Here is a 55,753-nt window from a genome sequence, read left to right on the forward strand (position 1 = left end):
CGTGCAGGGTGCTCAGATGCTCGGCGACGTCGGTGAACGTGCCGTAATGGGTGATCGCCAAGGCCTCTGGATCCCAGTGCTCCAGCAGATCGATCGAGCCGTGCCAGGCCCCGACGTCGATGTCGGGCGGCGGCGTGGGCGGCAGGATCGGCCCGGTGCCGATCCGCACGCCGGCCACGTCGCCGGCGAACGCGATGCCGCTGGCCTCGTGCAGGTAGGCGACGTGGTGGCTCGCGTGGCCGGGCGTCCAGGCCAGCGCAGGCCGTCGGCGGTGCCGGCGTCGTCGAGGATCCGGACGTTGGCCTCGGGGACCGGGACGATCTCGCCCCACAGGCGCTCCATCGCGTCGCCGTAGATGCGGGTCGCGCTGGCGACCAGGCGGCTGGGATCGATGACGTGCTGGGCGCCGCGCTGGTGGACCCAGACCTCGAGGTCCGGCCAGCGGCGCACGAGCGCGCCCGCGGCGCCCGCGTGGTCGAGGTGGATGTGGGTCAGCAGCACCCCGCGCGGCTGCTCGTCGCCGAGCGCCTCCAGCAGCGTGCGGACCGAGGACTCCGGTCCCGGATCGACGACGAACCCGTCGATCTGGTGGGCGCAGACCGCCTGGGCTTCGCCCTGGAAGTGGACGTCGATCTCGCGGTGCTCGCTCATGTCCCTGCCTTGGTCGCCACGACGATGTCCTGGAAGCTCGTGCCGCCCTCGTCCCCGCGCCACGTGCCCTCGTGGACGGCGGTCAGCGCGAGCCCGTGGCGCTGCAGCGCCTCCTGCAGCCACGTGCGGTCGAACGCGATCGCCTCCTCGGGCACCTCGTCGCTGACGACCGCCACGGCCTGGTCGGCGTCGAGGAACGGCAGCCCGGCCCGGCCGGCGGCGATGGCGGCGCGCGAGCCGTCGTCGAGCAGGAACCAGGTGGCGAACAGGCGCCCGCCGGGCGCGAGCGTGCGCGCGGCCTCGGCGACGTAGCGCTCCGCCTCCCCCTCCAGGAGGTGGGTGAAGACCGAGGTCGCCAGCGCGAAGTCGAAGGCCGCGTCGGCGTAGGGGAACGTGAACGCGTCGGCCGACTGCGTGCCGCCCGGGTTGTAGCGGCGGTTGAAGAGGTCGGCGACGACGAACGTGAAGCTCGGGTGCGAGCGGTACCTGGACCGGCACCAGGCGATGCCCTCGGGGTTGATGTCGAAGCCGTCGTAGGTCCCGGGCGCGGTCAGGTAGCCGGTCAGCGGGCGGGCCATGCGGCCGATGCCGCAGCCGATGTCGAGCACGCGCTCGGTCGGCGCCAGGCCGCCGAGGGCGGTGAAGTGCCCCAGGAACTCGTCGCCGGTGCCGGCGAAGTCGGAATGGCCGACGAAGTCCATCCGGCGCGGCGGCACGAGACGGTCGGTGCGGCCGCCGACGCGATCGCGGAGGTCGAGGGCCCGGAGTCGCAGCGACGTCCGGGCGCGTTCCAGAAGGGGCTCGGGCACTCGCGCGGAGCCTACTTACGACCGGCGCAAGTACGATTCGTGGCATGGAGCATCGCCTGCCCGAGCGCGACCGTCCGTGGATGATGCGGACCTACGCGGGACACTCGACCGCGAAGAAGTCCAATGAGCTGTACCGGGCCAACCTGGCCAAGGGACAGACGGGTCTCTCGATCGCGTTCGACCTGCCGACGCAGACCGGCTACGACGCCGACCACGAGCTCGCCCGCGGCGAGGTCGGCAAGGTCGGCGTGCCCGTGGCGCACAAGGGCGACATGCACCAGCTGCTGGACGGCATCCCGCTGGGCGAGATGAACACGTCGATGACGATCAACGCGACGGCGGCCTGGCTGCTGGCGCTGTACATCGGCACCGCCGAGGAGAACGGCGTCGAGGCCTCGGCGCTCCAGGGCACCACGCAGAACGACATCATCAAGGAGTTCCTGGCGCGCGGGACCTACGCGTTCCCGCCCGGGCCGTCGATGCGGCTCATCGCCGACATGGTGGCCTACACGGTGACCGAGGTCCCCAAGTGGAACCCCATCAACATCTGCTCCTACCACCTGCAGGAGGCCGGCGCGACGCCGGTGCAGGAGATCGCCTACTCGATGGCCAACGCCATCGCCGTGCTCGACGCAGTGCGCGAGCGGGTGGGCGGGCGGGACCCCAATCTCATGGGCAGGGTCTTCGGCCGCATCTCGTTCTTCGTCAACGCGGGCGTGCGCTTCATCGAGGAGCACGCCAAGCTGCGCGCGATGTCGGTGCTGTGGGAGCAGCTCGGCCGCGAGCGCTACGGCGTGACCGACGAGAAGCAGCTGCTCTTCCGCTACGGCGTCCAGGTCAACTCCCTGGGGCTGACCGAGGCGCAGCCCGAGAACAATGTCCAGCGCATCGTGCTCGAGGCGCTGGCCGTCACGATGGGCCGCAACGCGCGCGCCCGCGCCGTGCAGCTGCCGGCGTGGAACGAGGCGCTGGGCCTGCCCCGGCCGTGGGACCAGCAGTGGTCCCTGCGCATCCAGCAGGTGATGGCCTTCGAGACCGACATGTTGGAGTACCCCGACATCTTCGAGGGCTCGGTCGTCATGGACGGGCTGGTCGGCGAGCTGCTCGAGGGCGCGCGCGCCGAGATGGCCGTCGTGGACGAGCACGGCGGCGCCGTGAAGGCCGTCGACTACATGAAGGGGTCGCTCGTCGACAGCCATCGCGAGCGCATCCGCCGCATCGAGCACGGCGAGCAGATCGTCGTCGGCGTCAACAAGTACACCGAGTCGAACCCCTCGCCGCTGGTCGACGAGGACGGCGGGATCATGACCGTCGACCCCGAGACCGAGATGCAGCAGCGCGAGGCCGTCGTGGCCTGGCGCGCGGCGCGCGACGCGCAGGCCGCGGAGGCCGCGCTAGCGGAGCTGCGCCGCGTCGCGCAGTCCGACGAGAACATCATGCCCGCGACGATCGCCGCCGCGAAGGCCGGCGTCACCACCGGCGAGTGGACCGCCGCGCTGCGCGAGTCCTTCGGCGAGTTCCGCGCGCCGACCGGCGTCGGCGAGGCCGCCGCGGGCGACCGCGACGAGTCCGACCTGGCCGAGCTGCGCGAGGAGGTCGAGCGCGTCGGCGAGGCGATCGGCCGGCGGCCGAAGATCCTGGTCGGCAAGCCGGGCCTCGACGGCCACTCCAACGGCGCCGAGCAGATCGCCGTGCGGGCCCGCGACATCGGGTTCGACGTGGTCTACGAGGGCATCCGCCTGACGCCGTCGCAGATCGCGGCGTCGGCCGAGCAGGAGGGCGTGCACGTCATCGGGCTGTCGATCCTGTCGGGCTCGCACCTGGAGCTGATCCCCAGCGTCGTGGCGGCGCTGCGCGAGCGCGGCGTCGACGCCCCGGTCGTGGTCGGCGGGATCATCCCGACGGCCGACGTGCAGCGGCTGAAGGACGCGGGCGTCGCGGCCGTCTACACGCCCAAGGACTTCGACCTCGGCGCGATCATGCGCGACATCGTGGCGCTCGTGGCCGACAAGCACGCGGCCACCGCTGCGGAGGCCTAGCCCTGCCTGCGGGCGAGGACCTCGGCGCGCGGCTGCGTGACGGGGACCTGGGCGCGGCGCCGGCGGTCCTCAACCTCGTCGAGAGCCGGGCGCCGCGGGATCGCGAGGACGTCGCCGCGCTGCTGCGCGCCGTCTCCCCCGCCGCGCTGGGGGGCGAGGCCCGCGGGCACGTCGTAGGCGTGACCGGGCCGCCGGGCGCGGGCAAGTCATCGCTGTTGAGCGAGCTGTGCCGCGCGTGGCGCGGCGACGGACGCTCCGTGGCCGTCCTGGCGGTTGATCCGTCGTCGAAGCGCTCCGGCGGCGCGCTGCTCGGCGACCGGGCGCGGATCGCGTTCGACCCCGAGGATCGCGGGCTGTTCATCAGGTCGACGGCGGCCGGCGACCGGCTGGGTGGGCTGGCGCCGGCGACACGCGCGGCGGCCCAGGCGCTGGCGGCGGCGTTCGACGTCGTGGTGATCGAGACGGTCGGCGTGGGCCAGTCGGAGACCGAGGTCGGGGAGGTGGCCGATACGGTGGCGGTCATCGTGCAGCCCGGCTCCGGCGACGTCCTGCAGTTCCTCAAGTCGGGGATCATGGAGATCCCCGACGTCCTCGTGATCACGAAGGCGGACCTCGGCGACCTCGCGCGGCGGGCGCGGCGCGACCTCTCTGCGGCCCTGCGCTCTGCGGGCTCGCGCGACACGAAGGTGGTGGCGGTGTCCTCGGTATCACCGGTGAGCGGGATCGACGAGCTGGTCGAGGCGCTGGACGCGCACCGCGCGACGCTCGATGTCGGCGCGCGCCGCGTGGCGGCCCGCCGTGCGGGCGCGCTGGCGGACTTCCTGGTCGAGCACGGCGAGAAGGGACTGCGCGCGATCGGCGGCCGCCGGACCGCGGTCGCCGCGCTGTCCGAGCAGGACCCGGGCGCCGACGCACCGACCCTCCTCGCGTCCCTGGAGGACCGCCTGTGAAGCGCGACCTGCTCCTGCTGATCGCGGTCTTCACGATCGCGACCGCGATCGCCGAGCTCTTCGGGGCGAAGAACTTCGGCACCGCGCTGACCTTCGGCCAGATCGCCTTCGCCGGCGTGCTGGTCTGGGTCCTGCTGAAGCGTCCCTGACGTGCCGTCGCGTTAGGCTCGGACGGTGTCCGCGCGTGCCGTCCGCCCACCGACCGGGGCGATCCGCGCCGTCGTCCGCGGCGAGGTCCAGGGCCTCGGGCTGCTCGACGCGACGGTCCGCCGGGCCCTCGATCTCGACCTGACGGGCTGGGTGCGCGATCGCGACGACGGCACCGTGCAGGTGCATGCCGAAGGGGAGCGCTCCTCGCTGGACGCGCTCCAGGCGTTCCTGCAGGACGGTCCGGCGCAGGCACGGGTCGCCGGCATCGACGTCGAGCCCGTCGCCGCCGAGGGCCACGAGCAGTTCGCGATCCGCGGGGTCAGCGCGGGCGCCTTCGTCGTCCAGGAGCACCGGGCGACCGCGCACCACTTCGACCTGCGCCTGGAGGTCGACGGGGTCATGCGCTCGTGGGCGGTGCCCAAGGGCCCGTCGCTCGACCCGGGGGTCAAGCGCCTGGCCGTGCAGGTCGAGGACCACGACCTGGCGCACAACGCCTACGAGGGCGCCGACGGGCGGCACGGCGTGATCGTCTGGGATCGCGGCACCTACGAGCAGGGCGGCCGCGTGCCCTGGCCGGAGGCGCTGGCGCGCGGCCACGCGGTCTTCGTGCTGCACGGCGAGAAGCTGCGCGGCGGCTTCGCCCTCCAGCGCACGAGACCCGGCGCCAAGCCGCAGTGGCTGCTGATCAAGCGCCGCGACGAGGACGCGCGGCCGGGCTCCGACATCGTCGCCGAGCGCCCGGAGTCGGTCGCGAGCGGGCGCACGCTGGACGACCTGCTCGGGTGACACGGTCGTACGCTCGCCGGACGCCGCGGCGGGCGTACGCTCGGGCGGTGCGGTTCGGGCTCGCGTGCACGGCGTTCGTGGTCGGTGGCGGCCTCGCGGCCGGCTGCGGCAGTGCGAGCCCGCCGGGCCCGACCGCGAGGACGACGACGGAGGCCGCCGCGCACCCGGCGCAGCCCGCCTCGCCCGGACGGCTGCGGACGGCGACGTGCACCGACCTGCCGGGCTTCCGGTGCTCGACCCTGCGCGTGCCGCTGCATCGGCGGGGCCCCGCGATCGGCGACGGGCGCCGGCTGACGCTCGCGGTCGCCGTCCAGCGCGTCGCCCGCGCGCCGAAGGGCGATCTGGTGTTCCTCAGCGGCGGCCCCGGGCAGCCGGGACGGCCGTTCGGGCCCCGGATGGTCGCGCGGCTCGGCGACGCGCTGCGCGGCTACCGGCTGGTCGTCCTCGACCAGCGCGGCACGGGCGCGCAGGCGCTGCGGTGCCCGCCGCTGCAGCGCGAGGTCGGCACGTCGGACCTCGCGGTGCCCTCGCGCGCCGCGACCGTCGACTGCGCGCGACGCCTCGGCAGCGCGCGCGACGCGTACGCCACCGCCGACACCGTCGCGGATCTCGACGCCCTGCGCGGCGCGCTGGGCGACCACCGCTGGACGCTGGCCGGCGTCTCCTACGGCGTCCTGGTCGCGGAGCGCTACGCGCTCGCCCACCCGGACCGCACGCGCGGGCTGGTGCTCGACTCGGTGGTGCCGCAGGAGGGCGTCGAGCTGCTGGAGCGCGTGCCGCTGCGCGCGACCGCCCGCGTCCTGCGGACGGTCTGCGCGGACGAGCGCGACCGCTGCCCGGGCGACCCGGCCCGCGACCTCCAGGCGGTCCTGCACCGCCACCCCGACCTCGGCCCGCCGCTCTTCGACGCGCTGACCGCGTTGAGCATCGGCGTCCCGCGGCTGGATCCGGTGCCGGCGCTGCTGCACCGCGCGCGGGCCGGCGACCTCGCGCCGCTGCGCACGCTGATCCGCACGGTGCGCGGGCAGGAGTCCGCGCCGGCCGAGCTGTTCAGCGCCGGCCTGCACGCGGCGACGCTCTGCGCCGACGGTCCCGCCCCATGGCCGGGCGGACCGGCCGCGCCCGCCGCCGCGCGCACGGCCGCCCTGACGCGCAGCCGTGCGGCCCTGCGCCGGCGCGACACCGCGCCGTTCCCGCCCTCCACCGCCCTGGACCAGGGCCTGCTGCAGACCTGCCGCTGGTGGCCGCCCACCGCGGCGCCACCGCCGCCGCCGCGCGGACCGATCCGCGCGCCGGCCCTGCTCCTCGCCGGCGATCACGACCTCTCGACCCCGCTGGAGTGGCCCCGCGCCCAGGCCGCGCGGATGGCGAACGCCCGCCTGGTGATCGTCCCCGGCGCCGGCCACTCCGTCCTCTTGCGCGCCCGCGACCCGCGCGGCCGCAGCGCCCTGCGCACGTTCCTGCGCGATCTGCGCTGAGATGGCGCCACCGGCTAAGTTCCGCCGATGCCCGCCATTGCCCGCCGTGCGATCTTCGTCGCCCCGTTCGACGAGCTGGCCGATCCGCGCCTGCTCGCCGAGCTGGCGGCCGACAGCGAGGCCGCCGGGTTCGACGGGTTCTTCCTCTGGGACCACATCGTCTACTCGGCGCCGACGCGCGCCGTGCTCGATCCGTGGGTCGCGATGGCCGCCATCGCCATGACCACCGAGCGGATCCTCACCGGCCCGATGGTCACGCCGCTGTCGCGCCGGCGCCCGCACAAGCTCGCGCGCGAGGCCGTCACGCTCGACCTGCTCAGCCGCGGCCGGCTCGTCCTCGGCGTCGGCCTCGGCAGCGACCGCCACGGCGAGCTGGAGCCGTTCGGCGAGGTCCACGAGCCGCGGGCGCAGGCGCAGCTCCTCGACGACGGCCTCGAGCAGCTGCAGCGCTACTGGGACGGCGCGTTCGAGCCCCGCCCGGTCCAGCGTCCGCGGATCCCGATCTGGGCGGCCGCGACGTGGCCCAACCGCCGGCCGGTCCGGCGCGCCGCGGGCCTCGACGGCCTGTTCCCCGTGGAGCTGCCCGCGCCCGCGGCGCTGGCCGAGCTGGCGGGGGAGATCGCCGAGCTGCGGGGCGCCGGCGCCGGTCCCTACGAGCTCGTCGTCACCAACGGCGCCGGGACCGATCCGCAGCCCTGGATCGACGCCGGCGCCACGTGGGCGCTGACGGGCTTCGGGCCCCAGCCGAAGCTGGCCGACGTCCGGAGCGCGATCGCGGCCGGGCCGACCGGGTAGCGCCTGCGGTGCACGTGATGTTCGACAACAACCGGGAAGACGACGCGCCGGACGCCGCCCCGCGCCTGCGCCGTCTGCTGGGCGCGCTGTCGTGAGCGACCCGGAGCGGCGGCTTGCCGCGCTCGCCGACGAGATCCGCGCCCACAAGGGCGCGCACTGCGGGTTCGAGGTCTGCGAGACCTGCACGCAGCTCGTCCCCGGCGAGGGCCCGGCCGGCGCCAAGATCGTCGTCGTCGGCGAGGCCCCCGGCGCCAAGGAGGATGCCGCGGGCGTGCCGTTCGTCGGCGCCGCCGGGAAGTTCCTCGACACGCTGCTGGCCGAGGCCGGCGTCGCGCGTGACGCCGTCTTCATCACCAACGTGGTCAAGGCGCGTCCACCGAAGAACCGCGACCCGAAGGCCCCCGAGGTCGCCCACCACTGGCCGTGGCTGGAGGAGCAGCTGGCGATCATCGAGCCCGAGCTGCTCGTGCCGCTGGGCCGCCACGCGCTGGCCCGCTTCGCGCCGGACGCGAAGATCGCCGAGGCGCACGGCCAGGTCCTGGAGGCCGGCGGGCGCCGCCTGTTCCCGCTCTACCACCCGGCCGCCGCGCTCTACAACGGCGGCCTGCGCGCGACGTTGATCGAGGACGCGCGGGCACTCGGGCGCGCCCTCGCATAGAACTCCGTCGTCATCGACATCGCCACGCCGGCGCAGGGCTACTGCTTCTTGGCCTTCGACGTGGTGGTGTTCGCCGGCGCGCTCGACGACGCGCCGCCCGCCGGCTGGGCCAGCGACGCGATCCGCCACTCGCCGTGCTGCTTGACGAGCTGCACGGCGTCGTCGGAGGGCGGCTGACCGGCGGCGGTGGAGTGCACGCTGACCAGCGCGCGCCCACCGCTGAGCGACACCTCGCGGATCTCCAGCCGCGGATCGCGCACGTCGGCCAGGCCCTTCTGCAGCGCCGACTCGCACGGCAGCCCGATCGACTCGACGGACTGGACCAGCTCGTCGGCCAGCAGCCGATCGCAGATCGTCTGGTAGTCCTTGGCCTGGGTCGCCACGCCGAAGCGCGCCACGACCGCGCGCACCTGCTGGTCGTCGGGCAGGCCGCTGCCGCCGCCCTCCTCGTCGGCGCCGCAGCCGGCCAGGGCGACGACGGCGGTGAGCACAGCGGCGGCGAGGCGGGCGCGGGGCGCGAAGGTCCGTCGGGCGGGCACCGCGGCAGGGTATCTTCAGGACGATGGTGCGCGACCCGCTCCACGACGGCCACGGCCGCCGCATCTCCGACCTCCGGGTGTCGGTCACGGATCGCTGCAACTTCCGGTGCCAGTACTGCATGCCCGCCGAGGGCCTGCCGTGGCTGGAGCGGGCCGAGGTGCTGAGCTTCGAGGAGATCGAGCGCCTCGTCACGCTGCTGGCCCAGATGGGCGTCGAGGAGCTGCGCCTGACCGGCGGCGAGCCGCTCGTGCGCCGCGACTTCCCGGCCCTGGCGGCGCGCCTGAAGCGCGTTCCGGGCCTGCGCGAGGTCAGCGTCACGACCAACGGCTTCCTGCTGGAGCGCGACGCCGAGGCGCTCGTCGCCGCCGGGGTCGACCGCTTCAACGTCTCGGTCGACTCGCTGCAGCGCGACCGCTTCTACGAGCAGACGCGCCGCGACGCGCTGGAGCGCGTGCTGGCCGGCCTGGAGCACCTCGCGACCTTCCCCGAGGCGCACCCGATCAAGATCAACGCCGTCGCGATCCGCGGCTTCACCGAGGACGAGGTCCTCCCCTTCGCCCGGTTCGCGCGCGAACACCCCTACGAGGTGCGCTTCATCGAGTACATGCCGCTCGACGGCGACCGCTCGTGGAAGGCCGACCAGGTCCTGACCGGCGCCGAGATCCGCGCGGCGATCCACGCCGTCTACCCGCTGGAGCCGGCCGCGCGCGACCCGCACGCCACGGCCCGCGTGCACCGCTTCGCCGACGGGCAGGGCCGGATCGGGTTCATCAACCCGGTCTCCGAGCCGTTCTGCGGCGACTGCAACCGCATCCGCCTGACCGCCGACGGCCGGCTGCGCACCTGCCTCTTCAGCCTCCACGAGACCGATCTGCGCGCCGTGATGCGCGCGGGCGCCACCGACGACGAGCTCGAGCGGACGATCCGCAGCGCGGTGTGGGCCAAGGAGCTCAAGCACCACGTCAACGATCCCGGCTTCGTGCAGCCCAAGCGGACGATGTCCGCCATCGGCGGGTAGGGGAACACTGGCTCAGAGGGCCAGGTTCCCTTGCGGGTCTTCGCCGAGGGGGCGAAACCCGCGGCGGGTTAGGGACCCACGCAGCGCCGGCGCGAGCTCAATGCGAGCTCGCGCCTTTGACGAGGACCGACGCCTGCAGCACGTCCTCGGGCCGGTTGACGTTGAAGAACGCCATCGGGTCCGGCGGCTCGAGCTCGCGGATCCCGAGCGCCTCGACGACGTCGGTCGCGCGCGCCGACGGATCGAACGCGGCCAGCCCACCGGCCGCCGCCGGCGTGTAGAGCGCGCACAGCGGCTCCAGCCGCCCGTGAACGCGCGGCACGACGGCCGCGGCAGCGCCCGGATCGGCGAGCGCGATCGCGCGCAGCGTGGCGGCGTCCATCAACGGCAGGTCGACCGCGACCACGAGGATCGGCCGCCCCGCGGCCAGCTCCAGGGCGTACGCGACGCCGGTCAGCGGGTGGCGCGGCTCGTCGGGCTCGATCCACAGCTCGGCCAGGCCCGACAGCGGCGGCAGGAGCGTGTCGCGCTTGGCGACGACGACCACCTCGTCGCAGATCTCGTGCAGCACCTCGAGCGGATAGAGCACCAGCGGGCGCCCCTCGAGCTCGACGATCGCCTTGTCGCCGCCCAGGCGCCGGCCGAGTCCGCCGGCCAGCACGACGCCGACGGGAGGCGCGGGGATCGCGGCGTCCGCCATGGGCCCGGAGCCTAGTGGGCCACGCGGACCTTTTATCCTCCAGCGCATGGAGGAACCGATCGGCGCCCACCCATGGCTGCGCTGCTACCGCTGCTGGTCCCAGGATCTCGAGGTGCAGGTCCATTACGAAGGCATCCATCGCATCGATCCGGCGACGGGCGAGCGCGCCGAGGTCGTCGACGAGATCCAGGAGGCCGTCGTGCAATGCCTGGAGTGCATGCACGACCAGCCGCACCTGACGTTCGCCAACGGCCGCGTCGAAGCCGTCGAGGATCGCTGGGAGCGGATGATCGCCGGCACGCCCTGGGTGGCCTCGTGCACCGTGACGGTCGACGGCGACGACGTCGAGACGTGCTCGGGCCCCGAGGCCGGCGACGCGCTGTCCTACGCCGCCTTCGGCGACCACGGCACGCGCGAGTTCTTCACGCACGTCCGCTTCCACAAGCACGAGGACGGCAATCGCATCGTCGTGCACCTGCTCGTCGAGCTCTACGCCCGCAACATCGAGGAGGCCACCGACGTGCTCGAGACGGCCGCGCGCGGCCACCTCACGATCACCTCGCTCGCCGAGGAGTCCCGGCCGCCCGCCGCGGCCGAGGACCGCCACTGAGCAGCCCGGGCTGGACCCTCCCCCGATCAGGGGAGTGCAAACCTCTAGAACCAGGCGCTTCGTGCCGAAGATCTGGGTCGATGGGGCGATCGGACCGCATCCTCGTGGCCGAGAACTCCGCCTTGCTGCGGAGGATGCTGGGCGACGTGCTCGCCAAGCAGGGCTGGACGGTGCTGGAGGCCGGAGACGGAATGGCCGCCCTCCAGGCCGCGCGCGACGAATCGCCGAGCGTGCTGCTGATGGCCCGCGAGATGGCCGGCCTGGGCGGCATGGCCGTCCTGGACGAGCTGCGCAAGGACCCACGCACGGCCGACATGCCCGTCGTCTTCGTCACCGGGCACACCGACGCACGGGAGCTGGCCGAGGGCCTGGAGCGCGGCGCGCACGACTACGTCCGCAAGCCCGTCGATCCGGTCGAGCTGGTCGCCCGCATCCGCACCGCCCTGCGCCTGCGGGCGCTGCACGACGAGCTCGCGCGGCGCAACGCCGAGCTCGAGCAGCTCGCGCGCACCGACGTCCTCACCGGGCTGGCGAACCGCCGCCACGCCGACGACGTCCTGCGCTCCACGATCGCCAGCGCCCGCCGCCACGCGCGCACGCTGTGCGCCGTGCTGATCGACGTCGACCGCTTCAAGTCGGTCAACGACCTCCACGGCCACGCCGCCGGCGACGCCGTCCTGCGCGAGGTCGCCGCGCGGCTGCAGGACGGCCTGCGCGACGAGGACGTCGCCGCGCGCTGGGGCGGCGAGGAGTTCCTGCTGCTGCTGCCCGACTCCCCCGACGCGACCGTGGTGTGCGAGCGGCTGCGCTCCGCCATCGCCGCGCGGCCGATCAACGTGCACGGCTGCCTGGAGATCCCGGTGACCGCGAGCTTCGGCTGGGCGCCGTGGTCGGGCGAGGAGACGGGCGAGATGCTCGTGGCCCGCGCCGACCTGGCGCTCTACGCGGCCAAGGACGGCGGGCGCGACCGCGTCATGGCCGCTCGCCCGGCCCCCGTGCGCGACGAGCAGCGCGGCGCGGCCTAGGGGCCTGTTGAACGATTGGTCGGGCCCAGAGGGCCAGGTTCCCTTGCGGGTCTTGGCCCAGGGGGCGAAACCCGCGGCGGGTTACGGACTCACGCTTCTAGAGGTCGCCGCCCGCGCGCAGCCGCATCAGCCCGAGCGCCGCCACGCTCGCGGCGTCGCGTATGCGCCCGGCGAGCACCATCGCGTCGACCTCGGCGAGCGTGAAGCGCCCCATCTGCAGGCCCTGCTCGGTGTGCTCGAGCTGCTGCTCGCCCGCGGTGAGGTCGGTCGCCAGCCACACCTCGAAGGGCTGGTCGGAGAAGCCGTAGGCGTAGAACAGGCGACCCAGGCGCTCCATGGTGCCGGCCCGCAGCCCGGTCTCCTCGGCCAGCTCGCCGCGCGCCACGTCGGCCCCCGGCGCGTCCGGGCGGTCCTCCCAGGCGCCCTGGGGCAGCTCCCAGAAGCGCCCGCGCACCGTGTGGCGGTACTGGTTGACCAGCCACAGGTGCTCGCCGTCGCGCGGCACGATCACCGCGGCCGGCGGCTTCTCCACCACCGCGTAGAGCCCCGGCGACCCGTCGGGCAGCACGGTCTCGTCCTCGCGGACCCGCAGCCAGCGGTTCTCATAGACCGTGCGCGTCGCCGTGACGCGCAGCGCACCCGGCGGCCGGCGCTCGGGCTCGGGGGCGCTCACCCGGCCAGGCCCCGCAGATGGCGCACCGCGAGCGTCAGGCCGGCCAGCCCGCCGTCGCCCTCCAGGCGCAGCGCCCGGGCGACGGTCGTCAGCCGGCGGCGCTCCGCCTCGCGCTGGTCGAGGAACGCGTCCACCGCCGCGCTGGGATCGGCGCCGGTGCCCGCCTCCTCCAGCGCCCGCTGCGACAGCACCCGGCGCGCGTCCAGCACGTCGTCGAGCAGCGCCTGCTGCGCCCAGCGCTGCACGCGCGTGCCGGCCGGCAGCGCGAGGACCTCCTGCTCCAGCCACTCCAGGCCGAGCCGTTCGCCGAGCTCGAAGAACGTGCGGGCGACCGCGACGACGTCGCCGCCGGTGGCGTGCGCCACCGCGATGATGTCCGGCGCGTGCAGCAGCGCGCGCTGGTAGGCGTGGGTGCGCGCGAGCGCCTCGGGCACGCCCGCCCGGGTCAGCTCGGCGGCGACCGCCTCGTGCTCCTCGCGCCACTCGTCGGAGCGCAGGTCGGGCATCGCGTCGGCGAGCGTCACGAACGCGGCGCCGCCGACGTCGATCATCTCGTCGAGGTCGGCGTTGGGCGCGTGCAGCAGGTACCACCGCGCGACGCCGGACACGAGCTCGTCGACGCCGTCCAGCAGCCGCCACGCGGCCTCGTGGTGCAGCGTCGCCATGTGGCCCTCGATCTCCAGCCACCGCGCGGTCGCGCCGGTCACCTCGCGGGCGATCCGGAACGCGCGCACGACCTCGGCCGGCGCGGCGCCCAGCTCGCCCTGCAGGCCGCTGACGAACGTCGGGCCGAGCGCGTCGACCACGTCGTTGGCGGCGAGCGTCGCGACCAGCTCGCGCCGCAGCGGGTGCTCGGCGATCAGGTCGCCGAACCGCTGGACGACGGCCCGCGGGAAGTATGTCCGCAGGTCGCGCTCGAAGGCGGGGTCGTCCGGGAGGCCGGACTCCAGCAGCTCGTCGGTCAGCATGCGCTTGGCGTAGGCGACGAGCACCGCCAGCTCCGGGCGCACGAGCCCCTCGCCGGTGCGGCGGCGCTCGGCCATCTCGTCGCTCGGCGGCAGCGCCTCGTCGGAGCGGTGCAGGATCGCGGCGCCCTCCAGCGCGGCCATGAGGTCCTCGTAGGCGAAGACGCGAGCCGCCGAGGAGCGCACCTCCTGGGCGAGGATCTGGGCCTGCAGGAACGAGTCGTAGAGGACGTGGCCGACGACGTCCTCGGTGACCTCGGCCAGCAGTGCGTCGCGCCCCTCGCGGTCCAGCCCGCCGCGGCGCACCCCGAGGTCGAGCAGGATCTTCAGGTTGACCTCGTGGTCGGAGATGTCGACGCCGGCCGAGTTGTCGATGAAGTCCGCGTTGATCAGCCCGCCGGCGCGGGAGTACTCGATGCGCGCGCGCTGCGTGAAGCCGAGGTTGCCGCCCTCCCCCACCACGCGCGCGCGCAGCTCGTCGCCGTTGACGCGGATCGCGTCGCTGGAGCGGTCGAGGGCGTCGGCGTCGGTCTCGGTCGAGGCCTTGACGATCGTCCCGATCCCGCCGTTCCACACGAGGTCCACGGGCGCGCGCAGGATCGCGCGGATGAGGTCGGTCGGCGCGAGCGCCTCGTCCTCGATCCCGAGCGCCTCGCGCACCTGCGGCGTGATCGGGATCTGCTTGGCGGTGCGGCTGAACACGCCGCCGCCCTCCGAGATCGCCGCACGGTCGTAGTCGTCCCACGACGAGCCGCCGAGCCCGAAGAGGCGCTCGCGCTCGGCGAACGACCGCTCCGGGTCCGGATCGGGATCGAGGAACACGTGGCGGTGGTCGTAGGAGGCCACGAGCTTCAGCGTGCGGCTCAGCAGCATGCCGTTGCCGAACACGTCGCCCGACATGTCGCCGATGCCGACGGCGCGCACGACGTCGACCTCGGGGTGCATCCCCAGCTCGCGGAAGTGGCGCTTGACCGACTCCCAGGCGCCCTTGGCGGTAATGCCCAGGCCCTTGTGGTCATAGCCCGCCGAGCCGCCGGAGGCGAACGCGTCGCCGAGCCAGAAGCCGCGACGGACCGCGATCGCGTTGGCCGTGTCGGAGAACGCGGCGGTGCCCTTGTCGGCGGCGACCACGAGGTAGGAGTCCTGCTCGTCGTGGACGCGCACCGCGGTCGGCGGGACGACCGTCCCCTCGTCGGTGAGGTCGTCGGTGACGTCCAGCAGCGCCTCGATGTAGCGCACGTACTGGCGCTTGACCTCGTCGCGCAATTGGGCCGGATCGCCCGGGCGCTCCTTGAGGAAGAACCCGCCCTTGGCGCCGGCGGGGACGATGACCGCGTTCTTGGTCATCTGCGCGCGCATGAGCCCGAAGACCTCGGTGCGGTAGTCCATCCGGTCCGACCAGCGGATGCCGCCGCGGGCGATCCGGCCGCCGCGCAGGTGGATCCCCTCCATGTCGGGCGCGTAGACGTAGATCTCGAACAGCGGCGCGGGCTGCGGGATCGCGGGGACGTCGGCGGAGCGCAGCTTGAAGGACATCGCGTCGCGGTCGGGCCGGAAGACGTTGGTCCGCACCGTGGCCTCGATGACCCCGAGCTGGTTGCGCAGGATGCGGTCGTGGTCGAGCAGCTCCACCGCGTCCATGTCGCTGCGGATCTCGTCGCGCAGCGCCGCGTAGGCGGCGTCGTCGCCGGCGCGCTCGTCGGTCGCGAAGCGCAGTTCGAAGAGCCGGATCTGCTTGGCCGTGATGGCGGCGTTGGCGGCGATCACGTCGTTCTGGAAGGACTCCGTGTAGCGCGAGCCGATGCGCTGGCGGTAGCGGCGGTAGGCGCGGAGCACCTGGACCTGCGGCCACCGCAGGCCGCCGGAGACGACCAGCCGGTTCAGCGAGTCGGACTCCGCCTCGCCGTGCCACACCGCCTGCAGCGAGTCGGCGACGCGGTCGCCGACGTCGTGCAGGTGCAGCGGCTCGTCGCCCTCGCCGAGCACGCCGAAGGCCTGGACCCAGAGCTCGTCGTCGCTGTGCTGCAGCCGGGCGGCGACCTCCTCGATCACGCGCAGCCCGAGGTGCTCGAGCATCGGCGTGGCCTGCGACAGCTCGACCTTCGGCCCACGGCGGTAGAACGCCACGCGGGTGCGGCGCCCGCCGCCCGGCCCGCGCTCCTCCTGCAACCCCACCAGGAAGTCCGCGCGGCCGGTGGTGAGCGTCTCGAAGCGCTCGATGTCGGCCGCGGCGATCTGCGGCGCCGCGGCGGCGCGGTAGGACTCGGGCAGGCGCTTGACCCAGCGCGCCGCGAGCATGCGCCCGCGCTCGGGTCCGTGGTGGCCGACGAGGATCGCGGCCACGCGATCGCTCCAGGTCCGCGCCTCCAGGACGAGGCGGCGCTCGAGCTCGGCGACGTCGACCTCCGGCAGCCCGCCGCTGCTGCGGACGGTCAGATGCAGCGCGACGCGGTCGTCCTCGCCGAAGACCTCGTGGGTCTCGACGTGGTCGACGCCGTACGCGCCGGCCACCATCGAGCGCAGCCGCTCGCGCAGCGTCGCGCCGTAGCGCTCCCGTGGCAGCGACGCCACGAGCGACGCGCCGCGACCGTCGTGCGCCCGGCGCCCGAGCAGGCGCACCTCGTCGGGATGCAGCGCCAGCAGCACGGCGACCTGCTCGCGGAGATCCTCGACGGGCGCGGCGAACAGCTCGCCCTTGGGGTAGCCGTCGAAGAGGGCGACCGCCGCCTTCGAGTCGTGCGAGCCGTCGATGAGGTCCTCGGCGTCGAGGATCTGGCGCAGCTTGCGCCGCAGCAGCGGCGTGGTCGACGCCGGCTCGGCGTACGCGCGCGAGGTGAACAGCCCGAGCAGCCGGGCCTCGCCGGCGACGCGACCGTCCGCGCCGAAGCGTCGCGCGATCAGCGCGTTCATCGGCTCGCGCCGGTGCACCGGCGACAGCGCGTGCGTCTTGGTGATCGTCAGGACCTCGTCCTCGGCCAGGTCGGTGGCCGCGGGCGGATCGTGCGCGGGAACGCGCAGCTCGCCGCCGTCGCGATGGTCGCGCAGCAGTCCCAGGCCGGTGCCGGGCACCGCCTGCATGCGGTCGCCGGCGCCCTCGCCGCGCCGAGCGCCGGGCTCGCCGCTTTGCTGTGGTCGGCGAGGGCCAAGCTCGTCCTCGCGGTAGCCGAGGAAGACGAAGTGGTCGTTGGCCGCCCAGCGCAGGAACGCGACGGCCTCCTCGGCGTCCTCGGCGTCCCCGAGCCGCGGCGCACCCTCCCGGACGATCTCGGCGATGCGGTCCAGGCCGGCGTGCAGCCCGGGGAAGTCGCCGACGACCGCGCGGACGGTGGCCAGCACGTGGCGCGCGGCGTCCTCCAGGTCGGCGAGCTCCTCGGGGCTCAGGCGCCGGTCCAGCTCGAAGTGCATGACCGACTCGCGCTGGGCGTCGCGCGGGTGCTCGATCGCGACGATGGTGCTGGCGGGGCCGGGTCCCCGGCGGACGCCGACGATCGGGTGGATCGCGCGGGTCACGGCCAGTCCGCGGGCGTGCAGCTCGGCGGTGACCGAGTCGACGAGGAACGGCAGGTCGTCGGTCGCGGTCTCCAGCACCGAGCCCGCCGTGTCGTAGCCGTGCTCGGCGATGCTGGGCGTGAAGGCGCGCACGGCGGCGCTGGCGCCGCCCCGCGCGTCGGCCAGCCCGAACGCGCCGCGGGCCTCGGCCAGCAGCGCCTCGGGGCGGTCCGTGCGGCCGTCGACGCCGGCGGCGCGGCGCAGGTACGCGCCCACGAACCGCGCGAGGGTCTCGTCGCCCTGGTCACGGGCGAGCCGGCAGACCACGTCGGCGATGTCGTCGGTCGACCCGGCCGACTCCTCCTGAAGGCTCACGGGACAAACCTACCCCTCCGGCGACCGGGGGACTGTCCCCCACATCGACGACGACGGACAGTCCCCGAGCGCCTCGCGACCGGGGACCGGGGGACTGTCCCCCACGTCGACGACGGCGGACGGCCCCGAGCGCCCGCGCTCAGGGCCTGTCCCCCACCCGTCCCGCCCACACGTCGTCCCGCCCACACGTCGTCCCGGCCACACGTCGTCCCGCCCACACGACGCGCCGCCCACACGCCCCGCCCCACCCGTCCCGCCCCACACGTCGTCCCGCCTACGCCCCCAGCCGCTGCTCCAGCGCCTCGAACTGCGCGCGCACCGGGGCCGGCAGGCGGTCGCCGAACCGCGCGAGGTGCTCCTTGACCTGCGGGAGCTCGTCGCGCAGGGCGTCGACGTCGACCGATACGACCTCGGCCAGCGCCTCGTCGGTGATGTCCAGGCCGTTGGTGTCGAGGTCGCCCGCCTTCGGCACGAGGCCGATCGGCGTCTCGTCGGCGTCGACCTTGCCCTCGACGCGGCGGAAGACCCACTCCAGCACGCGCGAGTTCTCCCCGAAGCCCGGCCACAGGAACCTGCCGTCGGCGTCCTTGCGGAACCAGTTGACGTAGAAGATGCGCGGCAGCTGCGCGCCCTCCCGGCGACCGATGTCGAGCCAGTGCTCGAAGTAGGCGGCCATGTCGTACCCGCAGAACGGCAGCATCGCGAACGGGTCGAAGCGCAGCTGGCCGACCGTGCCGAACGCGGCGGCGGTCTGCTCGGAGCTCATCGTCGCGCCGAGGAACACGCCGTGCTCCCAGTCGAACGACTCGCGGACCAGCGGGACGACCGAGGCGCGGCGCCCGCCGAACAGGAACGCGTCGATCGGGACGCCCGCCGGGTCCTCCCACTCGGCGGCCATCGACGGCACCTGCGTCGCCGAGACCGTGAAGCGCGAGTTGGGGTGCGCGGCCGGGTGGTCGGCCGCGGGCGTCCAGTCCTCGCCGTGCCAGTCGATGGCGTGCGCCGGCGGCTCCTTGGTCTGGCCCTCCCACCACGTGTCGCCGTCGTCGGTGAGCGCGGTGTTGGTGTAGATGGCGTTCTTCTCGAGCGCCTTCATGGCGTTGGGCGTGTTGCCGTAGCCGGTGCCCGGGGCGACGCCGAAGAACCCGGCCTCGGGGTTGATCGCGTACAGCCGGCCGTCTTCGCCGAACTTCATCCAGGCGATGTCGTCGCCGATCGTCTCGACCTTCCAGCCGTCGACGGTCGGGACCATCAGCGCCAGGTTGGTCTTGCCGCACGCGCTCGGGAACGCGCCGGTCACGAACTTGACGGTGCCCTCCGGCGAGGTGAGCTTGAGGATCAGCATGTGCTCGGCCATCCAGCCCTCGTCACGAGCCATGACGGAGGCGATGCGCAGGGCGAAGCACTTCTTGCCGAGCAGGGCGTTGCCGCCGTAGCCCGAGCCGTAGGACCAGATCTCGCGCGACTCCGGGTAGTGCACGATGTACTTGACCTCGGCGTTGGTCGGCCACGGCACGTCCGTGTCGCCCTCGGCCAGGGGCGCGCCGATCGAGTGCACGCAGGGGACGAAGTCGCCGTCCTCGCCGAGCACGTCGAGGGCCTTGGCGCCCATGCGGGTCATGATCCGCATCGAGACCGCGACGTACGGCGAATCGGTGAGCTGCACGCCGACGTGGGACTTGTCCGAGCCGAGCGGTCCCATCGAGAAGGGGATGACGTACATCGTCCGGCCGTGCATCGCGCCCGTGAAGAGCTCGTTCATCGTGCCGCGCATCTCCGCCGGCGCCCGCCAGTTGTTGGTCGGGCCCGCGTCCTCCTCCCTGGCGGAGCAGATGAACGTCCGGTCCTCGACGCGCGCTACGTCGGAGGGATCCGACCAGGCGAGATACGAGTTGGGGCGCTTGGCGTCGGAGAGCCGCTTGAACGTGCCAGCGTCGACCAGCTGCTGGGCGAGGCGGTCGTACTCCTCCGCCGATCCGTCACACCAGTGGATCTCGTCAGGCTGCGTGAGGGCGGCGATCTCCTCCACCCATGCCGTCAACTTGGCGTTCTTCGTGGAAACGGTGATGCTCACGTCACTTCCTCGGGCTCGAATTCAAGGAGGTGGGCGAAAAGGGGACAGCGGCCCACCTCGGTGCGCATTCGAGAAAGCTACCCGTTCAGGCTACGCGCGGACGTCCCGGTGTGCTGAACCTTCGAGCAGGAGTGCAGGGGTTTGTCCATCGCGCCGGTGCCGCGGCGGAAGCCTCCGCCGCAGCCCGACGCGAGCCCCTTCGGATCAGTCGCCGGAGGCGGTGGCGCCGGCGTCGCCGTTGCCGCCGACGGCGGCGCCCGGCGTCTTGCGCGGGACCAGCACGAGGCGCTTGAACTCGGCGACGAGCGTGCCCTCCTGGTTGAACACGCGCGTGTGGACCTTCACGGTGCCGCGGTCGGGCTTGGAGCGCGACTCCCGCTTCTCCAGCACCTCGGACTCCACGAACAGCGTGTCGCCGTGGAAGACCGGGGCGGGATGGCTGAGCTCCTCGGTGGCGAGGTTCGCGATGGCCTTGCCGCTGACGTCGCTGACGCTCATGCCGAGGGCGAGGCTGTAGACCAGCGGGCCGACGACGACGTTGCGGCCCTGCTGGCTCTGGCCCGCGTACACGTCGTTGATGTGCAGCGGGTGGTGGTTCATCGTGATGAGGCAGAAGAGGTGGTCATCGGCCTCCGTCACGGTCTTGGCCGGCCAGTGCTTGTAGACCGCGCCCTCCTCGAACTCCTCGAGGTACCGGCCGTAGGCATGCCCGCCGCTTGCCTCACGCTCGCGCTGGTCGGTGGTGAACCCGTTGTCTGCCATCTCAATGTCTCCTTGGAAGGTCCGACGTCGGCGCCGAAGGATGCCAGCACACGCGTTTCGTTGACTCGCGAGTCAACGGGGGCGGGTTCGGGGCGGCGCAGGCCTTGTGGTGGCATGCCCTCTCGCCGAGCCCGGCCCGCCCTTCCACCGCCCCCGTCGCCCCCGTCGCCCCCAACCGGCGTCGAGGGACGAATGAATCTCGCTGTACGAGATTCATTCGTCCCTCGACGCGTGGCGGAGTTGGCGACGCGCCAGCGCGGAACGATCTCGCACGAGCAACTGATCGAGCTGGGGTGCACCCGGCAGCAGATCGATTGGTGGGCGCTCACGGGATGGCTGCACCGCCTGCACGAGGGCGTGTACGCCGTGGGGCACCGCGACCTTCCGCGGGGTGGACATTTCATGGCCGCGGTGCTCGCCGGGGGTTCCGGCGCGGCGCTGTCCCACGCGTCCGCCGCCGCTCATCTCGGGCTTCGATCGTCGAGCGCCGCCACGGTCGACGTGATGGTGCCTCGCAGCGGCGAGCGGGATCGCGAGGGCATCCGGTTCCATCGTCCCAAGGTCTATTGGCCCGAGGATCGGTGGACGTTCGACGGCATTCCGTGCACGACTGTGGCCCGGACGATCGTCGATCTCGGATCGGTGCTGAAGCTGCACCAGCTCGAGCGCGCGGTCGAGCAGGCGGAGCTTCTTGACGTGCTCGACGTCAAGGCGATCACCGACGTCCTCGCGCGGATCAGCCGGCCGCGGGGAGTGCGCAACCTGCGGCGCTGCCTCGGTTCCGAGCGGCTCGACGCCTCGCTGACGCAGAGCCGGGCCGAGAGGGACTTCCTGGAGCTCTGCCGCACGGCGGGCCTCCCTCGCCCCGAGTTGCAGCACGCCATCGAACACGCGACGGGCCGATGGCACAGGGTCGACTTCGCCTGGCCGGAGCACGCCCTCGCGATCGAGATCGATGGCTGGGCGTATCACGGGACGCGCACCGCTGCGCGGCGCGATCGCCGGCTCGACCGCGAGATCCGCGACGCCGGCTGGCGCGTCGAGCGCTTCATGCGCGATGACCTGGTTGACACGCCGGACGCCGTCGTCACCGCTGTCCGCCACCTCCTCACGGCGTCGAGGGACGATTGAATCTCGCTGTACGAGATTGATTCGTCCCTCGACGCTCCCCCGGGCGCCGGCGTGCTCCCCCGCCCGCGCTGCTCCCCGGCGCCCGGCGCCCCCTCGGTTGACTCGCGAGTCAACGGGGGCGCGTCTCCAATACCGTTCCGGGGATGCGCAGCCCTCGAGACTTCTTCAAGCCGCTGGCCGTCGGCGCCCCGGAGCCCGTCCGGGAGATCCCGTTCCCGCCGTCGCGGATGATCCACTTCTTCGACGCCTCGAACGAGAAGATGGTGTCCAAGCTGCCCGACACGATCGCCAAGGCGGACATCGTCCTCGGCAACCTCGAGGACGCCGTGCCCGTCGACCGCAAGGAGGCGGCGCGCGAGGGCCTGGTCAAGGTCGGCAAGACCGTCGACCTCGGCGACACGCAGCTGTGGACGCGGGTGAACTCGCTGGAGAGCCCGTGGGTCCTCGACGACCTCACGACGCTCGTCACGGAGATCGGCGACCAGCTCGACGTGATCATGGTCCCCAAGGTCGAGGGCCCTTGGGACATCCACTACGTCGACCGCCTCCTGGCCCAGCTCGAGGCGCGCGCCGGCATCCGGCGCCCGATCCTCATCCACGCGCTGCTGGAGACCGCCCAGGGCGTCGCCCACCTCGAGGAGATCGCGGCCGCCAGCCCGCGCATGCAGGGCATGAGCTTCGGGCCCGCCGACCTCGCCGCCAGCCGCCGCATGAAGACCACCCGCGTCGGCGGCGGCCACCCCGGCTACGTCTCGATGAGCGATCCGGACCCCGACCACCCGGACGCCCCGCGCATCACCGCGCAGCAGGACCCGTGGCACTACTCGATCGCCCGCATGGTCGACGCCTGCACGATGAACGGCCTGCTGCCGTTCTACGGCCCGTTCGGCGACATCAAGGACACCGTCGCCTGCGAGGCGCAGTTCCGCGCCGCCTTCCTGCTCGGCTGCGTCGGCGCCTGGTCGCTGCACCCCGTGCAGATCGACATCGCCAAGAAGGTGTTCTCGCCGGACCCCGGGGAGGTCGCGTTCGCCAAGAAGGTCATCGAGGCGATCCCCGACGGCCGCGGCGTCCACATGATCGACGGCAAGATGCAGGACGACGCGACCTGGAAGCAGTGCAAGGTCATGGTCGACCTCGCCGAGCAGCTCGCGCAGAAGGACCCGGAGCTGGCCGAGGCCTACGGCTTCGCGCCGTCTGCGGCGTAGCCGGACCGTCCTACCCCTGGGTCCCGCAGCGCGCCGCGCCGTATAGGCTCCGGCGCCGCTGCAACCCTCCCACTGACCGGAGGCGTCACGCCTTGAGATTCTTCGAGTACGAGGCCCGCGAGATCGTCAAGCGGGCCGGAATTCCCGTCACCGACTACGGCTTCACCACCGACGCGCAGGAGGCGAAGGAGATCGCCGCCCGCATCGGTGGCTCCACCGTCATCAAGTCCCAGGTCCTCTCCGGAGGCCGGATGAAGGCCGGCGGCGTCAAGTTCGCCGACACGCCGGAGGAGGCCGAGGCCCACGCCAAGGACATCCTCGCCCTCGAGATCAACGGGCACATGCCGCGTGGCGTGCTCGTCGACCCGAAGGCCGAGTTCGAGCAGGAGTACTACGCCGGCGTCGTCTGGGACGGCACCCGCAAGCAGCCGGTGATGATCTTCTCGCCGGTCGGCGGCATCGACATCGAGCAGGTCGCCGAGGAGCAGCCCGAGAAGGTCGGCCGCCGGCACTTCTCGAACATCCTCCCGTTCGGCGACTTCGAGGCCAAGGAGGTCATCGCCTCCACGGGCGTGACCGGCTCGGCGCTGAACAAGCTCACGCCGATCCTCACGAAGCTGGCCAGGCTCTTCGTCGACAACGACATGACGCTGGCCGAGATCAACCCGCTGGCGCGCATGGCCGACGGCTCGTTCATCGCGCTCGACGCGCACATGGACATGGAGAACGAGGCCCGCGGCCGGCACAAGCGGCTGCTCGAAGACCTCGGCGTCGGCGACGACGAGACCCGCGAGGCCCGCGAGCCCACGGCGTTCGAGCTCGCCGGCGAGGCCGTCGACAGCCAGGACCACCGCGGCGTGGCCGGCAACGTCACGGAGTTCGACGGCAACCTCGGCCTGGTCATCGGCGCCGGCGGCGGCTCGCTGACGCTGTTCGACGCGGTCCGCAAGTACGGCGGCGAGCCGGCCAACTACTGCGAGATCGGCGGCAACCCGTCGGTCTCGAAGGCCAAGGGCCTGGCCAAGCTCGTGCTGACCAAGCCGGGCGTGGACAAGATCGCCGTGATGATGTCCATCGTCAGCAACACGCGCGTGGACATCGTCGCGCGCGGCGTGATCCTCGCGTGCCTGGAGCTGGGCATGGACCCGGCCGAGAAGATCGCGATCTTCCGCATCCCGGGCGCCTGGGAGGAAGAAGGCTTCAAGATCCTCGAGAAGTACGGCGTCGAGTACGCCGACCGCTCGGTGTCCATGCACGAGGCGGCGCGCCGCGCCGTCGAGAAGATCGGCAAGAAGGCGGCATGAGCATCCTCGTCGACGCAGACACCACGTTCATCGTCCAGGGCATCACGGGGCGCGAGGCCGTCAACCTCACGCGCGAGTGCCTGGACTACGGCAGCGGCGCCAAGATCGTCGGCGGCGTGACGCCGGGCCGGCTGGGCCGTGAGGTCCACGGCGTGCCGGTGTTCGACACCGTCCGGCAGGCCGTCGAGCACCACGGCCGGCCGATCGATGGCTCGGTCGTCACCGTGCCGCCCGCGTTCACCAAGGACGCCGTGTTCGAGGCCATCGAGAACGGCATCAAGATCATCGTGATCGTCACCGAGCGCATCCCGCGGCGCGACGTCGCGCAGATGGTCGAGCTCGCCACGCTCCGCGGCGCACGCATCATCGGCCCCAACTGCCTGGGGATCATCGTCCCCGACGTCATCAAGATGGGCGGCATCGGCGGCCCGGCCAAGGACGCCGCGAAGTCCTACAAGCGCGGATCGATCGGCGTCATCTCCCGCTCGGGCGGCATGACGACCGAGATGTCGTCGACGCTCAGCGCCGCCGGCCTGGGCATCTCGACCGCGGTGTCGATCGGCGGCGACGCGATCATCGGCCAGAGCTATGCCGAGCTGATGCCGCTGTTCGAGGCCGACGAGAAGACCAAGGGCATCGTGATCTACACGGAGCCCGGTGGTCGCATGGAGGCCGAGCTGGCGCGCTGGGTCACCGAGAACGACTCGCGCCTGCCGATCGTGGCGTTCATGGCCGGCCGCTTCATGGACGAGATGCCGGGCATGAGCTTCGGCCACGCCGGCACGATCGTGGAGGGCAAGGAGGACACCGCGACCGAGAAGATCGCCCGCCTCGCCGAGGCCGGCATCACGGTCGCCGAGGAGATCTCCGAGATCCCGGAGATCATGAAGGCCAAGCTCGCCGAGAGGAGCGTCAGCGCATGAGGGTCGACGGCACGTTCATCGGGGTCGAGGTCGACGACGCGGTCGTCGGCGACAGCGCCGTCGCGGCCAAGCTCCGCGAGGTCTGCCCGGTCGACATCTACGGCGACGACGGGGGCCGGGTGCAGATCGTCGAGGGCAACGTGGACGAGTGTGTCCTCTGCCGCCTCTGCATCGACGCGACGCCGCCCGGCACGGTCAAGATCCTGAAGTTGTACGACAACGAGGCGTCGCTGGCCTAGGCCACCGGAGCGGGCGCGGCCGGCCGCGTCCGCTCCGTCGCGAACATCGCGAGCGCGTGCCGCCCCGCGCGCGTCTCGCGATGCTCGCGGACGACGTCGACCATGCCGGGCGGCAGCTCGTCGACGGTCGGCAGGCGCACGCCGTACTCCGGCGGGGCGATGAGCGGCGCCGCGAGCGCCGCGAAGGTGAGGTCGGCGATCGAGAACGCGTCGCCCACCAGGTACTCGCGCCCGTCGGCCAGCCGCTGGTCGACGGCGGCGAAGATCGCCCGGAACGTCTGCTGCGCTGCGACCGCGTTCTCGTCGTTGACCGTCAGGACCTTGGCGACCGCGAACGCGATCGCCTTGTTCCCGACGCGGAACGCATGCCGCTGCCACGCCGGCACGCCCGCGGTCATGCTCCCGTGGACCAGCTCCGGGTAGTCGAACATCTCGTGGTAGACCCACAGCCGCGTGGCCGGGCCCAGGCGCTCGTCGTAGTCGTCGGCCAGCGCGCGCGCCTCGCGCGCCACCTCCGGATCGGCCGGGATCATCCGCGCGCCCGCGGCGGCGCGCGCGTCGGCCCACACGACGATGTCGGCGGACTCGCGCACCACCACGCCCTCGGGGCACACGAGCACCGGGGCGGTCAGCTTCCCACCGGCGCGGCGCACGGCCACGCGGTGGAGCGCGGGCAGGTGCCGCCGCTCCTCGTACGCCACTCCCGCACGATCAAGCGCCCAGCGCGCCTTCTCGCAGTAGTGGCTGATCGGGATCGTCACGAGGATCGGCAGCGGCGCTCTGGCAGACATGGTCGCCGCCGATCATCTCCTACTCTGAGGCCCGATGCCCGAGCTTCCCGAGGCGGAGAGCGCCCGCGCCCTGATCGAGGCGCGTGGCCTCGGCCGCGAGATCGTCGACGTCGACGACTCCGACACCTACGTCTGCCGGCCGCACGCGCCCGGGGAGCTGGCCGACGCGCTGATCGGCCGCCGCCTCGTCTCCGCGCACCGCCAGGGCAAGGCGCTGTGGGCCGCGACCGACGACGGGCCCGTGCTCGGCCTGCACCTCGGCATGGCGGGCCGGATCGTGATCGACGACCAGGCCGCCGGCGACTACGTCTCCGACGGCGGCAGGAAGCACCTGCCCGTGTGGGACCGGTTCACGCTGCACTTCGCCGACGGCGGCTGGATGGCGCTGCGCGACAAGCGCCGCCTCGGCCGCGCGGTCCTCGACCCCGACCTCAGCCGCCTCGGTCCCGACGCCGCGCTGGTGGACCGCGAGGCGTTTCGCCGGCGGGTGGGACGTGGCGACGGCCCGCTCAAGGCGCGCATCATGGACCAGTCCGTGATCTCCGGCGTCGGCAACCTCCTGGCCGACGAGGCGCTGTGGCGCGCGCGGCTGGATCCGCGCCGGCCCGCCCGCGGACTCGACGACGGCGAGCTCGACCGGCTGCGCCGCGAGATCCGCGCGGCGACGCGCCGGGCGATCGAGCGCGGCGGCGTGCACACCGGCGACATCATCGACCACCGGCGCCGCGACGGCGTCTGCCCGCGGTGCGGCGCGGACATGGCGCGCGCCACCGTCGGCGGCCGCACGACGTACTGGTGCTCGGCCGAACAGCGCTGAGCGCGTCCGTCGACACCGTCGGTCAGGCTGCCCGAAGAACGTTCTCGCGAGCGTGTCGATCTCGCCGATCCCCGTTCGTCGTGTGAGCAGAGGCCGGGTCCACCGGCGAGCACAACCACCAGGAGCCATCACATGCGTTACATGCTGTTCATCTACCCCGGCGAGTCGTACGAGGGCCAGACCGAGCCGAGCGTCGAGGACGTCGGGGCCATGTCCAGGTTCAACGAGGAGCTGACCAAGGCCGGCGTCCTGCTGTCGCTGGACGGGCTGCACCCCGCCTCCGAGGGCGCGCGCGTGACGTTCTCCGGCGGCGGCTCGTCGACCGTGACCGACGGCCCGTTCACCGAGGCCAAGGAGCTCGTCGGCGGCTACTGGATCATCCAGGCCAAGTCCAAGGAGGAGGCCGTGGAGTGGGCCACTCGCGTCCCCGCCGGCGCGGGCGACATGGTCGAGGTGCGCCGCGTCTACGAGATGTCGGACTTCTCCCCCGAGGTCCAGGCCGCCGGCGAGCTCTCCGAGGTCCCCCCGGGCCAGACGTTCGCCGAGTAGGACGAGCGCCCCGCGTGAGCCTCCCCGCGACGCAGCGCGCGATCGACGCGGTCTGGCGGATCGAGTCCCCGCGGCTCATCGCCGGGTTGGCGCGGATGGTGCGCGACGTCGGGTTCGCCGAGGACCTCGCGCAGGACGCGCTCGTCGCGGCGCTCGAGAAGTGGCCCGAGTCAGGCGTCCCGGACAACCCGGGCGCCTGGCTCATGGCCACCGCCAAGCACCGCGCCATCGACGTGATGCGGCGCAGCAAGGTGCTCGAGGGCAAGCAGGAGCAGCTCGTGCGCGACATGGGCTTCCGGCTGGCGATGGACGGGGCCGACGTCGAGGCGGCGCTCGACGACGAGATCGGCGACGACCTCCTCAGCCTCATGTTCACCTGCTGCCATCCGGTGCTGTCGACGCAGGCGCGGATCGCGCTGACGCTGCGGATGCTCGGCGGCCTGACGACGCCGGAGATCGCGCGCGCGTTCCTCGTGCCCGAGGCGACGGTCGCCCAGCGCATCGTGCGCGCCAAGAAGACGCTCGGCGCGGCGCACGTGCCGTTCGAGGTGCCCGCCGCAGACGAGCTCGCCGAGCGGCTGGCGTCGGTGCTGGAGGTCGTCTACCTCGTGTTCAACGAGGGCTACTCGGCGACCGCCGGCGAGGACTGGATGCGCCCGGCGCTGTGCGAGGACGCGCTGCGCCTCGGCCGCGTGCTCGCGGGCCTGCTGCCGCGCGAGCCCGAGGTCCACGGGCTCGTCGCGCTCATGGAGATCCAGGCGTCGCGCGCCGGCGCCCGGACGGGGCCGGCGGGCGAGCCCGTGCTGCTGGCGCACCAGGACCGTGCCCGCTGGAACCGCCTGCTCGTCCAGCGCGGCCTCGCGGCCCTGCAGCGCGCCGAGGAGCTCGGCGGCGCCCAGGGCCCGTACGCGCTGCAGGCCGCGATCGCCGCGTGCCACGCCCGCGCGCCGACGGCGCAGGAGACCGACTGGGCCGGGATCGCCGCGCTCTACCACCAACTCGGCCAGGTGACGCCGTCGGCGGTGGTCCAGCTCAACCGCGCAGTGGCGCTGACCATGGCGTTCGGCCCCGCGGTCGGCCTGTCGCTCGTCGACGCGCTGGTGGCCGACGGAGCGCTGGACCGCTACCACCTGCTGCCCAGCGTCCGCGGCGACATCCTCGCCAAGCTGGGGCGCTTCGAGGAGGCGGCCGACGACTTCCGGCGTGCGGCGGCGCTCACCGGCAACGCGCGCGAGCGGGAGCTGCTGCTCCAGCGCGCGGCGGGCTGCGCGTGGGGCACGGCGCCCGACGACCGCTAGCCTCGACGCCACGATGAGCAGCGACGGCGCCGAGATCCCCACCATCTACGACTGGGCCGGAGGCCGCGAGGCCTTCGAGCGGTGGCTGAACGCCTTCTACGACCTCGTCGAGGAGGACGAGCTGCTCGCCCCGGTCTTCGGCGGGACGGTCAGCGCCGCGCATCGCGAGCACGTCGTGACGTGGTGGTGCGAGGTCATGGGCGGGCCCGCGCGCTACACCGAGCGGCAGGGCGGCTACGAGCACATGCTCGCCCGGCATCGCGACCTGGCGATCGACGGCGAGCAGCGGCTGCGGTTCGTGACGCTGCTCAGCCGCGCCGCCGACGCCGCCCGGCTGCCCGACGACCCCGAGTTCCGGGCGGCGATCATGGGCTATGCCGAGTGGGGCACGCGCCTGGCGGTCGGCAACTCGCAGCCGGGCGCCGCGCCCGCGCCGCACGCGCCGGTCCCGCGCTGGGGCTGGGGCGTCGCGCCGCCCTACACGCCGTAGCGACCCACGCGCCTCACTCCTCCAGCCGGAACCCGACCTTCATCGTCACCTGGAAGTGCGCGATCACGCCGTCGGCGACCTGGCCGCGGACGTTGACGACCTCGACCCAATCGACGTTGCGCAGGGTCTTCGACGCACGGGCGATGCCCGACTGCATGGCCTCGGTGACGCCATCGGGCGACGTCCCCGTCAGCTCGACGATCTTGTAGGTCGATGTCTCGCTCATGGGGCGGTCGTGCCCGCACCGCCGGGTGCCTACACCGGATAGAAGCGCCGCATCAGCGGCAGGAGCACCGAGCGCGGCGTGTGGCGCCCGGCGACGCCGACCGCCCGGATCGGCAGGCCCGGGATCACCACGCGCTTGTTGCGCGCGAGCCCGTCGACGGCCGCCTTGGCGCACGCCGCCGACGAGACGCGCGCGAAGCCCGGCACGGTGGCGAACGCGTCCTCCATGCCCGCGCGCTGCGCGAACTCGGTGTCGATCGGACCCGGGCAGAGCGCGGTCACCGCGACGCCGCGGTGGCCCAGCTCCTCGTGCAGCGCCTCGGCGAAGCTCAAGGCGAAGGCCTTGCTCGCCGCGTAGGTCGCCTGGCCGGGGATCGGCTGCATCGCGGCCGACGAGGCGACCACCAGGATCGCGCCCCGGCCGCGGTCGACCATCGCCGGCGCGTAGGCGCCGCTGAGCGCCACGACGGCCTCGCAGTTCAACCGCACCATGTCGAGCTCGGCGGCCAGGTCGAGGTCGACGAACTGCCCGCCGCTGCCGTACCCGGCGTTGTTGAGGAGGATCTCGACCGTGAGGCCGAGCTCGGCGATCCGGCCGGGAAGCGCGTCGCGCGCGGCCGGGTCGGTGAGGCGTCGCGCAGCTCCGCCGCGAGCGCCTCGAGGCGGTCGGCGCGCCGGGCCACCAGGACCACCCCGTGACCGCGGCCGGCGAGCTCACGGGCGAGGTCGGCGCCGATGCCCGACGAGGCGCCCGTGACGAGCGCGGTGGTGGTCGGCGACGGTGCGGGCAGGCCCATGCCCGCGAGCCTATCCGGCGATCAGGTCCTTGCGGTAGCGCACCATCCAGCGCCGCGGGAAGTCGGCGTGCGTCTGCGTCTTCAGACGCGCGACGCGCTCCTGGTGGTACGGGCTCGACAGCGACTCGTTGTGCCCGATGACGTCCTTGGTGGCGATCCCGTACCGGGCCTGCAGCCAGCGCGTGAGCCGCAGCGACGCGCGCAGCATGCGCGCGTTGCCGAAGACGCCCGTCTCGGCCGTCCCGACGTGCTCGATGCCGATCGCCGTCCAGTTCAGCCCGACGGTGTGGCGGCACATCCACTTCAGCGAGACGAGCTGGTGGATCGCGCCCTGCTGGTCGACCACGAAGTGCGCGCACGTTCCGGGCGGCTCGTGCAGCTCGGGGTCCGGCGCGTCGGACGCGAACGTGTTCAACGTGGCGCTGAACGACGTGTTGGCGGTCAGGTGCTCGACGATGACCTTCGGCGCGATCAGCCGCGCCCGGTGCAGCCCGTAGTGCCGCACGGCGTAGGCGCGCATCTCCCCCACCCGCGACGACGGGTACGGGATCGGGTCCTGCACGATGGCGGGGCGCGGCGGGACCGGTGCGTCGGCGACGGGCACTCAGCCGAGAAGGTAGCGCCACGACAGCGCGACCTCGCCGACGGGGTCGATCCCGATGCGCTCGCCGTCGACGCGGACCTCACGGCCGTCGGGCGTCACGTCGACCTCGGCCCGCACGTCGTTGCGCACCATGTCGGCGGCGCCGACGTCGCGGCAGCCGCGCACGGTCGAGCGGACGCGCGTGGTCGGCAGGTCGGCGTCGCCGGCGGCCGCGGCGACGAACGCCAGTGCGAGCCCCGCCGGCGCCGCGCCGAGGGCGCCGATCTGGCGCCGGACGACCACGGGCTCGCAGAGCATGGTGGTGGCGTCGGGGTCGCCGCTGGCGCCCCAGACCGACATCCCCATCTTGACCACCAGCTCGGGCCGCACCCCGAAGTTGTGCGGCAGCCAGAAGACGCAGTCCGCGACGCGCCCGGGCGTCAGCGCTCCGACGTCGTGCGACAGGCCGTGGGTGATCGCCGGGTTGATCGTGACCTTGGCCAGGTGGCGCAGCACGCGCTCGTTGTCGGCGGGCCCGGCGTATCCCGCGCTCCCGCGGGCGCGCTTCATCACGTCGGCGTTCTGGAACGCGCGCCGCACGACCTCGCCCGCGCGGCCCATGCCCTGGCTGTCGGAGGACAGCATGTGGACGATCCCGAGGTCGTGCAGCACGCCTTCGGCGGCCATCGTCGCGGGACGCACCCGCGCCTCGGCGGCCTGGCGGTCCCCCGGCACCACGCCGGGCGCCAGCACGTGGACCGCGGCGACCATCGGCGCGTGCTCGGCCGCGGTGTCGACGCCGAACGGCACGGTCGGAGCGGTCGACGAGGTGAGGATCCGCTCGCGGCCGGCGAGGCGCAGCAGGTCAGGCGCGTGGCCGCCGCCGGCGCCCTCGATGTGGAACGCGTGGACGCTGCGGCCGGCGAACGCCTCGAGCGTGCCGTCGACCGAGAGCACCTCGTTGAGGCCGTCGGTGTGGATCGCCAGCTGGACGTCGTGGCGATCGCAGACGTCGAGCGCCGTCCGGATCTGCATCGGCCCGGCGCCGACGTCCTCGTGGATCTTCAGCCCGGCGCCGCCGGCCCGCAGGCCGTCCTCGACCGGGCCCGGCCGCGACGACGAGCCGCGGACCAGCAGCGCGGCGTTGAGCGGCACCTCCTCCAGCGCGGCCCAGGCGGTTCGCAGCCCGGCCTCGGGGTTCGTGCCGAGGTTCCAGACCGGGCCATAGTCCTGGCTGACCATCGTCGTCACGCCGCCGGCCAGCAGCGCGTCGGCGACCTGCGGCGACAACCAGTGCACGTGCGTGTCGATCCCGCCGGGCGTGACGATCATCCCGGTGGCGTCGAGCACGGCCGTGCTGACGTCGACCACCACGTCGATGCCGTCCATCGTGTCCGGGTTGCCGGCGCGCCCGACGCTGACCACCCGCCCGTCGCGCACCCCGATGGACGCGTAGCGCACGCCGAGGATCGGGTCGAGGATCAGGCCGCCGACGATCGCGACGTCCACCCCGCCGCGCTCGGCGCGCACGCCGAGCCCGTCGCGCATCGTGTTGCCGACGCCGGGGACGAGCTGATCGGGGCCGTGGACGTCGTCGCGCTCGGCGAGGACCTCCAGCGAGGTGTCGCCGAGGCGCACGGGCGTGGTCGCGCGGGGGTCAGGCACCGCGGTAGCCCTTCTCCCGCGCGGCGGCCAGCGCCGCCTCGCGAGCGCCCGGATCGTCGAGCGGCCCGTCGACCAGCTCGCCGTGGCCGCGCACGACCCGCGCGCCGCCGATCGGGAGCAGCGCCACCTCGCGCGGCGTGCCGGGCGCGAAGAAGACCTTGGTGCGCGCCGGCACGGCCAGCCGCAGGCCCCACGCCGCGGCGCGCTCGAAGCGCAGCGCGCGGTTGGTCTCGAAGAAGTGCAGGTGGCTGGTCACGCCGACGGGGACCGCGCCCTCGTTGACGACCTCGACCCGCACCACGCCCGGGCCCTCCAGCCAGGCCACGTCGGGCTCGCCGTCGGGCGCCGCGGTGGCCGGGCCGAGCGGATCGTCGAGCACCACGAGGTGGCGGCCGTCGCGGAACACCGCCTCGACCTCGATGCGCGGCACGAGCGCGCGCACGCCCTCGAGCACGTCGGCCTCGCCGAGCACCTCGCGCGCGTGCGTCACCACCTCGGCGTAGCGCAGCCCGTCGCGCGCCAGCTCGCACACGGCGTCGGCGACGACCGCCGTCGCCTCGGCCTGGTTGAGCTTCAGCCCGCGGGCGCGGCGGGCGCGCGCCAGCTCGGCGGCGAGGAAGAGCAGCAGGCGGTCCTGCTCCTGGGGCAGCAGCCTCATCGTCACGCATCCTGACGGACGGGCCGCCGCCGCGCCGGAGCACGGCCGGCGACCGCCCGCGCCGTTGCGGTGCCGCTCGGCGGGTCAGGCCACGGGGAAGCGCTGCCGGAGCTCGCTCAGCAGCTCGCGCAGGTCCGAGGTGACGATGTCGGCGCCCCACCCGCGCGCCAGGTCGACGACCGGCCCGCGGTAGAGCGCGCCGCCCAGCGCGATGGTGGCCGCGCCGTCCTGCGCGCGCAGCTCGCCGAGCGTCTCCTCGACGCCGGGCAGCCGGCCCACCGTCGAGGTCGACAGCGCCACCAGGTCCGGGCAGTCGGCGGCCACGAGCTCGGCCAGTGCGTGGGCCGGCGTCGCGGCGCCGAGCCCGATGACCTCCCAGCCCTCGCGCTCCAGCACGTCGGCGACCATCCGCGCGCCGAGCTGGTGCAGCTCGTCGGGCGTGCCGCCGACGAACGCCAGCCGGCCCCCTGTGGGCGCGCGCCGACGGTCCGCCGCCAGCGTCGCCATCACCTGCGTCGTGACCTCGGTGGCGAAGTGCTCCTGCGCGACGCTGATCTCGTCCAGCGCCCACAGGTCGCCTATCTCCTCGAGGGCCGGCCGCAGGATGTGCTGGTAGACGTCGATGACGTCCGCGCCTGCATCGTCGGCCCGCTCCACGACCGACCGCGCCCGGCGGGCGTCGCGGGCCAGCAGCGCGCGACGGTACTCCTCGGCGCACTGCGCGAGATCCGGCACGGTGCGCGGACCCGCGCGACGCGACGGCGGTGAGCCACCCTCACCGTGCAGGCGCCGTTCCACGGCGTCGTTGACGAACGCCGAGAGCTCCTGGCCGCTGTCGTGCAGGAAGCACTCGATCTCCTCCAGGAGACTCGAGCGGAACCGCACGGCACGCACCCTGGTCGCCATGGATGGATGCTACGGCGCGAGCCGTGACGGAGCACGCCCGGTCGCCGTCCGCGCCTGCGCGGCGCACGACCGGCTGGCATCCTGCGCGGCAGATGACGACCCCCGCCGCCGCCGGCCTGTCGATGCCGCCCGAATGGGCGCCCCACGAGCGCACGCTGATGGCGTGGCCCTGCCGTCGCGAGCTCTGGGAGGGCCAGCTGGCCGCGGCGAAGGGCGAGAGCGCCGGCGTCGCCAACGCGGTGGCTGCGTTCGAGCCGGTGACGATGGTGGCGGGCACGCCGGCCGACGCCGCCGAGGCGCGCGCGGCGTGCAGCGCCGCCGTCGAGATCCTCGAGCTGCCGATCGACGACTCGTGGCTGCGCGACTGCGGCCCCATCTTCGTCGTCGACGACCACGACGCGCCGACCACGCGCACCGGCGTCCACTTCGGCTTCAACGCCTGGGGCGACAAGTTCGAGGGCTACGCCGCCGACCAGGCGATCGGCGGCCTGCTCGCGCGGCACGTCGGCGCCGACGTCGTCGAGGCGCCGCTGATCCTGGAGGGCGGCTCGATCGCCGTCGACGGCGCGGGCGTGCTGCTGACGACCGAGCAGTGCCTGCTGAACCCCAACCGCAACCCGCAGCTCGGGCGCGAGCAGATCGAGCAGCACCTGCAGGACCACCTCGGCGTCACGCGGGTCGTGTGGCTCGGCCAGGGCCTGCTGGAAGACAAGGACACCGACGGCCACGTCGACCTCATCGCCGCCTTCACGGGACCCGGGACCGTCCTGCTGCAGCGCGCAGCGCCCGACAACCCCAACCACGACAACATGGCCGCCAACCGCGAGATCGCGGTCGCCGCGGGGCTCGAGGTGATCGACTTCGACCCCCTGGCCTACGCCGTGGTCGCCGGCGAGACGGTCGTCGCGTCCTACATGAACTTCTACGTCGGCGACCGGTTCGTGGTCGTCCCGATCGCGGGTCGGCCGGAGCTCGACGCGGAGGCGCTGGCGCAGATCGCCGCGGCGTTCCCGGGCAAGGAGGTCGTCGGCGTGCCGGGCACGGTCCACGCCTTCGGCGGCGGCGGGCCCCACTGCATCACGCAGCAGGTGCCCGCGCTGCGCGCGTAGGCGCTACTTGTGGGCGCGCCGCAGCCGCGCGCGCTCCTGGTGCTTCTCGACCACCCGGGCGATCAGCTGCAGGTACTGCTGGACGCCGGTGGCCTTGGCGCGGCCCTCGCGGAACGCCTGCTCCCAGTCGGCGACCTTCGCCCCGTGCTCGACCATCAGGTTGAAGAAGTCGCGGCGGATCTCGATGCGCACCCGGGCGTCGGTCCCGAGATCCTTGGTGATCTTCATCTCCGGCAGCTGCACCCGGTACTGCTGGATGTCGCCGCGCCCATGGAGGTCGATCCCGACGACGAGCTTCAGCGGCTGGAGCGCCGGAACCTCCTCGAGGACCCCGCGGACGGCCTGCTCGATCAACTGCGGTGCGTCGCTGCTCACGGCGCGCACGTTATCGACATGGCGCAAGCGGGCCGCCGATGGTGCGCCCCACCCCGGCCTGCGGGTTTCGCCCCCCGGGCGAACACCCGCGACCGAAGGCGAGCGCACTGCGCGAGTCCTTCGGCTAGATCTTGTGCCGCTGCAGCAGCTTCTTGCCGATGACCATCCGCTGGATCTCCGACGTGCCCTCGCCGATCAGCAGCAGCGGCGCGTCGCGGTAGATCCGCTCGATCTCGTACTCCTTGGAGTAGCCGTAGCCGCCGTGGATCCGCAGGCACTGCTCGGCGCAGAAGTGCGCGGCCTCCGACGCGAACAGCTTGGCCATGCCGGCCTCCATGTCTGACCGCAGTCCGGCGTCCTTCATCATCGCCGCGCGGCGCGTCAGCAGGCGGGCGGCGTCGAGCTGCGTGGCCATGTCGGCGAGCTTGAACTGGATCGCCTGGTGCTGGGCGATCGGCTTGCCGAACGTCTTGCGCTCCTGGGAGTACTTCAGCGCGAGCTCCAGCGCGCGCTGCCCCAGGCCCACTCCGCGGGCGGCGACGTTGGCGCGGCCGACCTCGAGCGCGTCCATCATCTGCGCGAACCCGGCGTTGAGGCCCTCGTCCTCGCCGCCCAGGATGTTCTGCGCCGGGCACTTGTAGCCGTCGTAGACCAGCTCGGTCGACTCGACGCCCTTGTAGCCCATCTTCTTGATCTTGGGCGGCACCGTGAGGCCGGCGTACTCGCCCGTGTTCTCGCTGACGCCCGCCTCCTTCTCGGTGATGAAGCAGGTGAAGCCCTTGTGGGTGGGGTGCGCGTCGGGATCGGTCTTGACCAGCAGGAAGACCAGCGACGACATGAGCCCGTTGGTGACCCACATCTTCTGGCCGTTGATCTCGTAGGAGCCGTCGGCGACCTTCTTGGCGTTGGTCTTGATTGCCTGCACGTCGGACCCCAGCTCGGGCTCCGACAGCGAGAACGCGGCCCGGATCTCACCGGTCGCCATGCGCGGCAGGTACTTCTGCTTCTGCTCGTCGCTGCCGTACTTGAGCAGCAGGTAGGACCCGATGAAGTGCGTGTTGATCACGCCGCTGATCGAGATCCAGCCGCGCGAGAGCTCCTCGACGACCATCACGTAGGTCGTGAGGTCGAGGCCCAGGCCGCCGTACTCCTCCGGGATCGTGATCCCGAACAGCCCCAGCTCCTTGAGTTGATCGACGATCGGCGCGGGGTATTCGTCCGCGCCGTCGTAGTGCTCGGCGTTGGGGATGATCTGCTCGTCGACGAACTGCCGGACCATCTCGATGATGGCCTTCTGCTCGTCGGTGGAATCGTTGTACACGCTGGTCTCGACGGCCATCTGCGCTCCAGGTTTCCGCGGTAAGAGGGTCCCAGAGGATACCGGTGGCCGCCCGAACGTTCGTCCGTGGTTGCGGGGGTGGAGCGCGATGAACCGGCTTTCGGGGCCGATGGGGATCGGGAGTCACGGATGACCGACGGATTCAGCACCAACCCCCACTCGGGAGCGGCACAGCGCCTCGGGGCACTCGCCGATGCCCTGCAGGACGCCACGCTCCCCGCCTGCGTCCGTGACGCGGGCGGTCGCTACGTGGCCGTCAACCCGTCGTTCGCCGACCTCGTCGGGCTCGAGGGCGCGCGCCTGGTCGGCAAGACCGACAACGCGCTGCAGCCCGCCGACGTGGCCCACCGCGTCGCCGAGCTCGACGCGCTGGTCCTCGACGCGCACGGCCACCTCGACGCGCGGGAGACCGTGCTGGCTCGCGACGGCCGGCGCACGATGCGCGCCTGCCGCTTCCCCGTCTACCACGAGGGCGAGCCGTGGGCCGTGTGCGTCGTCATGGCGCCGGGCGACGATCTCCGGGTCGGCCGCGAGCAGCGCGAGCGCCTGCAGGCCGCCGTCGGCCAGGTCGCCACGAGCGGCATCAGCGCCCCGGCCGAGGAGGTCGTCGCCGAGCGCGAGGCCCGCGCCGTGGCCGATGCCGAGGCCTTCGCCGCCCGCGAGGCGCTGGCCGTCGAGCGCGAGGCGCGCCTGGAGGCCGAGATCCAGTCGCGGACCGCGGCGGAGCAGCTCGAGCGCCAGGCCGGCGAGCTGGAGCGCCTGCGCGACGAGGCCGACCTGGCGGCCGGCGAGCGCGACCGCGTCGCCGCGCGGGTGGACGAGCTCGCCGCGCAGCTCGAATCCGTCCACGACCACACGTCCTCGCTCGACGACGAGCTGGCCACCGCGCGCGACCGCGCCGCCGAGGCCGAGGCGCGCCTGGCCGAGGCGACCGCGCGGCACGACGACGTGGCGCGGGAGCTGACCGCGGCCGCCGAGCGCGCCGAGCTGCTCGACGGCGAGCTGGCGGCTGCGCGAACCGGCGACGCCGACCTCCAGCGCCAGGTCGCCGAGCTGGGCGGCCGCTGCGAGGCGCTGCAGGGCGAGCTGGCCTCCGCTGCGCAGCGCCGCGACGAGCTGGACGCCGAGCTGGTCGCCCTGCGCGAGGGCCGCGACGGCGTCGAGCAGCAGATCGCCGAGGTCGCCGCGCGGCGCGACGAGCTGGAGGCCGACCTCGCCGAGGTACGCGCCGGCCGCAAGGAGCTGAAGGCGCGCGCCAGGGAGGCCGAGGCGGAGGTCGAGCGCCTGCGCGCCGAGCTGGACGCCGCGGTGGCCGCGGCCGCCGAGCGCGCCGAGCCCGCCCTGCCGGGGCCGGAGGCCGCCGAGGAGCTCGAGGCGCTGCGCGCCGCCCACGGCGACGCCGTGGCTCAGAAGGAGGGCTTCGCCGCCGAGCTGGCCGGGCTGCACGCCGCCCACGACGACCTCAAGCGCCTGCTGGACGAGACGATCGGCTCCCGCGAGGAGCTGGTCGGCGAGCTCGACGGGCTGCGCGAGCGCCACGACATGGCGGCGCGCGAGCTCGAGCAGGAGCGCGCCCGCGGCGAGTGGCTCGGTGGCGAGCTGGCCGCCGCGCAGGAGGCCGCCCGCAGCGCCGAGGCCGCCACGGCCGCCGCCGACGCCCGCCGCGAGGACCTGGAGCGCGCGCTGCACGGCGCGCACGAGCGCACCGAGGCGCTGCTGCGCGAGCTGGAGGAGGCGCGCGGCGCGGTCGGCGACGGCGAGCGGCTCGCCCACGCGCTGGAGGCCGAGCGCGAGAAGTCCGCTGCCGCCGAGAACGCCGTCGCCGACGCGCGGGAGCGCGCCGACGCACTCGGCCGCGAGCTGACCGGCGCGCAGGAGGCGCTGGCCGCCGCCGACGCGCGGCTGGCCGCCGAGCACGAGCGCGTCGCCGCGCTGGCCGCCGAGGCCGACGCCCGCGTCGCGGCCGAGCGCGAGCGCGCCGCGGCCCTGGAGCACGAGGCGCTCGAGCACGCGGCCGGCGGCGAGGCCGCGACGCAGGAGCTCGCCCGCGAGCGCGAGGCGCGCCGCACCGCCGAGCTGGAGCGCGACCGCACCCGGGACGCCCACGCCCGAACCCGCGAGGCGCTCGACCACCACCGCACGGTCGCCGATGAGGCGCAGGCCCGGCTCATCGAGCTGGAGTCCGTACGCGCCGACGCCGACGAGCGCCTGGTCGCCGCCGAGGCCGCCCGCGACGAGCTGCTGGCCCGCGCCCATGCGGCCGAGGCCGATCGCGGCGAGGCCGGCGATGCGGTCCGCTCCGCCGAGGCCGCCCGCGACGAGGCGCTCGCGCGCGCCGATGCCGCTCGGGCCGACGCCGACGCCGCGCTGCACGCAGTCGCCGCGGCCGAGGCGGCGCGCGACGACGCCTCCGCCCGCCGCGAGGCCGCCGAGCACACGCGCACCCAGGCCATCGAGGCGCTGCGGGCCGCCGAGATCGAGCGCGACGAGGCGCGGTCCGCCGTGGCCGGGATCGGCGAGGGCGCCGCCGACCAGGTCCGGGCCGCCGAGGCCGCGCGCGACGAGGCGCTGCAGCGCGCCGAGGCGCTCGACGTCCAGGTCGCCGAGCTGCAGGCCGTCGCCGCGCAGCTGGAGGCGCGCGTCGCCGCCGCCGACGGCGACGCCGAGGCGCTGGCCGCCGTGACCGCCGCACGCGAGCAGGCCGAGACCGCGCTGTGGGAGCTGCACGGCGAGCGCGACGCGCTGGCCGACCGGCTCGCGAACGCCGAGGGGCAACTGGCCGAGGCGATGGCCGGCGCCGACGCGGCGGTCCTCCGCGCACAGGAGGCCGACGCCGAGCGTGCCCGAGCCGTCGAGGCGCTCGGCAGCTCGGACGCCGAGGTCGCCCGCGCCGTCGCCCAGGCGCACGCCGCCGAGTCCGCCCGGGTCCACGCCGTCGAGGAGCTCGGCGCCGCCCACGCCGTCGCCGCGCACGCCACGGAGGCGCTGGCCGCCGCGGAGGCGTCGCGCGACGAGGCGCTCGCGCGCGCCGCCGACGCCGAGCGGGAGCGCGACGAGGCGCTGGCTCGCGCGGTCACCGCCGAGGCCGCCCGCGACGAGGCGCTCGCCGCCGCCGACGCGGCGCACACCGACGCCGAGCTCGAAGCCGTGGCCGAAGCCGAGCGCCGGGCGCAGATCGCCGACCTGCGCGCCGACGACGCCGAGCGCCGGCTGATCGACGCCGAGAGCGCCCGCGACGACGCCCGGGCCGCGCTCGTGCGCGCCGCGGCCCTCGTCGAGGACGAGGTCACCACGCTGCGCGCCGACCTCGACCTGGCGCTCGCCGCACGCGACGAGCTGCAGGCCGCCGTGGCCGTCGAGCGCGAGGCCCGCGAGCTGGCCGAGCGCCGCCTGGCCGACGCCGCCGCGCCGACGACGACGGCGATCGCCCAGATCGCGCCGGTGATGACCTCGCCCTACGCCAACGGCCGGCCGTCGCTGCCGCCGCTGGAGGTCGCCGCCGCGCAGGCCAAGGCCTTCGCCTACTCCGCGCCGCTGGAGCCGGAGGGCCCGCCGCCGGGCTTCACGCCCGACGCGCTGGACGACCTCGACCGCGCGCTGACCAAGGCGTCGAGCCCGCGCGCCGCGGGCGGTGCCGCGCTGCAGGCGCTGGCGACCGCGACCGGCTGGACCGGCGGGGCGCTGTGGCAGCCACGCGACGAGGGCGAGTTCGGCTGCGCCGAGACGTGGAGCGCCTACATGTCAGGCCTGGAGGCCTGGGAGACGATGGCGTGGCGGGCCCACCTCGAGGACGGACTCGTGCCCGCGGCGGCCGGCTCCGGCGAGGCCCACTGGGCCGACACCGAGGAGATGCTCGCCTGCCCGCGGTCGCGCTCGGCCGCGTGGGCGGAGCTCGGAACGCTGGCGACCGTGCCGGTCGTCCACCCCGACGGGCGCGTGATCGCCGTGCTCGAGCTCGTCCGCAAGCAGCGTGAGAGCGCCGACTCCGAGCTGCTCGCCACCCTCTGCGGCGTCGCGGTCCGCCTCGCCGAGCGCCTCGCGGCCATCGAGGGCGAGCTGGCCGCCCCCACGAGCGGCCGGTTCTAGCCCGCCGCGCCGGGGCCGGCGCAACTGTCCAGCGTTCGCTTGACAGTGAGCAACGATGCAACGCCCGACGGCGATTTCGCCGCCGAGGTTGAACACAGCGCTGAGTCTTGTTAGCGTCCCGCCGCGCAACGACGCTTCTCCATCGCGTCGGTGCCCGTATCAGGTGCGACGGCCCCGTCTGCCAACGGGGGCGTCGCACCAGAGAGCTCAGCCCATGCCCGCCCACATCGCCCAGCCGCCCGCCTCCCCATCGACACGAGGGTCTGCGCCTCGGCTCGGCCCCGCGTGACCGACGACCTGCTGGCGGACGCCGTCGCGGCGGCCCGCAACGCCGCGATCCTCGCGCTGGCCGAGGTGCTCGACGCGGAGCCCGGGCCCCCGCGCGAAGTGCGCCTCATGCTCTGCGCCACCACCGGCGATCCGTCGGCCGGCGTGTCACAGACCGAGGTGCGGTTCGCCGGCCCTTCCGACGTGGCGATCAGCCACCACGACAAGGTCGCGATGGCCTTGGCCAGCATGAAGGCGATCGCGCCGGACCTCTACGACACCATGATGGCCGGGATCGAGCGCGGCCGCGGCCTGACGCTCGCCGGCGTGTGGGCGCGGCTGCGACCCTCGTCGCGCTAGGTCTCGTCGCCGCTGGACGCGATGTCCTCCAACGCCGCAACGAGGGTGTTCCACCCGCGATACCGCGAGGCGTACACGCGCCGCACCAGGTTCGTCCGGTCCGCGACCGGCTCGTGACGGATCAGCTCGACCACGCCCGCCGCGGCAAGCGCCCGCAGCGCGTGGTTGACGCGGTCGAAGGGTTGGTCGAGATCACGGGCCAGCTCCGTCGCGCTGCGCGGCCGCTCCTCGAGCGCGAGCAGGATCGGCAGCCGAACTGGATGCCCCAGCTCGGCCAGCAGGTGTCCAGCAAGGTCGGAGAGCGGCTCCACGAGGCCGCTCAGCTGGCCCCGCGGACGGTCATTCGCCGGCGGGCGCCGTCGCCGGGGCGGCCGACGGGCGCAGCGGATAGCTCGTGGTCGACCCGTCGGCGAAGGTCGCGTCGAGCGATGCGCCCTGCAGCTGGTCCTCGTCGGTGACCGCCAGGAAGGCACCGCGGTTGACGGCCAGCGGTCGCCGGCCTCCCGCCAGGCTCAGGGTGAGCCCGGTGATCCTGGGCGACACGACGCCGAAGATCACGGCCCGGCCGCTGCCGGCGGGGTCGCGCGCCGGGAAGTGGTTGACGGCCAGCGAGAGCGGGGCCTCGGACAGATCGGCGCAGCTGCCCGCGGCCTGGATGTCGAGCGGCTGGAACCGGCCGTCGGCGTCCACGCGGCCGAAGTCTCCACCTTGGGTGCGGCCGGCTTCGGGGCAGGTGAGCCCGGCCTGGGAGCGATAGACCCGCACGGCCCAGGGCTGCCGCCCGCCCGGGTCGGCGGCGGACGTGGCCAGGCTCGCGCCCTGGCCGTCGGGCTGGACGGCCTGCGGCCCGTCGAGCGTCTCGCGGCCGGTGTTGCCGACGAGCGCCGACGCGCTGCCCACGCCGGCGACGACGGCGACCAAGACGGCGGCGGCGAGTCCCAGGCGACGACGCATGATCAGCCGCACCAGCCGGGAGCGTTGTGGTAATGCGTCGAGAAGGCGGCGGGGTCGTAGACGCGCGCGCTGGACGCGCATTCGGTGAAGTTGCCGAAGTCGCGTGACCAGGAGTTGCAGCTCGTCCCGGTGTCGCCGACCGACTGCGAACCGACGTAGGAGCCGTACACGTAGATGGAGCACTCTCGGTACGTCGACCCGCAGCCGGGCTCGATCCGCGAGAAGAAGCTGCCGTCGGATTGGCTGGCCCCCGAGACGAAGCCGTGGCCGACGCAGGCCGTGTGGTAGTTGTCGGCCAGCGCCACCCGCACGATCGCTCCGAACGAGAACGCACACACCAGCGCCAGGAGCACCAGGCCCCGAGGCACACCCTCTCCTGTCTTCGTCACGCGGCCCTCCAGTCGGTTGACATCGGAGCACTAGGGCGGCGACGCACGATCTTGTGACCGATGCCTCCGCAACGTTCGTCACGACGGTCTGAACTGTTTCATGGCCCCTCAACATTGTGAGAGGATGCGCCCGAATGCGTGGAGGGTTCCTGAGGCTCGGGAAAGGACGATCGAGATCGCGATTCGTCCGCGCCCGCGAGGACCCCGCGACGTTCGCCGACGTCTACGTCGAGTACCACCAGCAGGTCCTGCGGTTCTTCGCGCGGCGGACGCTCGATCCGGAGACCGCGTTCGACCTCATGGCCGAGACGTTCGCCGAGCTGTTCGCGGGGATCGACGCGTTCCGCGGCGAGACCGAGGAGCAGGGGCTGGCGTGGATGTGGACCATCGCGCGCCATCAGCTGTACCGGTGGCGGGAGCGTGGGCAGGTCGAACGCCGCAGCCTCGAGCGGCTCGGCGTGCCGGTGCCGTCGCTGGGCCCGATCGAGTACGACCGCATCGAGGATCTCGCCGATCTTCAACGCCTGCGTCCCCAGTTGGAGCAGGCCCTCGCGCAGCTCGGCGAGGACCAGCGGCGCGTGCTGTGCCTGCGCGTCGTCGAGCATCGCGAGTACGACGACATCGCCCGCGAATGCGGCGTCAGCGCGCAGGTCATCCGCGCACGGGTCTCCCGAGCGCTGCGGCAGCTGGCCAAGTCGTTGGACGACCCGCGGGAAGCCCCGTCCGAGGAACTGCTGACATGAGCAAGATCCCACCCGAGCACGACGCGGCACGGAGCCTCGAAGAATCGTTCCGGCGACTCGGTGCGCAGCGCGCCGCGCAACAGTGGCGGCCCAGGCGGTCGCTCCCCTTCGGGCGAGTGCTCGCGGCGGCGCTCGGCGTTCTCCTGGCGGTCTCGGCCGCGGCGGCCGGGACCAAGGTCCTGCTGCGCGACGGCGGCACCGTGGGTCCGGAGTCACTCCCTCCCGGCACGTTGAAGCCCTCCCCCGCCGATCGTCGAGTCGCCCAGGCCACATCTGCCGACCCGGTGGAACGCGCTCCATGGGGCCTTCGCCTCTACTCGAGCACGGGCGGAAGGACGTGCGTTCTGGCCGGCCGGCTTGTCGGAGGGCGAATCGGACTGCTCCAAGGGACGCGGTTCACCGAGCTGCCGTCGAGCGCTCCGGGCATGTGCAGCGACCTGGCTCGCGACCATGTCCTCGCGACCGTTCGCGGGTACGGGTTGGTGGGCGGCGGACGCACCGTGCTCTACGGCGTTGCCGACCGCACGGTGTCCAGTCTCGCGTTCAGGATGCGACCGGCGGTGCGACGGCCGATCCCCATCGCGGCCGACGGCACGTTCATCGTCGTGTTGGAGGGCCACAACAGCATGCGACACGCGCGACTCGTCGTCCACAGCACGCGGGGCACCAGCGAGCAGCCGCTCGGCGGCTGAGCCGTTCGCGTCAGCGTCCACCTAGACTCCCCGGCCGATGAACTTCGCCGGTGATGTGGTCGAGGTCGCCCCCGCTGACGCGCTCGCGATGGTCGAGCTCGCGCGCGACGGCGCTCGCCGCGAGCACACGTTCGGCGCGGTCGCGTGCGCTTCTCGCGCGATGGCCGCGCGGCTGCACGCGCTCGGGGTGCGCCGCGGCGACACCGTCCTCACGCTGGCGGGCAACCGGCCCGACTGGGTCGTGGCGATGGTCACCTGCTTCCGCCAGGGCTACGTCGTGCTGCCGTGCACCGAGCAGCTGCGCGCCAAGGACCTGCGGCTGCGGCTCGACGTCACGCGCCCGGTCGCGGTCGTGGCCGACGAGCGCAACGCGGCCGTGCTCGCCGAGGCGGGCTGGGACGGGCCCACGGTGTGGGCGCCGGGCGTCATGGACTGGCCGGTCGGCGCCGAGGGATCCGTCCCGGCGCCCGCCGACCTGGACCCCCTGGACCCCTGCCTGATCACGTTCACCAGCGGGACGGCCGGCGCGCCCAAGGCCGTGCTGCACGGCCAGCGCTACCTCGACGGCCAGCGCACCCAGGCCGAGCACTGGCTCGGCGCGCGCCCCGGCGACCTCGTGTGGTGCACCGCGGCCAGCGGCTGGAGCAAGTCGGCGCGCAACGTCTTCATCGCACCGTGGCTGCAGTGCGCCGCCGCGCTGCTGCACGACGCGCGCTTCGACCCCGCCGAGCGGCTCGACCTCCTCGAGCGCGAAGGCGTCGACGTGCTGTGCATGGCGCCGACCGAGTACCGCGTGATCGCCAAGCACGTCGAGCTTCGGCGGTTCCCGAAGCTTCGCGCGCTGGTCGCCGCCGGCGAGGCGCTGAACCCCGAGGTGCTGCGCGCCTGGGAGGAGGCGACCGGCGTGCAGATCCGCGACGGCTACGGCCAGACCGAGACCGGCCAGCTCACCGGCAACCTCGACGGCGAGCCGGCGCACCCCGGCTCGATGGGCCGCGCCCTGCCCGGCGTGAGCCTGCGGGTCGAGGACGGCGAGCTGGTCGCCGATCCCGCCACCGTCCCGACGTTCTTCCTCGGCTACCTCGGCGACGAGCCGGTGGATCCGTCGCAGCCGTGGCGCACGGGCGACCGCGTGCACCAGGACGCCGACGGCTACCTCTTCTTCGAGGGCCGCACCGACGACGTCATCATCTCCGCGGGCTACCGCATCGGCCCGTTCGAGGTGGAGTCCGCGCTGGTGTCCCATCCCGCGGTCGCGGAGGCCGCCGTGGTCGCCGCGCCCGACGACGAACGCGGCTCGGTCGTCCGCGCGCTCGTCGTCCTGCGCGACCAGCACGCACCGTCCGACGCCCTCGCCCGCGAGCTGCAGGACCACGTCAAGTCCCAGACTGCGCCCTACAAGTACCCGCGGATCGTCGAGTTCCTCGCCGAGCTCCCCAAGACGACCTCCGGCAAGGTCCGCCGCGCGCTCCTGCGCGGCGAGTAGGTCCCGCTCGTCGACCGGTACGGTCCCGCCATGCTCATCACCGAACGCCCGCCGGCCACCAACGACTTCTCGTTCCTCGCCGGTGAGTGGGACATCGTCAACCGCCGCCGCAACGCCGACGGCGTCTGGGAGGAGTTCGCCTCCACCGACCGCGTCGCGATGCACGTCGACGGGCTCGTCCAGACCGGCGACTACGACGCGCCCGACTTCCCCGGCCGCGGCCACGTGCGGGCGATGACGATGCGCGCCTACGACGCGGCCACCGGCCAGTGGTCGATCCTCTGGCTCTCGAACTACTCCTCGCCCGACCTGCGCCCGATGGTCGGCGCGTGGGACGGCGACGAGGGCGACTTCCGCCAGACCGTCGAGGACGAGCACGGCGAGCCGCTGGACGTGCGGTTCCGCTGGACGCGCTTCAGCCCCGACCACGCCCGCTGGGAGCAGGCGGTCTCCGACGACGGCGGCGCGACGTGGGACTGGGAGTGGACGATGGAGATGCACCGCCGCGCGTGAGGCACACGCAACGCGGATCCAGGACGGGCGATCTGGCGGCCGTCTAGGCGCGTGGGTCCCTGACCCGCCGCGGGTTTCGCCCTCTGGGCGAAACCCGCAAGGGAACCTGGCCCTCTGGGCCAGTGTTCCCCTAGGCCGTCAGATCGCCCGCCATCTCGTCGAACACCGAGATGTAGGCGTCGACCGACTCGTCGGTGTGGGTCACCGAGAGCGTCCACTCCTCCTCGCGGCCCGGCGTCATGAAGATGCCGCGGTTCATGTTGTACAACCACGCCAGCTCGGCGATCTCGGCGTCCTGCTGGGACTTGAACGTCTCGTAGTCGACGACCTTCTCGGTCGCGAACGTCACGCAGCCCTTGGAGCCGATGCCGACCGCGTAGCCGGGCAGGTTGTACTTGTCGATGACGCCCTCGCAGCCCGACAGCAGCCGGTCGTTGAGGTGATCGAGGTGCGCGTAGGCCCCGGGCGTGAGGACCTCGAGCAGGTTGGCGCGCGTGGCGGCCATGCCGAGCGGGTTGCCGTTGTAGGTGCCCACCTGGTAGACGGTGCCGTCCTCGACGACCGCGGCCAGCTCCGCGTTCATGCCGATCGCGCCCGACGGCAGGCCGCCGCCCAGCGCCTTGGCCAGCGTGACCATGTCGGGCGTGACGCCGTACTTGTCGGTCGCGCCGCCCGGCGCGACGGTCAGGCCGGTCTTGACCTCGTCGAAGATCAGGACGATGCCGTGGCGTGCGGTGATGGCGCGGACGGCCTCGAGGTAGCCGGGCTCGGGGAGCACGACGCCGAGGTTCATCATCGCCGGCTCCATGATCACGCAGGCCGGCTTGCGGCCCTCGTTCTCGAGCTCGACGATCCGGCGCTCCATCGACTCCGCGTCGTTGAAGTGCACGGCGAACACGTGGTCGACCGTCGACTGCGGGATGCCGCCGCCGTAGGGCAGCGAGACCGGGTGGTCGTGGTCGCCGATCTTGTCGTACTCGACGCCGATGGACACCATCACCGTGTCGTGGTGGCCGTGGTAGGACCCGAAGATCTTCAGGACGTCGTCGCGGCCGGTGAAGGCGCGAGCGATGCGGATGGCGTCCATCGTCGACTCCGAGCCGGAGTTCGTGTAGCGCCACTTCGCCAGGCCCCAGCGGCGGGCCAGCTCGTCGCCGACGACGATCGCGTCCTCGGTCGGCGCGGCGAAGTGCGTGCCGAGCTCGTAGCGCTCGCGGATCGCGTGGCCGATGGCCGGGTGCGCATGGCCCTGGACCATCGAGCCGAAGCCGTTGTGGAAGTCCCACATCTCGTTGCCGTCGACGTCCCAGACCTTCGGGCCGGCGCCGCGGTGGAGGTAGATCGGCCACGGCTCGCGCACCTGGTAGGAGGAGGCGACGCCGGAGGCGAGGTGCTGGTTGGCGCGGCGGTACATCTGGCCGCTGCCCTTCGTGGCCTCGTTGAGGCGCTCGGTCTCACGCTCGGTGAGCTCGGCGATCCGGGCGCGGTCGATCGTGATGGTGTCAGCGTTGGCAGCCATGATCAGCCCAGGGTAGAGGCGGAGGCTGCTCCCGTCTGTACGCCCTTGACGCGCTCACCCGCCGGGTCGTACAACGGCTCGGCGCTCACGCGACCCCCGATCCACTGCCCGAAGACGTCGATGGCGACCTCCGTGCCCGGTTCGGCGTGCTGCGGCGGCAGATAGGCGTAGGCGATCGACGCCTGCACCGTGTAGCCGTAGCCGCCGGAGGTCACGCGGCCCACGACGTCGCCGCCCACCGCGACCGGCTCGTTGCCCAGCGCGACCGAGCGCGGATCGTCGAGCACGATGCACGCCAGGCGCCGGGCGACCGGGCGCTCGCGCAGCGCGGCGGCGCCGAGGAAGTCCTTGTCGTCGCGCACGCAGAACGACAGGCCGGCCTCGTGCGGAGAGTCGTCCGGCGTGATGTCGGCGCCCCAGACGCGGTAGCCCTTCTCCAGCCGCAGCGAGTCGATCGCGCGATACCCCGCGGCGGCCAGACCGTGCGGTCGCCCCGCCTCCCAGAGCGCGCGCCAGAGCCCGGCGCCGTACTCCGTCGGGCAGTACATCTCCCAGCCGAGCTCGCCGGCGAACGTCACCCGCAGCGCCCGCACCGGCACGTCGCCCACGGTGATCTCGCGCATCGACATGTAGGGGAAGTCGAGCGCGTCGGGGGTCAGCGGGCCGAGCACGTCCGGCGCCCGCGGGCCCCACAGCGCGAAGCACGCCCACCGCGACGTGGTGTCGATCACGCGCACCGCCCCGTCGCTCGGGGCGTGGCGCTTGATCCACGTCAGGTCGTGCTGGCCGAACGCGGTCCCGGTGACGATCTGGAAGGCGTCCTGGGTCAGCCGCGTGACCGTGAAGTCGCACTCGATCCCGCCGCGCGAGTTGAGCATCTGCGTGTAGGTGATGCGCCCGACGTCGCGGGCGACGCGGTTGTCGCACAGCGACTCCAGGAACTCCGCCGCCCCCGGCCCGACGACCTCCAGCTTGGCGAACGAGGACTCGTCGAAGAGCGCGGCGCGCTCGCGGGCGGCGCGATGCTCGGCGCCGATGGCCGGCGACCAGTGCTTGCCGGCCCAGCCCCGCGGACGCAGCGCGGCGTCGCCGCCGGCCGCGTTGACGTCATACCAGTTGACCCGCTCCCAGCCGGACTTCTCGCCGAACGCCGCGCCGTGGTCCCGATGCCACTCGTAGTTCGACGACACCTTCAGCGGCCGGCCGGCCTGGCGCTCCTCGCCCGGGTAGTGCAGGTCGTAGTAGGTCTCGTAGACCTCCTTGGTGCGCTTCAGCGTGTAGGCGGGCGAGCGGTACTGCGGCCCGAAGCGCCGGATGTCCATCTGCCACAGGTCCATCTGCGGCTCGCCGGCGACGATCCACTCCGCCATGACCTTGCCGATGCCGCCCGCGCCGGCGAGGCCGTGCGCGCAGAACCCGGCGGCGACGAAGAGGCCGTCGACCTCCGTCTCCCCCAGGCAGAACTCGTTGTCGGGGGTGAACGCCTCCGGGCCGTTGATCAGCTTGGTGACCTTGACGTCCTCCATGGCCGGCACGCGCGCCTTCGAGGCCTCGGCGATCTCCTCGAAGCGCGGCCAGTCCTCCTCCAGCAGCTGGCCGTTGAAGTCGTAGGGGATGCGATCGACCAGGTGCTCGTCCAGCGACCACGGCGCGCTGTTGCGCTCGTAGCCGCCCATGACCAGCCCCCCGCCCTCCTCGCGGAAGTAGATGAGGTGGTCGGGGTCGCGCAGCGTCGGGAGGTGATCGTCGGGGTCGGGGCGGTCCCGGAACGGCTGGGTGACGAGGTACTCGTGGGCCATCGGGACGACCGGCACGCGAACGCCGGCCAGGCGGCCCAGCTCCGCGGCGTACATCCCGCCGGCGATGACGCAGACCTCGCAGTCGACGCGGCCCCACTCCGTGTCGACCGCGCGTACCCGGCCGTCGACCACGTCGATCCCGGTCACGCGCGTGTGCGTGGCGATGTTCACGCCGCCCTCGCGTGCGCCCGCGGCCAACGCGTAGGTCAGCTGCGACGGGTCGAGGTAGCCGTCGGTCGGCAGGTAGGACGCGACGCGGACGCCGTCGGTGACCATGAGCGGGAAGCGCTCCTGCGCCTCCTGCGCGCTGAGCAGCTCCAGCGGCAGCCCGAACGTGCGGGCCCAGGCGACCTGGCGGTGGACCTCCTCCTGGCGCTCGGGCGTGCAGGCCAGCCGGATCCCACCGCACTCGACCCAGCCGCAGTCCAGCGACCGGTAGAGCTCGACCGAGTACATCATCATGGTCGTCAGCGACACCGACGAGCGCAGCTGGCCGACGAGCCCAGCGGAGTGGAACGTCGAGCCGCTGGTCAGCTCGTCGCGGTCCACGAGCAGGACGTCGGACTCGCCCAGGCCGGCGAGGTGGTGGGCGATCGACGTGCCGCCGACCCCGCCGCCGATGATGACGACGCGGGCACGGTCGGGGAGCTCACGGGGACGCGGCATCGAGCAGCCACCTCTCGAATCGAGGGTCGGCGACCGTCGCCCGCAGCCGGCGCAAGTGCCGGTCGGCGTAGGCGGCGAAGTCGAAGTCCAGGTCGCTGATCGTCTGCTGCACGACGCCCCAGAGCGCCTCGCGCACGTCGGACATCGAGCGCATCAGCCGCAGCGCCGCGAAGCGCCGCTCGGTGCACGGCTCGTCCCAGTAGGCCGCCAGCAGCCGCTCGTCGTCGGCGTCGACGAAGCCGTTGTTGATGGACAGGTTGCCCAGGTCGAAGTAGCGGTCGCCCATCCCCGCGTACTCCCAGTCCACGATCCAGATGTCGGCCTCGTGGCAGAGGATGTTGGCGCCGAGCAGGTCGTCGTGGCACGGGACCGGCACGTGCTCGGGACCGGTCAGCGCCGCCGCGATGCGCTCGGCGAGCTGCGCGGCGTCCCAGGCGGCGGCGGGCACCGCCCCGCCGCGGTCGCGCGCCAGCGTCAGATAGCCGCGCGCGATGCGCGGGACGTCGAACGTCGTCGGCAGCGCCGGAGCGTGCTCGTGGAACGCCCGCAGCGCACGGGCGACCGCCTCCAGCGCCGGCGGCTCGCGCAGCTGGGGGTCGGGGATCGGCGTGCCCGGCACGAACGTCGTGACGAGGCAGCCGTGCTCGGGCAGGAACAGCAGCACCGGCGGCGCGATGCCGAGATCGGAGGCCGCGGCCGTCGCCAGGCGCTCGGCGTCGCGGTCGATCCCCAGCAGGTCGGTCTGCCGGCCGGCGATCCGCAGCACGACGTCGTGGTCGGCGAAGCGGGCGCGGAAGTTGTGGTTGGTGATCCCGCCGTCCAACGGCACAGGCCCGTCGCGCAGCGGCCCCAGCTGCGCTTGCACTGCCTCGATGACGGCGGGCGACGGCACCATGGATCCCCTGGGCGGCGACCCTAGAGCCGATCGGGGTTTGCGGTCAATGGTGCAGTGCATATACCTTCGCCCGATGACGCTCGAAGAGCTGCGCTCTCAGGTGGACGACGGATCCATCGACACGGTCCTGCTGTGCCTGACCGACATGCAGGGGAGGCTCCAGGGCAAGCGGATGCACGCCGGCTTCTTCGTGGACGAGGTCGTCGCCCACGGCGCGGAGGCCTGCAACTACCTGCTGGCCGTGGACGTGGAGATGAACACGGTCGACGGCTACGCCATGTCGTCGTGGGAGCGCGGCTACGGCGACTTCGTCATGGAGCCCGACCTCCACACGCTGCAGCGGATCCCATGGCTGGAGGGCACCGCGCTGTGCCTGGTGGACCTCAAGTGGCAGGACGGCAGCGACGTCGTCGCCTCGCCCCGCCAGGTCCTCCGTGGGCAGCTCGCCCGACTGGCCGAGCGCGGCTGGATCGCCAACGCCGGCTCCGAGCTGGAGTTCATCGTGTTCGAAGACACCTACGAGCAGGCGTGGGACAAGGGCTACGTCGGGCTGACGCCGGCCAACCGGTACAACGTCGACTACTCGATCCTGGGCACGACGCGGGTCGAGCCGCTGATCCGCCGGATCCGCAACGCGATGACCGGGGCCGGCATGCGCGTCGAGGACTCCAAGGGCGAGTGCAACGACGGCCAGCACGAGATCAACTTCCACTACGCCGACGCGCTGACGACCGCCGACCGGCACGTCGTCTTCAAGAACGGCGCCAAGGAGATCGCCGCCCAGGAGGGCCGATCGATCACGTTCATGGCCAAGTACGACGCCCGCGAGGGCAACTCGTGCCACCTGCACCTCTCGCTGGCCGACGCCATCTCCGGGGCCAACGTCTTCGTCGACGACGACGCGCTCTTCCGCTCGTTCATCGCCGGCGGCCTCGCCGGCCTGCGCGAGCTGACGCTGCTGCTGGCGCCGAACGTCAACTCCTACAAGCGCTTCGCCGCCGGCTCGTTCGCGCCGACGGCCGTCGCGTGGGGCAACGACAACCGCACCTGCGCCTTCCGCGTGGTCGGCCACGGGCCGGGCAAGCGCTTCGAGTGCCGGTTGCCGGGCGGCGACGTCAACCCGTATCTGGCGCTGTCGGCGCTCATCACCGCCGGCCTGCACGGCGTCGACCAGGGGCTGGAGCTCGGGCCCGCCTGCGAGGGCAACGCCTACGCCGCGCAGGACGTCGAGCACGTCCCCACGACGCTGCGCGAGGCCCGCGACCTGTTCGCCGGGAGCGAGATCGCCCGCGCCGCGCTGGGCGAGGACGTCGTCGCGCACTACGTGAACATGGCTGACGTCGAGCTGGCCGCATACGATTCATCCGTCACCGATTGGGAGCGCGTGCGCGGATTCGAGCGCCTGTAGATGAGCACCTCCACCGACCTGCCGTCCTTCGAGACGGTCTTCGCGCCCGTGCGCTCCCAGACGGCGTTCGAGGAGACGCTGGAGCGGCTCGGGACCGCGATCAAGCTCGGGCTGCTGGAGCCGGGCGCCCGCCTGCCGGCCGAGCGGGAGCTGTGCACGCGGCTGGCGATCTCGCGCTCGACGCTGCGCCAGGCGCTGACCGCGCTCGCCCAGAGCGGTCACCTGCATGCGGTGCGCGGACGCGGCGGCGGGACGTTCGTCGCCCAGCGGCCGCCGCCCGCCGACCCGCCGACGCGCGAGCTGCTGGCGAGCTGGCGCGACGCGTGCGACGTGCGCCTGGGCGTGGAGCTCGGCATCGCGGCGCTGGCCGCCGACCGGGCGCTGTCCGACGAGATCGCGGCGCTGGACGACCTCGTGGTCGCGATGGAGGACCTGTCGGAGGACTTCGCGGGCTACCGCCAGGCCGACGTCCGCTTCCACATCGGCCTCGCCGAGGCGACGCACAGCCCGCGCCTGGTGGCGCTGGCGACCGAGGCGCAGGGCGCGATGACCGACCTCATCTCCTACATCGCGCACCCGCCCGAGATCCTCGGGCACGCCAACGCGCAGCACGCGCAGCTGCTCTCGCGCATCCGCGCCCGCGACGCCGACGCGGCCGTCCGCGTCATGGCCGAGCACCTGCGCGGGACCGAGCACGTCCTCGCCGGGCTGCTGCCCGGCGCCGGCAAGTAGCCCTTCGGCGGCGCGGGCGTTCAGGTCGCGGCGCGCTCCTGCTCGCGGAACGCGTCCAGCCCGGCCCGTGCCTGGCCGCGGACCTTGCCCTGCAGCATCGGCGTCCAGCCCAGCAGTAGCCCGGCCGGTCCGAGTGCCTGGCGCGCCCAGCCGTGGAACGCGAAGCGGTCGCGGTGCTCGGCGATCAGGCCGTCGCGGAAGGTCAACGCGGCGTGGACGTCGTTGTGCACCCGGCGGCCGGTGGCCGCGAACGTGTAGTCGGCCAGCCAGTGGGCGGTGCCCCGCTCGTCGCCGGCCTCGTGCTCGACGAGCTGCACCTGCAGGTCCTGCGCGCGTCCGGTGAGCATCCGCCACATGGCGCCCGGCTCGTCGTCGCGCAGGTCGGTGAAGACCGGGTCCGAGAACCGCGCGTCCGGCGCGTAGGCGGCCGCCATCGTCGCCCCGTCGCCCGCGTCGAACGCGGCGTAGAAGCGCTGGATGAGCTCGGCGTTCGGGTGGGCCATGGTGGCGCGACGCTACCTGAGCCCTTGACTTCAACCCCACTTGAAGGTGTTGCATGGCGCGCCATGCACGCCATCCGCCTTCACGAGTTCGGTCCCGCCGAGAACCTGCGCTACGAGGAGATCGCCGCGCCGGAGCCCGGCGCCGGCCAGGTCCGGATCGCCGTCGCGGCCTCCGGCGTCCACCTGATCGACACCGCCATCCGCAGCGGACGCTCCGGCGGGCCCTTCCCGCTGCCCGAGCTGCCGACGATCCCGGGCCGCGAGGTCGCCGGCACCGTCGAGGCCGTGGGCGACGGCATCGACGCCGGCTGGATCGGCCGGCGCGCCGTCGCCCACCTCGGCATGGCCGGCGGCGGCTACGCCGAGCGCGCGGTCGTGGGCGCCGCCTCGCTGCACGAGGTGGCAGACCACGTCGGCGCCGAGGCCGCGGTCGCCATGATCGGCACCGGCCGCACGGCCATGGGCATCCTCGAGCTGGCGGAGCTGACCGCCGAGGACACGGTCGTCGTGACCGCCGCCGCCGGCGGGATCGGGACGCTGCTGGTCCAGGCGGCGCTGCGCGCGGGCGCCGAGGTGGTCGCGCTGGCCGGCGGCCCCGAGAAGGTCGCGCGGGCGCGCGAGCTCGGCGCGACCGTCGCCGTCGACTACACCGACCCGGCGTGGCCCGAGCAGGTGCGCGACGCGCTGGACGGCAACCCGGCGTCGGTGGCCTTCGACAGCGTCGGCGGCACGGTGGGCCGCGGTGCGATGGAGCTCCTCGGCGCCGGCGGCCGGCTGCTGCTCTTCGGCTGGTCGTCGGGCGAGCCGACGCCGATGAGCTCGATGGACATCGCCGGGCGCGGCATCACCGCGATCGGCTCGCTGGGCGCGCGGATCCTCCAGCGGCCGGGCGGCATCCGCGGTCTGGAGGACGCCGCGCTGGCGGCGGTCACGTCCGGCGAGCTGGTGCCCGTGGTGGACCAGACGTTCGCGCTGGCCGAGGCGGCCGGCGCCCACCGAGCGCTCGAGACCCGCGCCACCGTCGGGAAGGTGGTCCTGGCGCCGTAGGGGAACACTGGCCCAGAGGGCCAGGTTCCCTTGCGGGTGTTCGCCCAGGGGGCGAAACCCGCGGCGGATTAGGGACCCACGCTCCTAGCGGGCCGGCGGGGTCGCCAGCAGCGCGAAGTGCAGCGTCACGAGCCGCTCGCCCACGGCCGGCACGCCCGCGGCGGCCGCGCGCAGCGCCCACTTCGCGTAACCCTTGGCGCGCGCGGCGCCCGCGGCGGCGTCGAAGAGATGGACCTCGCGCGGCAGCGGGTCGACGAGCTCGGCGGCGACCGTCCACCCCGCGCCGGTCACCAGCCGGCGGATCGCGGCACGGTCGAAGCGGTGCAGGTGCCCGACGCCCTCGGAGGCCGCCCGCGCGGCGGGACGCCGGGCGCTCAGGTTGGCCTCCAGCGGGACCTCGACGATCACCGCGCGCCCGACGCGCAGCAGCTCGCGCGTCAGCGGCACGGGATCCGGCACGTGCTCGAGCACGTGCGTGGCGAAGACCACGTCGTAGGCGTCGTCGGCGACCGGCAGGTGCTCGCCGTCGAAGACGTGCGCCTCGTCGACCTCCTCGCGCTCGGCCGTCAGCTTCACGCCCGCGGCGGAGATCTCGAACCCCGTGCGGTGGCCGCCGAAGCCGCGGCGGCCCAGCTCGCCGAGCACCGCCCCGTCGCCACAGCCGACCTCGGCGACCGTCCGCGGCGCGGGCAGCCCCGCCCGAGCGACGAGGTCGACCACGTGGTCGGCCTTGCCCACCG

53 protein-coding genes and 2 pseudogenes (1 of these 55 cut by a window edge) are annotated in these 55,753 nt (G+C 73.5%); 30 read left to right on the forward strand and 25 right to left on the reverse strand.

What is annotated here, in order from left to right; all coding sequences use genetic code 11:
- Positions 1 to 12 precede the first annotated feature (12 nt).
- The gene (locus VK501_RS28980) at positions 13 to 651 is read right to left on the reverse strand and encodes an MBL fold metallo-hydrolase (protein ID WP_324340232.1); all 639 of its coding nucleotides are present in this window, start codon (positions 649 to 651) and stop codon (positions 13 to 15) included.
- The gene (locus VK501_RS19280) at positions 648 to 1,460 is read right to left on the reverse strand and encodes a class I SAM-dependent methyltransferase (protein WP_324340235.1); all 813 of its coding nucleotides are present in this window, start codon (positions 1,458 to 1,460) and stop codon (positions 648 to 650) included. The genes VK501_RS28980 and VK501_RS19280 overlap by 4 nt, the downstream gene beginning before the upstream one ends.
- A 44-nt stretch (positions 1,461 to 1,504) precedes the next feature.
- Between VK501_RS19280 and VK501_RS19285 the strand changes: the two genes are divergently transcribed.
- The 7 genes from VK501_RS19285 (at position 1,505) to VK501_RS19315 (ending at position 8,316) form a co-directional block, all read left to right on the forward strand.
- Positions 1,505 to 3,499, forward strand: coding sequence for a protein meaA (locus tag VK501_RS19285; RefSeq protein WP_324340236.1), 1,995 nt, complete (start codon positions 1,505 to 1,507; stop codon positions 3,497 to 3,499).
- A gap of 47 nt (positions 3,500 to 3,546) precedes the next feature.
- The gene (locus tag VK501_RS19290; protein ID WP_324340374.1) at positions 3,547 to 4,449 is read left to right on the forward strand and encodes a GTP-binding protein; all 903 of its coding nucleotides are present in this window, start codon (positions 3,547 to 3,549) and stop codon (positions 4,447 to 4,449) included.
- Positions 4,446 to 4,598: a hypothetical protein gene (locus VK501_RS19295; protein ID WP_324340238.1), complete on the forward strand. Its 153-nt coding sequence runs from the start codon at positions 4,446 to 4,448 to the stop codon at positions 4,596 to 4,598. Before VK501_RS19290 ends, VK501_RS19295 begins: the two co-directional genes overlap by 4 nt.
- A 25-nt stretch (positions 4,599 to 4,623) precedes the next feature.
- On the forward strand, positions 4,624 to 5,385 hold the full coding sequence (locus tag VK501_RS19300) for an acylphosphatase (RefSeq protein ID WP_324340240.1): 762 nt from the start codon (positions 4,624 to 4,626) through the stop codon (positions 5,383 to 5,385).
- Between the two features lie 47 nt (positions 5,386 to 5,432).
- Positions 5,433 to 6,863, forward strand: coding sequence for an alpha/beta hydrolase (locus tag VK501_RS19305; protein WP_324340242.1), 1,431 nt, complete (start codon positions 5,433 to 5,435; stop codon positions 6,861 to 6,863).
- Between the two features lie 27 nt (positions 6,864 to 6,890).
- The gene (locus tag VK501_RS19310) at positions 6,891 to 7,658 is read left to right on the forward strand and encodes an LLM class flavin-dependent oxidoreductase (protein WP_324340244.1); all 768 of its coding nucleotides are present in this window, start codon (positions 6,891 to 6,893) and stop codon (positions 7,656 to 7,658) included.
- Between the two features lie 91 nt (positions 7,659 to 7,749).
- Complete coding sequence (locus VK501_RS19315) at positions 7,750 to 8,316, forward strand: uracil-DNA glycosylase (protein ID WP_324340246.1); 567 nt, start codon at positions 7,750 to 7,752, stop codon at positions 8,314 to 8,316.
- 38 nt (positions 8,317 to 8,354) lie between these two features.
- On the opposite strand, the gene VK501_RS19320 is transcribed toward VK501_RS19315, so the two are convergent.
- Complete coding sequence (locus VK501_RS19320; protein WP_324340248.1) at positions 8,355 to 8,855, reverse strand: hypothetical protein; 501 nt, start codon at positions 8,853 to 8,855, stop codon at positions 8,355 to 8,357.
- A gap of 23 nt (positions 8,856 to 8,878) precedes the next feature.
- Here VK501_RS19320 and moaA point away from each other — a divergent pair, with 23 nt between their 5' ends.
- Positions 8,879 to 9,874 carry a GTP 3',8-cyclase MoaA gene (gene moaA, locus VK501_RS19325; RefSeq protein WP_324340250.1) on the forward strand — a complete coding sequence of 332 codons (996 nt, stop codon included), beginning with the start codon at positions 8,879 to 8,881 and terminating at the stop codon, positions 9,872 to 9,874.
- 97 nt (positions 9,875 to 9,971) lie between these two features.
- On the opposite strand, the gene mobA is transcribed toward moaA, so the two are convergent.
- Complete coding sequence (gene mobA, locus VK501_RS19330; RefSeq protein ID WP_324340252.1) at positions 9,972 to 10,574, reverse strand: molybdenum cofactor guanylyltransferase; 603 nt, start codon at positions 10,572 to 10,574, stop codon at positions 9,972 to 9,974.
- A 46-nt stretch (positions 10,575 to 10,620) separates the two neighbouring features.
- Here mobA and VK501_RS19335 point away from each other — a divergent pair, with 46 nt between their 5' ends.
- Positions 10,621 to 11,184 carry a hypothetical protein gene (locus VK501_RS19335; RefSeq protein WP_324340253.1) on the forward strand — a complete coding sequence of 188 codons (564 nt, stop codon included), beginning with the start codon at positions 10,621 to 10,623 and terminating at the stop codon, positions 11,182 to 11,184.
- Between the two features lie 80 nt (positions 11,185 to 11,264).
- The gene (locus VK501_RS19340; protein WP_324340254.1) at positions 11,265 to 12,209 is read left to right on the forward strand and encodes a diguanylate cyclase; all 945 of its coding nucleotides are present in this window, start codon (positions 11,265 to 11,267) and stop codon (positions 12,207 to 12,209) included.
- Positions 12,210 to 12,306: 97 nt separating this feature from the next.
- Here VK501_RS19340 and VK501_RS19345 read toward each other — a convergent pair whose 3' ends face one another.
- The 4 genes from VK501_RS19345 to VK501_RS19360 all read right to left on the reverse strand — a co-directional run bounded on the left by VK501_RS19345 (position 12,307) and on the right by VK501_RS19360 (position 20,547).
- Positions 12,307 to 12,882, reverse strand: coding sequence for an NUDIX hydrolase (locus VK501_RS19345; protein ID WP_324340256.1), 576 nt, complete (start codon positions 12,880 to 12,882; stop codon positions 12,307 to 12,309).
- Positions 12,879 to 17,711: an NAD-glutamate dehydrogenase gene (locus VK501_RS19350; protein WP_324340258.1), complete on the reverse strand. Its 4,833-nt coding sequence runs from the start codon at positions 17,709 to 17,711 to the stop codon at positions 12,879 to 12,881. Before VK501_RS19350 ends, VK501_RS19345 begins: the two co-directional genes overlap by 4 nt.
- 274 nt (positions 17,712 to 17,985) lie before the next feature.
- The gene (locus tag VK501_RS19355) at positions 17,986 to 19,785 is read right to left on the reverse strand and encodes a phosphoenolpyruvate carboxykinase (GTP) (protein ID WP_324340260.1); all 1,800 of its coding nucleotides are present in this window, start codon (positions 19,783 to 19,785) and stop codon (positions 17,986 to 17,988) included.
- Positions 19,786 to 19,989: 204 nt separating this feature from the next.
- On the reverse strand, positions 19,990 to 20,547 hold the full coding sequence (locus tag VK501_RS19360) for a MaoC family dehydratase (RefSeq protein WP_324340262.1): 558 nt from the start codon (positions 20,545 to 20,547) through the stop codon (positions 19,990 to 19,992).
- 192 nt (positions 20,548 to 20,739) lie between these two features.
- Here VK501_RS19360 and VK501_RS28985 point away from each other — a divergent pair.
- The 6 genes and pseudogenes from VK501_RS28985 to VK501_RS19385 form a co-directional block, all read left to right on the forward strand.
- A pseudogene (locus tag VK501_RS28985) lies at positions 20,740 to 20,904 on the forward strand (type IV toxin-antitoxin system AbiEi family antitoxin domain-containing protein); the annotation flags it as partial.
- 45 nt (positions 20,905 to 20,949) lie between these two features.
- Positions 20,950 to 21,678: a DUF559 domain-containing protein gene (locus VK501_RS19365; RefSeq protein WP_324340264.1), complete on the forward strand. Its 729-nt coding sequence runs from the start codon at positions 20,950 to 20,952 to the stop codon at positions 21,676 to 21,678.
- A gap of 143 nt (positions 21,679 to 21,821) precedes the next feature.
- The gene (locus VK501_RS19370; protein ID WP_324340266.1) at positions 21,822 to 22,886 is read left to right on the forward strand and encodes a CoA ester lyase; all 1,065 of its coding nucleotides are present in this window, start codon (positions 21,822 to 21,824) and stop codon (positions 22,884 to 22,886) included.
- Between the two features lie 92 nt (positions 22,887 to 22,978).
- Positions 22,979 to 24,190, forward strand: a complete 1,212-nt coding sequence (locus VK501_RS19375; protein WP_324340268.1) for an ATP-grasp domain-containing protein — start codon at positions 22,979 to 22,981, stop codon at positions 24,188 to 24,190.
- Positions 24,187 to 25,113 carry a succinate--CoA ligase subunit alpha gene (locus VK501_RS19380; protein WP_324340270.1) on the forward strand — a complete coding sequence of 309 codons (927 nt, stop codon included), beginning with the start codon at positions 24,187 to 24,189 and terminating at the stop codon, positions 25,111 to 25,113. The genes VK501_RS19375 and VK501_RS19380 overlap by 4 nt, the downstream gene beginning before the upstream one ends.
- Positions 25,110 to 25,352, forward strand: coding sequence for a hypothetical protein (locus VK501_RS19385; RefSeq protein WP_324340272.1), 243 nt, complete (start codon positions 25,110 to 25,112; stop codon positions 25,350 to 25,352). Before VK501_RS19380 ends, VK501_RS19385 begins: the two co-directional genes overlap by 4 nt.
- On the opposite strand, the gene VK501_RS19390 is transcribed toward VK501_RS19385, so the two are convergent.
- Positions 25,349 to 26,143 carry a glutathione S-transferase family protein gene (locus VK501_RS19390; RefSeq protein ID WP_324340273.1) on the reverse strand — a complete coding sequence of 265 codons (795 nt, stop codon included), beginning with the start codon at positions 26,141 to 26,143 and terminating at the stop codon, positions 25,349 to 25,351. The genes VK501_RS19385 and VK501_RS19390 overlap by 4 nt on opposite strands.
- A gap of 34 nt (positions 26,144 to 26,177) precedes the next feature.
- Between VK501_RS19390 and VK501_RS19395 the strand changes: the two genes are divergently transcribed.
- The 4 genes from VK501_RS19395 to VK501_RS19410 all read left to right on the forward strand — a co-directional run bounded on the left by VK501_RS19395 (position 26,178) and on the right by VK501_RS19410 (position 29,297).
- Positions 26,178 to 26,960, forward strand: a complete 783-nt coding sequence (locus VK501_RS19395) for an Fpg/Nei family DNA glycosylase (RefSeq protein ID WP_324340276.1) — start codon at positions 26,178 to 26,180, stop codon at positions 26,958 to 26,960.
- Positions 26,961 to 27,092: 132 nt separating this feature from the next.
- Positions 27,093 to 27,509, forward strand: a complete 417-nt coding sequence (locus VK501_RS19400; protein WP_324340278.1) for a YciI family protein — start codon at positions 27,093 to 27,095, stop codon at positions 27,507 to 27,509.
- A gap of 14 nt (positions 27,510 to 27,523) precedes the next feature.
- The gene (locus VK501_RS19405) at positions 27,524 to 28,807 is read left to right on the forward strand and encodes an RNA polymerase sigma factor (RefSeq protein ID WP_324340280.1); all 1,284 of its coding nucleotides are present in this window, start codon (positions 27,524 to 27,526) and stop codon (positions 28,805 to 28,807) included.
- A gap of 13 nt (positions 28,808 to 28,820) precedes the next feature.
- Positions 28,821 to 29,297: a group II truncated hemoglobin gene (locus tag VK501_RS19410; protein WP_324340281.1), complete on the forward strand. Its 477-nt coding sequence runs from the start codon at positions 28,821 to 28,823 to the stop codon at positions 29,295 to 29,297.
- Between the two features lie 13 nt (positions 29,298 to 29,310).
- Here the strand turns inward: VK501_RS19410 and VK501_RS19415 are convergent, their stop codons facing one another.
- From VK501_RS19415 to VK501_RS19440, 6 genes and pseudogenes are all read right to left on the reverse strand, one after another.
- Positions 29,311 to 29,523: a dodecin gene (locus VK501_RS19415; protein ID WP_324340283.1), complete on the reverse strand. Its 213-nt coding sequence runs from the start codon at positions 29,521 to 29,523 to the stop codon at positions 29,311 to 29,313.
- Positions 29,524 to 29,552: 29 nt separating this feature from the next.
- Positions 29,553 to 30,319: pseudogene (locus VK501_RS19420) on the reverse strand (SDR family NAD(P)-dependent oxidoreductase).
- A gap of 10 nt (positions 30,320 to 30,329) precedes the next feature.
- Positions 30,330 to 30,923, reverse strand: coding sequence for a peptidoglycan recognition family protein (locus VK501_RS19425; RefSeq protein WP_324340285.1), 594 nt, complete (start codon positions 30,921 to 30,923; stop codon positions 30,330 to 30,332).
- Positions 30,924 to 32,567, reverse strand: a complete 1,644-nt coding sequence (locus tag VK501_RS19430; protein ID WP_324340287.1) for an urease subunit alpha — start codon at positions 32,565 to 32,567, stop codon at positions 30,924 to 30,926.
- Positions 32,560 to 33,225 (reverse strand): urease subunit gamma, encoded by a 666-nt coding sequence (gene ureA, locus VK501_RS19435; RefSeq protein ID WP_324340289.1) that lies wholly within the window; start codon positions 33,223 to 33,225, stop codon positions 32,560 to 32,562. Before ureA ends, VK501_RS19430 begins: the two co-directional genes overlap by 8 nt.
- A gap of 84 nt (positions 33,226 to 33,309) precedes the next feature.
- Complete coding sequence (locus tag VK501_RS19440; protein ID WP_324340291.1) at positions 33,310 to 34,131, reverse strand: cobalamin B12-binding domain-containing protein; 822 nt, start codon at positions 34,129 to 34,131, stop codon at positions 33,310 to 33,312.
- Positions 34,132 to 34,223: 92 nt separating this feature from the next.
- Here VK501_RS19440 and VK501_RS19445 point away from each other — a divergent pair, with 92 nt between their 5' ends.
- The gene (locus VK501_RS19445) at positions 34,224 to 35,240 is read left to right on the forward strand and encodes an agmatine deiminase family protein (RefSeq protein ID WP_324340292.1); all 1,017 of its coding nucleotides are present in this window, start codon (positions 34,224 to 34,226) and stop codon (positions 35,238 to 35,240) included.
- Positions 35,241 to 35,243: 3 nt separating this feature from the next.
- On the opposite strand, the gene VK501_RS19450 is transcribed toward VK501_RS19445, so the two are convergent.
- Positions 35,244 to 35,615: a hypothetical protein gene (locus tag VK501_RS19450; RefSeq protein ID WP_324340293.1), complete on the reverse strand. Its 372-nt coding sequence runs from the start codon at positions 35,613 to 35,615 to the stop codon at positions 35,244 to 35,246.
- A 124-nt stretch (positions 35,616 to 35,739) separates the two neighbouring features.
- Positions 35,740 to 36,954 (reverse strand): acyl-CoA dehydrogenase family protein, encoded by a 1,215-nt coding sequence (locus tag VK501_RS19455; RefSeq protein WP_324340294.1) that lies wholly within the window; start codon positions 36,952 to 36,954, stop codon positions 35,740 to 35,742.
- A gap of 129 nt (positions 36,955 to 37,083) precedes the next feature.
- On the opposite strand from VK501_RS19455, the gene VK501_RS19460 reads away from it, so the two are divergent.
- Positions 37,084 to 41,040: a PAS domain-containing protein gene (locus tag VK501_RS19460; protein ID WP_324340295.1), complete on the forward strand. Its 3,957-nt coding sequence runs from the start codon at positions 37,084 to 37,086 to the stop codon at positions 41,038 to 41,040.
- A 285-nt stretch (positions 41,041 to 41,325) separates the two neighbouring features.
- Positions 41,326 to 41,667, forward strand: coding sequence for a hypothetical protein (locus VK501_RS19465; RefSeq protein WP_324340297.1), 342 nt, complete (start codon positions 41,326 to 41,328; stop codon positions 41,665 to 41,667).
- Here VK501_RS19465 and VK501_RS19470 read toward each other — a convergent pair.
- The 3 genes from VK501_RS19470 to VK501_RS19480 are packed head-to-tail and all read right to left on the reverse strand — an operon-like array spanning position 41,664 to position 42,989.
- A complete protein-coding gene (locus tag VK501_RS19470) occupies positions 41,664 to 41,978 on the reverse strand; it encodes a winged helix-turn-helix domain-containing protein (protein WP_324340299.1) in 315 nt (104 codons plus the stop codon). The genes VK501_RS19465 and VK501_RS19470 overlap by 4 nt on opposite strands.
- A 28-nt stretch (positions 41,979 to 42,006) precedes the next feature.
- The gene (locus VK501_RS19475; RefSeq protein ID WP_324340301.1) at positions 42,007 to 42,621 is read right to left on the reverse strand and encodes a hypothetical protein; all 615 of its coding nucleotides are present in this window, start codon (positions 42,619 to 42,621) and stop codon (positions 42,007 to 42,009) included.
- A 2-nt stretch (positions 42,622 to 42,623) separates the two neighbouring features.
- On the reverse strand, positions 42,624 to 42,989 hold the full coding sequence (locus VK501_RS19480; RefSeq protein WP_324340303.1) for a hypothetical protein: 366 nt from the start codon (positions 42,987 to 42,989) through the stop codon (positions 42,624 to 42,626).
- A 155-nt stretch (positions 42,990 to 43,144) separates the two neighbouring features.
- On the opposite strand from VK501_RS19480, the gene VK501_RS19485 reads away from it, so the two are divergent.
- The 4 genes from VK501_RS19485 to VK501_RS19500 are packed head-to-tail and all read left to right on the forward strand — an operon-like array spanning position 43,145 to position 46,444.
- A complete protein-coding gene (locus VK501_RS19485) occupies positions 43,145 to 43,753 on the forward strand; it encodes an RNA polymerase sigma factor (RefSeq protein ID WP_324340305.1) in 609 nt (202 codons plus the stop codon).
- Entirely contained in the window at positions 43,750 to 44,445 is a 696-nt protein-coding gene (locus VK501_RS19490) for a hypothetical protein (protein WP_324340307.1), read from the forward strand. Before VK501_RS19485 ends, VK501_RS19490 begins: the two co-directional genes overlap by 4 nt.
- Before the next feature lie 37 nt (positions 44,446 to 44,482).
- Entirely contained in the window at positions 44,483 to 45,931 is a 1,449-nt protein-coding gene (locus tag VK501_RS19495; protein ID WP_324340309.1) for an acyl-CoA synthetase, read from the forward strand.
- A 30-nt stretch (positions 45,932 to 45,961) separates the two neighbouring features.
- Complete coding sequence (locus VK501_RS19500) at positions 45,962 to 46,444, forward strand: hypothetical protein (RefSeq protein ID WP_324340311.1); 483 nt, start codon at positions 45,962 to 45,964, stop codon at positions 46,442 to 46,444.
- A gap of 130 nt (positions 46,445 to 46,574) precedes the next feature.
- On the opposite strand, the gene VK501_RS19505 is transcribed toward VK501_RS19500, so the two are convergent.
- From VK501_RS19505 to VK501_RS19515, 3 genes are read right to left on the reverse strand one after another with little or no spacing between them, the layout of a single operon-like run.
- A complete protein-coding gene (locus VK501_RS19505) occupies positions 46,575 to 47,963 on the reverse strand; it encodes an aspartate aminotransferase family protein (protein ID WP_324340313.1) in 1,389 nt (462 codons plus the stop codon).
- Positions 47,964 to 47,965: 2 nt separating this feature from the next.
- Positions 47,966 to 50,428, reverse strand: coding sequence for a GcvT family protein (locus tag VK501_RS19510; RefSeq protein WP_324340314.1), 2,463 nt, complete (start codon positions 50,426 to 50,428; stop codon positions 47,966 to 47,968).
- Positions 50,412 to 51,323, reverse strand: coding sequence for a phosphotransferase (locus tag VK501_RS19515; protein ID WP_324340316.1), 912 nt, complete (start codon positions 51,321 to 51,323; stop codon positions 50,412 to 50,414). The genes VK501_RS19510 and VK501_RS19515 overlap by 17 nt, the downstream gene beginning before the upstream one ends.
- 46 nt (positions 51,324 to 51,369) lie before the next feature.
- Here VK501_RS19515 and VK501_RS19520 point away from each other — a divergent pair, with 46 nt between their 5' ends.
- Together VK501_RS19520 and VK501_RS19525 are read left to right on the forward strand one after the other, a co-directional pair.
- The gene (locus tag VK501_RS19520) at positions 51,370 to 52,731 is read left to right on the forward strand and encodes a glutamine synthetase family protein (RefSeq protein ID WP_349261039.1); all 1,362 of its coding nucleotides are present in this window, start codon (positions 51,370 to 51,372) and stop codon (positions 52,729 to 52,731) included.
- The gene (locus tag VK501_RS19525) at positions 52,732 to 53,463 is read left to right on the forward strand and encodes a FadR/GntR family transcriptional regulator (RefSeq protein ID WP_324340320.1); all 732 of its coding nucleotides are present in this window, start codon (positions 52,732 to 52,734) and stop codon (positions 53,461 to 53,463) included.
- Positions 53,464 to 53,483: 20 nt separating this feature from the next.
- Here the strand turns inward: VK501_RS19525 and VK501_RS19530 are convergent, their stop codons facing one another.
- Positions 53,484 to 53,966 carry a nuclear transport factor 2 family protein gene (locus VK501_RS19530; RefSeq protein WP_324340322.1) on the reverse strand — a complete coding sequence of 161 codons (483 nt, stop codon included), beginning with the start codon at positions 53,964 to 53,966 and terminating at the stop codon, positions 53,484 to 53,486.
- Positions 53,967 to 54,029: 63 nt separating this feature from the next.
- On the opposite strand from VK501_RS19530, the gene VK501_RS19535 reads away from it, so the two are divergent.
- The gene (locus tag VK501_RS19535; RefSeq protein WP_324340324.1) at positions 54,030 to 55,013 is read left to right on the forward strand and encodes a zinc-binding dehydrogenase; all 984 of its coding nucleotides are present in this window, start codon (positions 54,030 to 54,032) and stop codon (positions 55,011 to 55,013) included.
- 84 nt (positions 55,014 to 55,097) lie between these two features.
- Here VK501_RS19535 and VK501_RS19540 read toward each other — a convergent pair whose 3' ends face one another.
- Positions 55,098 to 55,753, reverse strand: partial view of a class I SAM-dependent methyltransferase gene (locus tag VK501_RS19540; RefSeq protein WP_324340326.1) — the 3' portion only. It continues 100 nt past the right edge of the window; only the last 656 of its 756 coding nucleotides appear in the window; its start codon lies off the right edge, out of view; its stop codon occupies positions 55,098 to 55,100.

Origin of the sequence: Baekduia sp. (assembly GCF_035318805.1) — a bacterium.
Taxonomy (GTDB): Bacteria; Actinomycetota; Thermoleophilia; order Solirubrobacterales; family Solirubrobacteraceae; genus Baekduia.

What these genes read in the sequence shown, in the direction of transcription:
- VK501_RS19495 (WP_324340309.1), top strand. Translation starts at nt 44,483, where the DNA reads ATGAACTTCGCCGGTGATGTGGTCGAGGTCGCCCCCGCTGACGCGCTC.
- VK501_RS19460 (WP_324340295.1), top strand. Translation starts at nt 37,084, where the DNA reads ATGACCGACGGATTCAGCACCAACCCCCACTCGGGAGCGGCACAGCGC.
- VK501_RS19340 (WP_324340254.1), top strand. Translation starts at nt 11,265, where the DNA reads ATGGGGCGATCGGACCGCATCCTCGTGGCCGAGAACTCCGCCTTGCTG.
- moaA (WP_324340250.1), top strand. Translation starts at nt 8,879, where the DNA reads ATGGTGCGCGACCCGCTCCACGACGGCCACGGCCGCCGCATCTCCGAC.
- VK501_RS19370 (WP_324340266.1), top strand. Translation starts at nt 21,822, where the DNA reads ATGCGCAGCCCTCGAGACTTCTTCAAGCCGCTGGCCGTCGGCGCCCCG.
- VK501_RS19525 (WP_324340320.1), top strand. Translation starts at nt 52,732, where the DNA reads ATGAGCACCTCCACCGACCTGCCGTCCTTCGAGACGGTCTTCGCGCCC.
- VK501_RS19530 (WP_324340322.1), bottom strand. Translation starts at nt 53,966, where the DNA reads ATGGCCCACCCGAACGCCGAGCTCATCCAGCGCTTCTACGCCGCGTTC.
- VK501_RS19520 (WP_349261039.1), top strand. Translation starts at nt 51,370, where the DNA reads ATGGTGCAGTGCATATACCTTCGCCCGATGACGCTCGAAGAGCTGCGC.
- VK501_RS19475 (WP_324340301.1), bottom strand. Translation starts at nt 42,621, where the DNA reads ATGCGTCGTCGCCTGGGACTCGCCGCCGCCGTCTTGGTCGCCGTCGTC.
- VK501_RS19510 (WP_324340314.1), bottom strand. Translation starts at nt 50,428, where the DNA reads ATGCCGCGTCCCCGTGAGCTCCCCGACCGTGCCCGCGTCGTCATCATC.
- VK501_RS19400 (WP_324340278.1), top strand. Translation starts at nt 27,093, where the DNA reads ATGCGTTACATGCTGTTCATCTACCCCGGCGAGTCGTACGAGGGCCAG.
- VK501_RS19335 (WP_324340253.1), top strand. Translation starts at nt 10,621, where the DNA reads ATGGAGGAACCGATCGGCGCCCACCCATGGCTGCGCTGCTACCGCTGC.
- VK501_RS19415 (WP_324340283.1), bottom strand. Translation starts at nt 29,523, where the DNA reads ATGAGCGAGACATCGACCTACAAGATCGTCGAGCTGACGGGGACGTCG.
- ureA (WP_324340289.1), bottom strand. Translation starts at nt 33,225, where the DNA reads ATGAGGCTGCTGCCCCAGGAGCAGGACCGCCTGCTGCTCTTCCTCGCC.
- VK501_RS19490 (WP_324340307.1), top strand. Translation starts at nt 43,750, where the DNA reads ATGAGCAAGATCCCACCCGAGCACGACGCGGCACGGAGCCTCGAAGAA.
- VK501_RS19410 (WP_324340281.1), top strand. Translation starts at nt 28,821, where the DNA reads ATGAGCAGCGACGGCGCCGAGATCCCCACCATCTACGACTGGGCCGGA.
- VK501_RS19515 (WP_324340316.1), bottom strand. Translation starts at nt 51,323, where the DNA reads ATGGTGCCGTCGCCCGCCGTCATCGAGGCAGTGCAAGCGCAGCTGGGG.
- VK501_RS19485 (WP_324340305.1), top strand. Translation starts at nt 43,145, where the DNA reads ATGCGTGGAGGGTTCCTGAGGCTCGGGAAAGGACGATCGAGATCGCGA.
- mobA (WP_324340252.1), bottom strand. Translation starts at nt 10,574, where the DNA reads ATGGCGGACGCCGCGATCCCCGCGCCTCCCGTCGGCGTCGTGCTGGCC.
- VK501_RS19365 (WP_324340264.1), top strand. Translation starts at nt 20,950, where the DNA reads ATGGCCGCGGTGCTCGCCGGGGGTTCCGGCGCGGCGCTGTCCCACGCG.
- VK501_RS28980 (WP_324340232.1), bottom strand. Translation starts at nt 651, where the DNA reads ATGAGCGAGCACCGCGAGATCGACGTCCACTTCCAGGGCGAAGCCCAG.
- VK501_RS19500 (WP_324340311.1), top strand. Translation starts at nt 45,962, where the DNA reads ATGCTCATCACCGAACGCCCGCCGGCCACCAACGACTTCTCGTTCCTC.
- VK501_RS19535 (WP_324340324.1), top strand. Translation starts at nt 54,030, where the DNA reads ATGCACGCCATCCGCCTTCACGAGTTCGGTCCCGCCGAGAACCTGCGC.
- VK501_RS19310 (WP_324340244.1), top strand. Translation starts at nt 6,891, where the DNA reads ATGCCCGCCATTGCCCGCCGTGCGATCTTCGTCGCCCCGTTCGACGAG.
- VK501_RS19380 (WP_324340270.1), top strand. Translation starts at nt 24,187, where the DNA reads ATGAGCATCCTCGTCGACGCAGACACCACGTTCATCGTCCAGGGCATC.
- VK501_RS19360 (WP_324340262.1), bottom strand. Translation starts at nt 20,547, where the DNA reads ATGGCAGACAACGGGTTCACCACCGACCAGCGCGAGCGTGAGGCAAGC.
- VK501_RS19455 (WP_324340294.1), bottom strand. Translation starts at nt 36,954, where the DNA reads ATGGCCGTCGAGACCAGCGTGTACAACGATTCCACCGACGAGCAGAAG.
- VK501_RS19445 (WP_324340292.1), top strand. Translation starts at nt 34,224, where the DNA reads ATGACGACCCCCGCCGCCGCCGGCCTGTCGATGCCGCCCGAATGGGCG.
- VK501_RS19505 (WP_324340313.1), bottom strand. Translation starts at nt 47,963, where the DNA reads ATGGCTGCCAACGCTGACACCATCACGATCGACCGCGCCCGGATCGCC.
- VK501_RS19440 (WP_324340291.1), bottom strand. Translation starts at nt 34,131, where the DNA reads ATGGCGACCAGGGTGCGTGCCGTGCGGTTCCGCTCGAGTCTCCTGGAG.
- VK501_RS19390 (WP_324340273.1), bottom strand. Translation starts at nt 26,143, where the DNA reads ATGTCTGCCAGAGCGCCGCTGCCGATCCTCGTGACGATCCCGATCAGC.
- VK501_RS19395 (WP_324340276.1), top strand. Translation starts at nt 26,178, where the DNA reads ATGCCCGAGCTTCCCGAGGCGGAGAGCGCCCGCGCCCTGATCGAGGCG.
- VK501_RS19385 (WP_324340272.1), top strand. Translation starts at nt 25,110, where the DNA reads ATGAGGGTCGACGGCACGTTCATCGGGGTCGAGGTCGACGACGCGGTC.
- VK501_RS19285 (WP_324340236.1), top strand. Translation starts at nt 1,505, where the DNA reads ATGGAGCATCGCCTGCCCGAGCGCGACCGTCCGTGGATGATGCGGACC.